This window comes from Pseudomonas sp. 2822-15 (assembly GCF_002742515.1).
GTDB lineage: Bacteria > Pseudomonadota > Gammaproteobacteria > Pseudomonadales > Pseudomonadaceae > Aquipseudomonas > Aquipseudomonas salomonii.
In genome coordinates, this window is the sequence record NZ_LJRY01000136.1 from 57672 (window position 1) to 115342 (window position 57671).

Sequence of the window (57671 nt, forward strand, 5' to 3'; positions counted from 1 at the left end):
CACCGGCGGGCGGTCTTCGAAGCCGGTGATATAGCGCAAACCGCCCATGGACTCGCCCACCGCACCAAAGCCCGGCTGGTCTTTCATCGGCCCGGTCTGGCCGAAACCGGAGAGGCGCACCATCACCAGCTTGGGGTTCAGCGCGTGCAGGGTTTCCCAGCTCAAGCCGAGTTTTTCCAGCACACCGGGGCGAAAGTTTTCGATCAGGATGTCGGCGTCCGCCAGCAGCTGTTTAAGAATCGCCAGGCCATCCGGGTGTTTGAGATTCAGGGTCAGCGACTTTTTATTGCGCGCCTGCACAAACCACCACAGCGACGTGCCTTCGTACAGCTTGCGCCACTTGCGCAGCGGGTCGCCGCCATCGGGGGATTCGACCTTGATCACCTCTGCACCGAATTCGGCGCAGATACGTGAGGCAAACGGGCCGGCGATCAGGGTGCCCAGTTCGATGACTTTCAGGCCGGCGAGCGGTTTGGCATTAAACGACATGAGGATCCTTAACAAGCAGGGGCGGTGGTGTCATGCCTTTTAACATAGGCGAGCGGCCCAGGGATAAGCATGATGCAGCGCAGTATTCGTTCAATGGCTGCCCCATCGGTTAGACTGGCGACCTTTCCCTGTCTTTAGAAGCCCGTTCATGGCCCAGCCGTCCACGACCTACAAATTCGAACTCAACCTCACCGACCTCGACCGTTCGGTGTACGAGAGCGTCAAACAGACCATCGCCCGCCACCCTTCGGAAACCGAAGAGCGCATGACCGTGCGCCTGCTGGCCTACGCCCTTTGGTACAACGAGCAGTTGGCGTTCGGGCGTGGCCTGTCAGATGTAGACGAGCCGGCCCTGTGGGAAAAAAGCCTGGATGATCGGGTTCTGCACTGGATTGAAGTCGGCCAGCCCGACGCCGACCGCCTGACCTGGTGCTCGCGCCGCACCGAGCGCACCAGCCTGCTGGCCTATGGCAGCCTGCGTGTATGGGAAGGCAAGGTGGTGCCGGTGGCCAATAACCTCAAGAACGTCCACATCGCCGCCGTGCCGCAGGAAGTACTCGAGACCCTGGCCAAGGACATGCCGCGCGTGATCAAGTGGGACGTGATGATCAGCGAAGGCACCATTTTTGTGACTGATGATCGTGGCCAGCATGAAGTGCAGCTGCAGTGGCTGGCTGGCGAACGCGGCTGAAAACTAAAAACGGTGAAAGCTGGCTTGTGTGGGAGCTGGCTTGCCTGCGATGCAGACACCTCGGTCCATCAGACATACCGCGGTGATGCTATCGCAGGCAAGCCAGCTCCCACCGTTGGTCCGTGTTGATTGCTCAATTGTTATTTAACTGTCGTATTAGAAGAGAAGCTTCCGTCACCCCATGCGTATCGATCCTCGCCCGTTGCCCGCCGTCCTGCCGTTTCTCGGTGAATTGCCACCGCTGTTGACCCGTCTCTACGCCGCACGCGGTGTGCAGTCTGAGGCTGAGCTGGACAAGAGCCTGGCGCGGTTGATTCCCTACCAGCAACTCAAGGGCATCGACGCGGCGGTAGACCTGCTGGTGACGGCCCTGGAGCAGCGCCAGCGCATCCTTATCGTCGGTGACTTCGACGCCGATGGTGCCACGGCCAGTACCGTGGGCACCTTGGGCCTGCGTTTGCTGGGTGCGGCCCATGTCGATTACCTGGTGCCCAACCGCTTCGAATACGGCTACGGCCTGACCCCGGAAATCGTCGCGGTGGCGCTGCAACGCGAGCCGCAGCTGCTGATCACTGTGGATAACGGCATCTCCAGCGTTGAAGGCGTGGCGGCAGCGAAGGCCGCCGGGTTGCAGGTTTTGGTCACCGACCACCACTTGCCCGGCGATGAATTGCCGGCGGCGGATGCCATCGTCAACCCGAACCAGCCTGGCTGCGAGTTCCCCAGCAAGGCGCTGGCAGGCGTGGGGGTGATCTTCTACGTGCTGATGGCCCTGCGCGCGCGGTTGCGCAGCCTGGGCTGGTACGACAACAAACCGCAGCCGAACATCGGCGAGCTGCTCGACCTGGTCGCCCTGGGCAGCGTCGCTGACGTGGTGCCGCTGGATGCCAACAACCGCATCCTGGTGCACCAAGGCCTGGAGCGTATTCGTGCCGGGCGTGCGCGGCCGGGGATCAAGGCGATCCTCGAAGTGGCCAAGCGTGACCACGCGCGTATCACCTCCACCGACCTCGGTTTTATCCTCGGGCCACGCCTCAATGCGGCGGGGCGCCTGGATGATATGAGCCTGGGCATCGAATGCCTGCTCACCAGTGACGTGGCGGCCGCACGGGAAATGGCCGCACAACTGGACGGCATGAACCAGGACCGCAAATCCATCGAGCAAGGCATGCAGCGCGAGGCCCTGGCCCAGCTCAAGGACTTGCCGGTGGAGTCGATGCCTTACGGCTTGTGCCTGTTCGACCCGGAATGGCACCAAGGTGTGATCGGTATTCTGGCGTCGCGCATGAAAGAGCGGTATTTCCGCCCGACCATCGCCTTCGCCGACGCCGGTGATGGCCTGCTCAAGGGCTCAGGGCGCTCTGTACAGGGTTTTCACATCCGTGATGCCCTGGCGGTGGTCGCCAGCCAGCATCCCAACCTGATCGCCAAATACGGCGGCCACGCCATGGCCGCCGGCCTGACCTTGCCCGAGGAAAACTTCCCACTGTTTGCCGAAGCCTTTGATGCCGAAGTGCGCCGGCAACTGTGTGAAGAAGACCTCACCGGTCGCCTGTTGACCGACGGTACGTTGGCGGTGGAAGAGTTTCACCTGGAACTGGCGCGTGCCCTGCGACATGCCGGGCCATGGGGCCAGCACTTTCCCGAGCCGTTGTTTCACGGTGTGTTTCAGTTGGTGGAACAGCGTGTGGTTGGCGAGCGGCACCTTAAAGTGGTGCTCAAGAGCGAATGCGGGTCAGTGAAGCTCGATGGCATTGCGTTTGGTGTGGACCGTGAAGTCTGGCCGAACCCGACGGTGCGTTGGGTGGAGTTGGCCTACAAGCTGGATGTGAACGAGTTTCGTGGCAATGAAACTGTGCAGCTGATGATTGCGCATATCGAACCGCGCTAGCGCTTATTAACATCGCAAAACAACTGTGGGAGCTGGCTTGCCTGCGATGCGCACGCCTAGGTCTATCAGACAGACCGAGGTGATGCTATCGCAGGCAAGCCAGCTCCCACACAAGCCCGCTCACACATTTTTAATCCGCGTACAGGTCGGATTACTCGGCCTTGTCCTTCGCCTGGTGCTTCACAATGATATCCACCAAACGCTGAGCCAGCGCCGGGTAGTTCTCATCAAAGTGATGCCCGCCCGGCAGCTTTACCGCCTCGCCCACAGCCGTGGTGTCGGTGCAGCCACTCTCGTTGACTTCTTCAGCACCGTAGATGCACACCACTTTGTCCGCCGGCAGCTTGGCCATTTCCGGGCCGGTGGCGGCTTCTTTGCCGGCGTTGCCCAGCCAGCCTTCCACTTCGATTTCAAAGCTGCCGGTGCGTGCAAAGGCGAGCAGGATGATGGCGTCGACACGCTGCTGTTCGCTTTCCGGCATGCGGTTGTAGATCGCCGGCAATACGTCTGCGCCGAACGAATAGCCGGTCAGTACGAAGCGTTTGGTGCCCCACTTCTGGCGGTAGTGCTGCATCAGCTCGGTGAGGTCTTTGGCGCTTTGTTCCGGGGTCTTGTGCTGCCAGTAGTAGCGCAGGGTGTCGATGCCGACCACCGGGTAGCCGATCTTGGCCATTTCACCGGCTACATCGCGGTCCAGGTCACGCCAGCCGCCATCACCGGAGAGGAACAGGGTAACGGTGTCCTTGGCTTGGCCGGCCGGTACTTCGACCACCGGAATCGCCAGGCCGCCGTTGTCCGAACCGACCAATTGCTTGCGCAGTTCGTTGTTCAGCACTTGCGGGTAGTGAATGTCGTAGTCGCTGATGCTGGTCGTCGCGCGCGGTGTATCGCGTACGAAACTGGCGCTTTCATCGTCAGGGTTATCGTTCCACGCCACCAGCCAGTTGCCGTGGGCGGAGGTTTTCGGCAGTGGGTCCTTGCAGCCTTCCTGCACCAGGGCGAAGCCGACGGAGATGGCGTTGGCCTTGTCGTCGTTCTGTGACGCCAGCCAGCGCCAGGCGAGCGCGGCGCCAGGGCCGATACCGCTCACCAGCGTCGCCGGGCCTTTAAGCTGGGCCAGGGCGCTTTGCAGGGCTTGTTCCTGCAGCTTGCAGTCATCTTTTGGCAGGATCACTTGCACGATCTGCGCCGAGCCGCCCTGGCTCAGGGCAATCAGCTGGCTGTCGCTCAAGGTTTCGTCGGCCATTACGGCCACGGCCACGCGGGCCTTGGCCGAGCCGTTAGGCGTCACACGGGTCATCACCGAACCGTCGGCCTGGGGCAGTTGTTCCAGGGTCGGTTGCGGGGCAGGGCGGTTCCAGTACCAAAAGCCACCCGCCGCGATCAGCGCGAGCAGCACTACTAAGGCCAATACATACCGCCAGGAGCGTCGAATCATCAGCGTTTCACCAATCCAGTCAAGCCGCCCGCAATCAGGGCGGCGGTATCGGCCAGTGCCACCAGCGGATCAAGTCCTGCGGGCACGGCCATATAACGAGGTTCCCAGTCAGGCTGGAACTTGTCTTTGAAGCGGCGCAAACCTTGGAAGTTATACAGCTGCTCGCCACGGCGGAACACCATCGAGCCCAAGCGTTGGGTCAGTGGCGCACCACGGCGCGGTTGCAGGCCCGACAACGGCACCATGCCGAGGCTGAAGCGGGCGTAGTCGTGGTTCTTATAATGTTGAATCAGGCCAACCATCATGAATTCCATGGTCAGCTTCGGCGCGTCCGGGTGCGCACGCATCAGGTCGAGACTGGCCAGGTCATGGTTGTAGGTCTCGAGCAGGTTGGCGAAGGCTACCGGGCGACCTTCGAAGCGAATGATCGCGATGCGAAAGTGCTTGAGGTAGTCGTCGCTGAAACGTCCCAGGGAGAAGCCTTTTTCCCGCACGTTTTTGCCGGTCAGCCAGGCATCGGAGATGACTTTGAGCTCATCCATCGGCGCCTGGCCCGGGTCGCAGATCTCCAGGGACAAGCCGTCCCGGGTGCCACGGTTCCAGGTGTAGCGCAGGTCCTTCATCTCTTTGCCCTTGGCTTCCAGGTCAAAGCGTTTGAGGTCGACGCGGGCTTCTTCGCCCAGCTTGATCGCGGTGAGGCCGATGTCCATGTAGTACGGCTGGTTTTCGGCGCGTACCTGGTAGAACACGGGGCGTGCGTGATGGATGTCGCACAGGTCACGGAACTGCCAGATCATCTCCGCGCGGGGCTGAGTCGGGCCGATCGGGTCGTACAAGGCCACCAGGCTACGCCCGCGACGGGCGTACATCAGGAAGGCTTCATCGTTGGGGTGAAACAGCAACGCCTTGTCGCCGGTCAGCGCCAGGCCGCCGTCAGGTTGCGAGGAGGCCATCAGGATCTTGGTGGCGCGCTCCAGCTCATCCGGGGTCGGCAGGTGGATCACCGGGCGGGCGGTGCGCAACAGCCAGGTCAACGACACGATGACCAGCAACACCGCCGCACCCAGCAACGAACGCAGGCCCCGTGGGGCGTTGGCGTCCAGGGTGAACTGCCACCACAGTTGATGGCTGTACGGCACATCTTGATAGGCAAACAGCAGCAGCCAGATCGAGGCGCCCAGCACGCAGACGCTGGCCACCAGGTACAGCGGCGAGAATGGCAGTTCAGTCAGGCGGCTGGCTCGGTAAAACGAGCGACGGAAGATCGCCAGCAGCACGGCGGTCATGGTCATCAGGCTGGCTTCTTCCCAGTCAAAACCCTTGAGCAGCGAGAGCAGGGCGCCGGTCAGCAGCAGCACCATGGTCAGCATCCAGGCCGCCGACAAACGTCGACGCAGGCCTTGGGCGAGCAGCAGGCACAACACGCCGATCAGGCTGGCACCGAAGTGCGAGGCATCAATCAGGCGGTGGGGAATCAGGAACCCGATGTTTTCCAGGCGTGAGTCGATTTCCGGCGTGGCGCCGGAAAAAAGCAGGACCACGCCGGACAAAAAAACCAGTACGGCCAGCACCGGCGCCGCCAGGCCCGATGCAACCCGCAGGCTTTGCTGGGTCTGGAACAGGCGCTGGGCTTCGTTGACCAGCAGGAAGATACAGGCGATCAGCAGCGGCAGCACCACGTAGATCATCCGGTACAGCAGCAGGGCCGCGGCCAATGGCGCGGCGCCGAGTTTGTCGGCAAACGCGGCCAGCAGAATTGCCTCGAACACACCCACGCCGCCCGGCACATGGCTGAGTACACCGGCCGCCAGGGCCAGCAGGTACACCAGCAGGAACGGGCCGAATGGCGGCGCTTCGGGCAGCAACATATAAAGGACGGTGGCGGCAGCGGCCACATCCAGCGCGGTAATGATCAGTTGCAAGAAGGTCAGGCGGCGGCCGGGCAGGCGCAGCGTGCGACGCCCCGCCTTGACCAGCAGGTTGTCCGGGTAAGGCTGCTCCGGCAGGCGGCGGCGATAAATGCCGATGCACAGCGCAACTGACAGCAGCAGCACCACGCCGGCAATGCCGCCGAGCAGGCCTTGGGACACGTGCAGGTAGGTCGAGGCCGCCGGCAAGTTACTCAAGGTGGCCAGTGCAGCCAGCGGCGGCAGGGCGGTGCCCAGGGCCAGGCTGGCAAATACGGTCATGTGCGCCACTTCCGAGGCGCCGATGCCGTGGCGTGCATATAAACGGTAGCGCACCGAGCCGCCGGAAAGCATCGACAGGCCAATGGCATTGCCGATGGCAAAGGCGGTGAAGCCGCCCATGGCCAGGGTTTTGGCCGGCAGCTTTACGCCGGCATAACGCGCGCCGGAGAATTCATAGCCCAATAGAATGACGAAACCGGCGACCGCCGCGGCAAATGCGCCGAGCAAGGCAGGCTTGGGCACTTCCAGGATCGAGTCGTGGAGCGCGTAAAGATCGAGTTCCAGCAGCAGGTGTCGGCAGGCGATCAGGGCGATAGCGAACAACAGCAGAGTGACGGCCAGCCCAATGGGTTGACGGTATTTGCTCAACAGATCCAGCCAACGCAAACGGGTGGGAGTAATCGGTTGTTCCGCTGTGACGGTGTCTTGTGGTTCAGACGAGTTGGCGCGCATCAATCACCTCGTGGATTGTGCGCGACAGGATGGAGGTATCCAGCCAAGTTACCAATCCCTATGGACAAAATAATTACAAATATTAACGCTTATCGCCGGGGGCGGCGACAGCGGCCATTGGTCGTAGAGGGTCGTGCTTGAGTACTGAGCATAGCTTGCAATGACATGGACTCTGCAAACCGTATACGGTTTCATGAAAGATGCCATGCCATTGTTTCAGAAGAACTTTTTCACCGGATACAAAAAAGGCCACTCTTTCGAGTAGCCTTTTTTGATGTTTGGTTGCGGGAGCCGGATTTGAACCGACGACCTTCGGGTTATGAGCCCGACGAGCTACCAGACTGCTCCATCCCGCGTCTGTGGGCGGCATTCTACAGCCCAGCGGCGAGGTGTCAACCGTTAATAGTCTGATGGGTCAAATAAGTGGAAATTAGTCACTCCACAGCCACCTTGTGCGGTAAGTGCAGGGTGGGCAACGTTTTTTCTGTCTTACAATTTTCATACAGGGCTAAAACAGGCGCGCACAAAAAAGGCCACTCTTTCGAGTAGCCTTTTTTGATGTTTGGTTGCGGGAGCCGGATTTGAACCGACGACCTTCGGGTTATGAGCCCGACGAGCTACCAGACTGCTCCATCCCGCGTCTGTGTGTCGGCATTCTACAGAGGAACGCAGGTGTGTCAACCTGTGAATTGAAGAAAAGCGCTTGTGGTTCAATCGGTTAGCTCTCCAGGGTGGGCTTCAAACGGCCTAGGGGCCAGTCTGGCCAAGGGTTTCAGCTCTATTGGCGGCTGGTTTTCGATTGAGAAAATAAATTCACCTGGGAAGTTTCCTACCGCTCAAACGGCAGATTCAAACTACTGGTGCTATATACAGGGGTGAGTGCGATACTGGCCGCCCGTTGGATTACACCCTCTGTTTATATGACGCAGCGCAAAATCATCCACGTCGACTGTGATTGCTTCTACGCCGCCATCGAGATGCGCGACGACCCGAGCCTGGCGCAAAAGCCCTTGGCGGTCGGCGGTTCGGCAGACAGGCGCGGGGTGATTGCCACCTGCAACTATGAGGCGCGGGCCTATGGCGTGCGCTCGGCCATGTCATCGCGTCACGCCTTGAAGCTGTGCCCGGACCTGACCATCGTCAAGCCGCGCATGGATGCCTATAAAGAAGCCTCGAAAGAAATCCAGACGATCTTTCGCGACTACACCGACCTGATCGAGCCGTTGTCGCTGGACGAAGCCTACCTGGATGTGTCCGACAGCCCGCATTTTGGCGGCAGTGCCACGCGTATCGCCCAGGACATCCGCCGGCGCGTCTCCAACCAGTTGCACATCACCGTGTCGGCCGGCGTGGCACCGAACAAGTTTCTGGCCAAGATCGCCAGCGACTGGAAAAAGCCCAACGGCCTGTTTGTGATCACCCCGGATCAGGTCGAAGACTTTGTGTCGCAGTTGCCGGTGAAAAAGCTGCACGGGGTCGGCAAGGTCACTGCCGACAAGCTGGCGCGCCTGGGCATCGAAGACTGCCTGCAGCTGCGCGAGTGGAACAAGCTGGCGCTGGTGCGTGAATTCGGCAGTTTTGGCGAGCGGCTCTGGGGCCTGTCCCGGGGGATTGATGACCGCGTGGTGCAGAACGATAGCCGTCGGCAATCGATCAGTGTGGAAAATACCTACGACGTGGACCTGCCGGATCTTTCAAGCTGTCTGGCGAAACTGCCTGAGCTGATGGAAACGCTGGCGGGGCGCATGGCGCGTATCGACAGTAGCTACCGCGCGGGCAAGCCGTTCGTTAAGGTGAAGTTTCATGACTTTACCCAGACGACGCTGGAGCAGGCCGGGGCAGGGCGGGATCTGGGGAGTTATCAACAGCTGTTGACGCAAGCGTTTAACCGGGGCGGGAAGCCGGTGCGGTTGTTGGGGATTGGGGTGCGGTTGCTGGACCTGAGCAGCGGTAACGAGCAGCTCCAATTTCCCTGGTAAAAACCGGATCAAAAAAATGTGGGAGCTGGCTTGCCTGCGATAGCGCTGTGTCAGTCATTGATGCTTTGACTGATACACCGCTATCGCAGGCAAGCCAGCTCCCACAGTTGTCTTTCAGTGTTGCTTGAATCTCAGCGTGCCCCAGGATCTGCGACAAGCCTTCCTGCATCCTTGGTCAGTGCCTGCAGAAACTCCTGCTGCAACTCCGGATCATTGCGCGTCAATTCGATCAGGCTTTGTTCCAGCTCGCTGGCTTCTTCTTCCAGGCCCAGCTCCGACAGGCGTTTGACCCGGTGCACCCATTGGCTCACTTCGTCATCTTCCAGGTCGTCGTAGATCAGGCCGTGGGCTTCGAGCAACTTGCCGCGCAGGGTGTTGCTGATCGCCAGGGTCGAGTCGGAATGCACATCGTCCTGGCCGTCTTCCACGCTGATCTTCAAGGTGCTGACGCGGTTCAGGTCCTGCTCGGCAAACGGGCTGTCCAACAGGTTCAGGCGCAGTACGCCGTCGCGGTCGGTGGTCAGCTCATGGGTCTGCTTGCCGGCGGTGACCTGTACCGGGCGTTCGCTCCAGGGCAGGCTTGAATACTCGGTGCGCTTGTCGCGCTGCACTTCATCAATACCGGCCAGGTTCTGTTGTGCACGGCCGTGGGATTGCACGTTCATGAACGGGTTGATGCCGTCCACGCCGTAGCTCAGCCAGTCGTGCGTCATGCTGGTGGGCAGGTTGCCGAGGGCGAAGATATTCACCACGTTGGCGCCCGCGCCCGCTACCAGTGCAACGGCACCTAACGGCATCTCATAGAGTTTGCGCCAGGCCTGGTAGGGGGTGTAGCGATCGTAACGGCGGGTGACTTCGAACTCGGTGACCTCAAAGGTCTTTTGCTCGTGAATGCGAACCCGGCGTTGCGGCAGTTCCAGCAATTTGGGTTCGCCGACATCGATTTGCAGGCTGTGATCGAGCAACTTGCGCTCGACCCGCTCCTCGTGCTCACTGCGTTGCGACATTTGATTGGCGCAGCCGCTGACCAGCAGGGCGCCGCACAAGGCGGCGCCTCCCAGGGCTCTGGTGTTTCGCTTGAACATGACTTCTCTTGATCTGGTTTTCAGCGACGAATACGCGCCTGAAGGAAAGACAGCACGTCAGCCACCGGCAACGGTTGGGCGCAGGCTTCGGTCCGGCTCTTGTATTCCAGATTGCCATCGGCCAGGCCGCGGTCACTGACCACGATACGGTGCGGGATGCCAATCAGTTCCATGTCGGCGAACTTGATGCCTGGGCTGGTTTTCTTGTCCCGGTCATCGAGCAGCACTTCAAAACCGGCAGCCGTCAGTTCGGCATACAGTGTGTCGGTGGCTTCGCGTACTTGCTCGTTGTCGTAGCGCAGCGGTACCAGGGCGATCTGGAACGGTGCCAGGGCGTCGCTCCAGATGATGCCTTTTTCGTCGTTGTTCTGCTCGATGGCAGCGGCAACCACGCGCGATACACCAATGCCGTAGCAGCCCATGTCCAGGGTGATCGGCTTGCCGTTCTCGCCCAGCACTTCGCACTTCATCGCCTTGCTGTACTTGTTGCCCAGCTGGAAGATGTGCCCGACTTCGATGCCGCGCTTGATTTCCAGGGTACCTTTGCCGTCCGGGCTTGGGTCACCGGCCACCACGTTACGCAGGTCGGCCACGGTCGGAACCGGCAGGTCACGCTCCCAGTTCACGCCGAAGTAGTGCTTGTCGTCGATGTTGGCGCCGATACCGAAGTCGCTCATCAGCTCGACCGAACGGTCGATGATGATCGGCAGCGGCAGGTTCAGCGGGCCCAGCGAACCGGCACCGGCGCCAATGGCGTCGCGCAGTTCGGCATCGGTGGCCATGACCAGCGGGCTGGCCACGCCAGGTTGCTGGGCCGCCTTGATTTCGTTGAGTTCGTGGTCGCCACGGATCACCAGGGCGATCAGCTTGCCTTCTTCTTCGGCGCGCACGATCAGGGTCTTGATGGTCTTTTCAATCGGCAGATTGAATTTTTCCACCAGGGCCGCGATGGTCTTGGTGTCTGGCGTATCGACCAGGCGCAGCTCTTCAGTCGGGGCAGGGCGCGAGCTTTCGCGCGGCACGGCTTCGGCTTTCTCGATGTTCGCCGCGTAGTCGGAGCCGTTGCTGAACACGATATCGTCTTCGCCTGACTCGGCCAGCACGTGGAATTCGTGGGAGCCGGCGCCGCCGATGGAACCGTTGTCCGCTTCAACCGGGCGGAATTTCAGGCCCAGGCGCGTGAACACGTTGCAGTAGGCGGTGTGCATGCGGTCGTAGGTGGCCTGCAAGGACGCCTGGTCTGCGTGGAACGAATACGCGTCCTTCATGATGAATTCGCGGCCGCGCATCAAGCCGAAGCGTGGGCGGATTTCATCACGGAACTTGGTCTGGATCTGATACAGGTTCAACGGCAGCTGCTTGTAGCTGCTGAGCTCGTTGCGCATCAGGTCGGTGATCACTTCTTCATGGGTCGGGCCGGCGCAGAAGTCGCGGCCATGACGGTCCTTGAAGCGCAGCAACTCAGGGCCGTACTCTTCCCAGCGCCCGGATTCCTGCCACAGCTCAGCCGGTTGGGTGCTCGGCATCAACACTTCCAGAGAGCCGGCGGCGTTCATTTCTTCGCGAACGATGGCTTCGACCTTGCGCATCACCTTCAAGCCCATGGGCAGCCAGGTGTACAGGCCGGAGGCCAGTTTGCGGATCATACCGGCGCGCAGCATCAGCTGATGGCTGATCACAACCGCGTCGGAAGGCGTTTCTTTCTGTGTGGCGAGCAAATATTGACTGGTACGCATGGTAGGCCGTTGTCGGTTGCTTGGACTTGAAATGACTTGGGATTGTACGGGCGGTTGTCGCTGGAGTACAGGCGTGAGGTCGTGGCGGTGTTTCTGTTGAAGTAGAGCCTGTGTGGGAGCTGGCTTGCCTGCGGTAGCGGTGTTGGATTCACCATCGCTATCGCAGGCAAGCCAGCTCCCACATTGACTGAGTCAGGTCAGTCTTCTGCGGGAGGATTCAATCGCGCCCGTCGGCTTTCCTGAAACCAGTGCAGCGCAATCAGGAACAGCGTCGGCACACCCAGCAGGCAGGTGATGATGAAGAAGTTGTGATAGCCGAACTTCTCCACCATCACGCCCGAGTAGCCACCAATCAGACGCGGCAGCAACAGCATGATCGAGCTGAGCAGCGCGTATTGGGTGGCGGAGAACTTGAGGTTGGTCAGGCTCGACAGGTAGGCGACAAACGCCGAAGTAGCCAGGCCCGAACTGAAGTTATCCAGGGAGATGGTGAAGATCAGCATCTGCAGGTCGGGGCCCATGTCGGCGAGCATCACGAACAGCAGGTTGGTGGCCGCCGAGGCAATGCCGCCGATAAACAGGATCGGCAGGATGCCGAAGCGCACGATCAACAGGCCGCCCATACCGGCGCCGAGCAGGGTCATGATCAGGCCGAAGATCTTGCTGACCCCGGCGATCTGGTCCTTGGTAAAGCCCTGGTCGATGTAGAACACGTTGGCCATCACGCCCATCACCGTGTCGGACATGCGATAGGTCGCAATCAGCCCGAGCAGCAGCAGCGCCTGCCAGCGATAACGCAGGATAAAGTCGTTGACCGGCGTCAGCACCGGCGCCAAACCCCGGCGGCCCATGGCCGAGAGGCACAGGGTGGTGAGGATGATGTACAGGATGGCGCGCAGGAACGCGCGGTCTTCCATCAGCAGCTCCCACAGGCTCACGCCGTGGAACAGCACGCTGGCGAAATCGGTGTTGTACAGCTGGGTGAACATCGCCGGGACCGACACCAGCAGCACGATCAGCACAAAGACCGAAACAAGCTGATGTGCAAAGCTGTAGCGCCCGGCCTGCAGTTGGGTGCGCAGTGGTACGTCGGGTTCACGCATGAAGAAGGTGGTCAGCAGCGCCGGGACCATCAGCACGCCGAACAGCACGTAAGTGCCGGTCCAGGCCGAGTGTTTATAGTTGAAACCGGTGGAACCGAAACCTTCGGCAAAGAACAGCGCGCCAGCGGTGGCCAGCAGGGCGGCGATGCGATAGCCGGACATGTAGCTGGCAGCCAACGCAGCCTGGCGGCTGTCGTCGGCGATTTCCAGGCGATAGGCGTCTACCGCGATGTCCTGGGTGGCCGAGGCGAAGGCCACGATAACGGCAATGGCGATCAGCCAGGACAAGTGCTTTTGCGGGTCGCAGAAGCCCATGCCGATCAACCCGAGGATCACCAGCGTCTGGGCAAGTACCAGCCAGGAGCGACGTCGTCCCAGTTTGCCGAGCAGCGGCAGGCGCCATTGATCGAGCAGCGGCGACCAGACCCATTTAAATGCGTAGGCCAGGCCGATCAGGCTCGCATAGCCGATGGTCTCGCGGGCCACACCGGCCTCGCGCAACCACACGGAAAGCGTCGAAAACACCAACATGTAAGGCAAGCCGGCGGCGAAGCCGAGCAACAACAGGACTAACGTCGAAGGGCTGGCATAGGCGGCGAGCGCGGCGCGCCAGGTTTTACGGGGCATGGGCTGGAGTCTGCCTCAGATTTGCGGAAACAAAGCGCGCACTCTAACCGCTGTGCTCTACCGGGCGCCAGCCATGACGCTGAATATCAACGCGATTATTCAGGATACTGACGCCTTCACTGCGCAAACGCGCACGTTGTTCGTCGCCTGAAGCACTGCCCACCGGCAGACTTATCCGACCACCGGCACCCAATACCCGATGCCAGGGCAGGCGGGTGCCCTCGGGAAGCTGGCTCAATGTACGCCCGACCCAGCGGGCGGCCCGGCCCAGTCCGGCCAGGTGCGCCAATTCGCCGTAACTCACCACGCAACCTTCGGGCACTTGCGCCAGGGTCAGGTACAAGGCCGTGCGGCGCATGTCTGCGGGGCTTTGGAGGGCGTCTTCGGGTGTGTGGGGTGTGGGCATCGCCGCGTCTTTATAAAGAGGTGTTTTTGTAAGAAACGTCTGTAATCATTCCGTTGAGAATTGAACTCAATATAAATCCTTGAGTCAGTCCAAGCTATCTAACACGATAACGCCCCTTTTTCGCCATTTTCGAGCCTCGAATTCGCTTATGTTGTCCAGAACCCTGCTCTGCCTTGCTGTTCTCAGCGCCTCCACGCCCCTGCTCGCCGACACCATATGGTTGAAGAACGGTGACCGCCTGACCGGCAAGATCAAAGTCTTCGACGGTGGCAAATTGCTGATTCAGACCAACTACGCAGGGGCCATCCCGGTGGACTGGAAACAGGTCAAGACCCTGGAAAGCGACCAGGAACTGCTGGTCAAGCAGGACGCTTACACCGGTGAAAAGGCCAAATCCCTGAAAGCGGCGGAGGATGGCAAGGTCACCCTGACCAATGGCGAAGCGCCGAAAACCGTGGACTTGGCCAGCATCCAGCAGATCATCAAGCCAAAGCCTGTGATCGAAGACCTGGTGTGGAAGGGCAATGTCGACCTGGCACTGGACTACAAACGCGCCGACAAAGACACCAACGACTACGACATCGACTTCAAGACCACCGCCCGTCACGGCCAGTGGCGGCATACCGCCCAGGGCGAATACAACCGCGAGTTCCAGGATGACGTGACCACCACCGACAACTGGTCGCTCGAATATGACCTGGACCGCTTCATCACCGAGCATTGGTACTGGCAGGGCCGCTTGACCTACAAGCGTGACAAGGTTGAAGACCTGTCCCGCCAGCGCACCGTCGGTACCGGCCCTGGCTACCAGTTCTGGGACGATGAGCTGGGCGCGTTCTCCCTCGGCTCGCTGGTCAACCGCACCGATTACCAGTATTCGGACGATCGCAAGAGCAACTTCTATTCCCTGGCCATGAAGTGGAGCTACAACCGCTACCTGGTGGGCAAGACCGTGGAGTTCTTCACCAACGGTGAAGTGGGCAAACCGCTGGCCGGGCCGTCCGATTACTCCCTGGATGCGGAAATGGGCCTGCGCTACAAAGTCACCGAGTGGGCGTCGCTCAACCTCAAGGCCGAGCGTGACCTCATTAATGGCGAATCGCAAAGCAGCCTGGACAAGACCCGTTACACCGCAGGCTTCGGCGTCGCCTGGTAAAACAGCCCGGTAAAACCAGCAACGGGCACTCTGGCAACCCGCGCCGATATTGATTACCTTGTGTTGAGATTCATTCCCATAGACGCCATAGGCTGTGGGCGGCTGAACACCCGAGGAGTCATACCGTGAGCACGCAGGTTGCCAAGAACGCCCGAGAGCTGTTGCTCAAGGAATACCGTGGAGCGCTCTCCACATTGTCCAAAGCCATGCCGGGTTTTCCCTTCGGCTCAGTGGTGCCTTACTGCCTCGACGCGCAGGGCCAGCCGATCATCCTGATCAGCCGCATCGCCCAGCACACCCACAACCTGCAAAAAGACCCCAAGTGCTCGCTGCTGGTGGGTGAGCGCGAGGCGGATGACGTGCAAGCGGTAGGGCGCCTGACCTACCTGGCGGAAGCCGAAAAACTTGAGGATGAGGCGGCGATTGAAGCCGCCGCCGAGCGCTATTACCGCTACTTCCCGGATTCGGCCAACTACCACAAGGCCCACGATTTCGACTTCTGGGTGCTCAAGCCGGTGCGTCACCGTTACATCGGCGGCTTTGGTGCGATTCACTGGGTTGACCAGCTCACCCTGGCCAACCCGTTTGCGGGCCAAGCCGAGCGCAGCATGATCGAGCACATGAACAGCGACCACACCAAGGCCATCGCCCACTATGTGGAGCTGACCGGCCTGCCAACCACTGAACCAGCGCAATTGGCCGGTATCGACAGCGAGGGCATGCACCTGCGTATCGGCCAGTCCTTGTATTGGCTGCCGTTTGCCGAGTCTTGCAACACGCCGACACAAGTGCGCGAAGCCTTGGTTTCATTGGCTCACGCCGACGTCTGGCCGAAAAAAGAAGCCGTCAGCGCTTGAATTCACGAAACGGCGACGTCATCTAAGGTGGACTGGCAAGGCATTCTTGCGTTGAGGAACCATTTGATGCGCCCTTTTTTATTGCTCTTTCTGCTGTTCCCGGTGTTGGAGCTGTTCGTATTCGTTCAAGTCAGCAGTGCCATCGGGTTTTTCCCGGCGTTGCTGTTGATCATTCTCGGCTCGATGCTCGGCGTGCTGGTGCTGCGCGTCGCCGGCCTGGCCACGGCGCTGCGTGCCCGTGAAAGCCTGAACCGCGGCGAACTGCCTGCACAGACCATGCTTGAAGGCCTGATGATGGCCTTGGCCGGTGGTCTGTTGATCCTGCCGGGCTTTATCAGCGATGTGGTCGGCCTGGTCATGCTGCTGCCGTTCACCCGCAAGCTGTTGGCCGGCAAGATGCGCCAGCGTGCCGAAGAAGCGGCGATCCGCCAGCGTGCGTTTGCCGATGACCTGCAACCCCGTGGCGGCCCGGCTCCGCGCCAGCCGTTGGGGCGTGAAGGGGATGTGATCGAAGGCGAGTTCGAACACCGCGACAGCAAATAACCGCATGACCTGCACGGCGCCTTTGGGTGCCGTGTTGCTTTTGCCGCCCGGCATTCATAAAAAATTTCCGTCGCGGCCTCTTGTAATAAGCTTATGCGCCCTTATGTAACGGTCACCGCAAGGTTTCTGGTGGCGACACCAGACAGACTTCCGCGTCTTGCTTGGCGAGGCGCGACCGGCACCGCCGGAATACAACTTGCCGGTATCGATACCGGCCGATGAAAAACACAATTAGGAGAGATCGACAATGAGCAAGCTTCGTCCTCTGCACGACCGCGTCGTAATCCGTCGCAGCGAAGAAGAAAAGAAAACCGCTGGCGGTATTGTTCTGCCAGGTTCGGCTGCTGAAAAAGCCAACCACGGTGTGATTCTCGCTGCAGGCCCGGGCAAGACGCTGGAAAACGGTCAAGTACGTGAGCTGGCCGTAAAAGTGGGTGACAAGGTTGTTTTCGGCCCTTACTCCGGCAGCAACACTGTGAAAGTCGACGGCGAAGACCTGCTGGTCATGGCTGAGAACGAAATTCTCGCCGTTCTGGAAGACTGATTCCCCGCTCATTTTCCCGTTACTACAAAGTATTTAAGGAATATCGATCATGGCTGCTAAAGAAGTTAAATTCGGCGATTCCGCCCGCAAAAAAATGCTCACCGGCATCAACATCCTGGCTGACGCGGTAAAAGCGACCCTGGGCCCTAAAGGCCGTAACGTGGTTATCGAGAAGAGCTTCGGCGCTCCGACCATCACCAAGGACGGCGTTTCCGTAGCCAAAGAAATCGAACTGGAAGACCGTTTCGAAAACATGGGCGCGCAGCTGGTCAAAGACGTTGCCTCCCGTGCCAACGATGACGCAGGCGACGGCACCACCACCGCTACCGTACTGGCTCAAGCCATCGTCAACGAAGGCTACAAGGCCGTCGCTGCCGGCATGAACCCGATGGACCTCAAGCGCGGCATCGACAAGGCGACCATCGCCATCGTTGCTGAGCTGAAAAAGCTCTCCAAGCCATGCGCCGACACCAAGGCTATCGCTCAGGTAGGCACCATCTCCGCCAACTCCGACAACTCCATCGGCGACATCATTGCCGAAGCCATGGAAAAAGTCGGTAAAGAAGGCGTGATCACCGTTGAAGAAGGCACTGGCCTGGAAAACGAACTGTCGGTTGTAGAAGGCATGCAGTTCGACCGTGGCTACCTGTCCCCGTACTTCGTCAACAAGCCTGAGACCATGGTTGCCGAGCTGGACAGCCCGCTGATCCTGCTGGTCGACAAAAAGATCTCGAACATCCGCGAAATGCTGCCAGTGCTGGAAGCCGTTGCCAAAGCCGGCCGCCCACTGCTGATCGTTTCCGAAGACGTTGAAGGCGAAGCCCTGGCGACTCTGGTTGTGAACAACATGCGTGGCATCGTTAAAGTCGCCGCCGTCAAGGCCCCAGGCTTCGGCGACCGTCGCAAGGCCATGCTGCAGGACATCGCTGTTCTGACCGGCGGTACCGTTATCTCCGAAGAGATCGGCCTGAGCCTGGAAAGCGCCACCCTGGAAAACCTGGGTAGCGCCAAGCGCGTGACCATCTCCAAAGAAAACACCATCATCGTTGACGGTGCTGGCGTTGAGCAGGACATCCAGGCTCGCATCACTCAGATCCGTGCCCAGGTTGCCGAAACCTCGTCCGACTACGACCGTGAAAAACTGCAAGAGCGTCTGGCCAAGCTTTCTGGCGGCGTTGCAGTGATCAAGGTTGGCGCCGGTTCCGAAGTTGAAATGAAAGAGAAGAAAGCCCGCGTTGAAGACGCCCTGCACGCAACCCGTGCAGCCGTTGAAGAAGGCGTGGTACCTGGCGGTGGCGTTGCGCTGATCCGTGCTCTGGAAGCCCTGGCTGACCTGACCGGCGACAACGCTGACCAAAACGTCGGTATCGCTGTTCTGCGTCGTGCCGTTGAAGCACCGCTGCGTCAGATCGCTGCCAACTCCGGCGACGAGCCAAGCGTTGTGGTCAACGAAGTCAAGAACGGCAAAGGTAACTACGGTTACAACGCTGCGACTGGCGAATACGGCGACATGATCGAAATGGGCATCCTGGACCCTACCAAGGTGACTCGTTCCGCGCTGCAAGCAGCAGCCTCCATCGGTAGCCTGATCCTGACTACCGAAGCTGCAATCGCCGACAAGCCAAAGGCTGAAGGCGCAGGCGGTGGCGGTATGCCTGACATGGGCGGCATGGGTGGCATGGGCGGCATGATGTAAGCCAGCCTTACCCGGCTATTAAAAAGCCCCGCCTGCAGTGATGCAGGCGGGGCTTTTTTTTGCAGTATCCAAAAATGTAGGAGATCGAATGTGGGAGCTGGCTTGCCTGCGATGGCATCACCTCGGTGCACCAGACATACCGAGTCGCCTGCATCGCGGGCAAGCCCGGCTCCCACATGGCTGCCTGTGTTGATCTCAACCCAATGTACGGCGCCGCAACAGCTTCCTGAAGGTCATGCCCCGCGCCAGGGTTACTTGGGCAGCCGGCACAAGTGCCACGGGTTGCGGTGCAGCAGCTTGGTTGAGTGAGCCAGGGCCAGGCAGGTGCGCGAGTTTCTCAACGCCGGCGGCTCGGGGCCACCTCCGGGGTGGTGGGGTAAGGAGCGCATCCTGCGCCGTTGGCCGACGTGCCGTATTGGCGGTGTGATCGCCAGCGTGTTTGTCTTCCATCCGTGGTGATGGCTTGTCCGTAACCGCCAGGCGCGAGGCTGACGCATTACCGGGCACGAATGCGCCGGCAACGATGCACAGCGACAGCATCAAGGTAGGCAAATGTTTCTTACGGGGATGCATGAAAGGGCTCTCCAACCGGGGATTCAGTTGGCGAGGTTACGGGCGATGGGATGGCTTGGCTGTCACAGGCTGTAACAGCGCTCTAAAGAGGCCGCAACGGCAGTACCAGACTCATGCGTGCGCCGCCCAGCGGGCTGCGGGTTACCGACAGCTCACCGTGATGCCACTGGGTTGCGCGCTTGGCCAGCGCAAGGCCGAGGCCGAAGCCACTGGGCTCGTCGCCGCCCATGGCCAGCCGCACGAAAGGCTCGAAAACTTTTTCACGGTTCTCCGCCAATATGCCGGGGCCGTCATCGTCGACATGCAGCACCAAGTGCTGCTCACCCTGATAAGTGGCGCTCACGCACACTCGATCACGGGCATAGGTGATGGCGTTGCTCAAGAGGTTGCGCACGATCAGGTGCAGCAGGGCGCGGTCGCCGATCAGTTCAAGCTGTGCAGGCTCGGTTTCCAGGCTCAATTGGCGATGGTGCCCATCCAGCAACGCGAACTCCTGGTGCAGCCAGTCACGCAGGTTGATGGGCTCATGCTGCAAATCAGTGGGCGCGCCGGCCATCCGCGCAAAGGCGAGGCTGGCGCGAACCAGGGCTTCGAGTTCTTCGACATCGGTTTGCAAGCGCTCTTGCAGGCGCGCGCGGGTCGGCGGGTCTTCACTTTTGCTCAGCAACGTAAGGGCGAAACGCATACGCGCCAGCGGCGTGCGCAGTTCGTGGGAAACAGCCTGAGAAACTTCGCGGTGGCGTTCGCTCATGGCGCTGATGTCCCGCGCATGCTGTTGCAAGGTCAGCAGCAAGGGCGTCCATTCTTTGCCCAGAGCCGGCAGCATGACGTTTGGGGTGCGTGCCAGGGTGCCCAGGCAGTTGTTGAGCGCGGCCAGATCCTTGTTATGCCGCCGGTACGCGCGCAAACCGAAGGCCAGCAGCAGCAACACCGGCAAGCCTGCGACGCAGGCGGTGATCCAGAAAATCGGGAATTTCAGCAGGTCCTTGACCTCGGCGCTTCCCCACATAGGGCCGAATCGGATCACGGTATCGTCGTCCAGCGGGAAGTAACTGATGTCTTCGTCGCTGTTCAGCGCCGGCTGCTGGTGTTCGAGCATGACCATGGCTTCGGGCGGCAATTCGACGTCGTCATACGGAATCAGCTCTACCGGGTACTGGAAGTGCGCGCGCAGGATGTCCATGCGCGCTTCACGCTTCTCGGCAGGCACGCCTTTAAGCTGTTCGGCCACCAGGTAGCCCGGACCGGCCATCAAGCGCAAAAAGCTGTCTTCGCCGACAAACACCGAGGCGTTGGTGCACAGCCACAGCAGATAAAGGGTCAGGCTCGTCCAGCCCGCGCCCGCCACGGCCACCATCCAGGGGCGCAGTTTAAACATGCTGGGCCGCCTGGGGGATTTCGACAAACAGGTAGCCTTGGGCCGTGATGGTCTGGATGGTCACCGGGCAGGCCAGGCTCATCAGCTTTTTGCGCAGGCGCGACACACGCATATCAATCGAGCGGTTAAGCCCGTCGTATTCCAGGCCGCGCAAGCTTTGCAGGAGTTTTTCGCGGGTCAGCAACACGCCACTGTGGCGGGCGAAAATCGCCAGCAATTCGAACTCGGCCACCGAGAACTGCAACGGCGTGCCGTCGAGCCAGGCGAAATGACTGTTGAGGTCCAATCGAAACGCGCCCCACTGATAAAACGCGTTGGGCGCCTGGCGGTGACGGCGCAGTAATGAACGCACCCTGGCCAGCAACAGCAGCGGGTCGACCGGCTTGACCACGTAATCGTCGGCGCCCACGTGGAAACCGGTCAATTGCTCGGCGTTTTCATCCCGCGCGGTCATCATCAGGATCAGCCCGGGGTAGCTGTCGCGAATCTGACGGCACAGGGTAAACCCGTCGATGCCCGGCAACATGACATCGAGGATCAACAGCGCCGGTTTTTCCTCAAGAATGCGCTGTGCGGCGCGATCACCACGGTGCTCCACGGCGACGGTAAAACCCTCCGCGCGCAGGAACTCGGCCGTCAGCGCGGCCAATGGGCGGTCATCTTCGATCAGCAACAGGGAGTCGGACATGCAAGGGCGCCATCGCCGGAGGATGGCGCAAGTGTCACGCCCTTGCCCTGTGGCAGGCAAGGGCCAGAGCGCAGCTGTCAGCGTACGCTGATCGCAGGGGGTACTTCCTTTGGCGCCTTCCAGCTCAGCAATTGTTGTGTGTAGTCATAGCTGGCCGCTTGGTAGTAGGTGATGGCGCGTTGTATCAACGGATCATCACTGCCCACGCGTAACTCCTGGCTTTCACCCAGGGCTTGATCGTGGCGACGCAGGCCCTGGCGTGGGCTTAAAATGGCCAGGTCCTTGCCGTCAAACAGCCCCAGATACTGGTAGTTGCCGACCACCACGCGCGGTGGCAACGGGTTGTCCTGCAACAGGTTGCGGCCGAAGAAGGTCGACTCGTAACTCAGGTTGATCAGGCCCAGCAAGGTCGGCGCAAGGTCGATCTGGCTGGCCAGTTGTGCGGTTTCCCGGGCTTCGATCAGCTTGGGGGCATAGATGAACAGCGGGATCTGGTAGTTGGTGATCGGCAGGTCTTCCTTGCCTGCGCTGCCGGCGGTGTGGTCGGCGACGAACACGAAAATCGTGTTATCGAACCAGGGTTTCTGGCGTGCAGCTTCGAGGAACTCGCCAATAGCATGGTCGGTGTATTTGACGGCGCCGTCACGGCCTTTACCGGACTTGATATCAATGCGCCCGTCCGGGTAGGTATAGGGGCGGTGGTTGGACGTGGTCATCAGTTGCAGCAGGAAGGGCTGCTGCTTGGCGTAGTCGGCGTCGGCGAGTTTCAGGGTTTGCCGGTAGAGGTCTTCATCAGCCATGCCCCAGGCGTTCTTAAACGAAATTTCCGCTTCAGGCACACTGCTCTGGTCGACGACCCGATAACCGTTGCCGCTGAAAAACGCGTTCATATTGTCGAAGTAACCGCGCCCGCCGTAGACGAACACGCTGTCGTAACCGACGGCACCGAGTTGCTGGCCAAGGCTTGCGAAACCGCTTTCGCGGCCGATGCGCTTGACGATCGAGCGGCCGGGCGTGGGTGGAATCGCTAACGTGATCGCTTCCAGCCCACGGTCAGTGCGGGTGCCGGTGGCATAGAAGTTATTGAAGTACAGGCTTTGTTTACGCAGCGCATCAAGGTTGGGCGTCAGGTTGTTCTCATCGCCATTGCTGCCCATGTATTTGGCGCTGAAGCTTTCGATGGTCACCAGCACGATGTTGGGTTTACGCAATGTGCCTGGGTTGTCGATAGTGCGGCGGATATCCAGCGGGTCTGTGCCGATAAAGCGCGCATTGGGTTCACTGAGTTCTGCGCGCAGTTGTTTGGCGACAACCTCGGTTGGCAGGCTTTTGTAGAACTGCGTGTAATCGAGTTCGTTATTGCGAAAGGCGGCAAAAAATTGGTAGGGGCCGTTGCTCGCCAATTCGTTCATATAGGCATTGCCGCCTTGGGCACGCGGGCTGTTCTGGCTGATCAATTGCACACTCAGACCGGCGGCTACCAACAGGCACAGGGCGTTCAGCAAGCGGCCGCGCATTGGCGGGAGCGGGGCGTTCATCGCCGTATTGAACGGCTTGCGCAGGGCCAGGCTCACCACTATCGCCAGCATCGCTAACAAGCTGAGCAGTTTGCCGATCGGGTAGGACTCCAGCAGGTTGTTCAACACCTCCTTGGAATACACCAGGTAGTCGACGGCAATAAAGTTGAAGCGCACACCGAATTCATCCCAGAACAGCCATTCAGCGACCGCCGTGAACAGCATGGCAAATACGCTTGCGGTGAGCACCGCTTGCAGGAACCAGCGATGGCCGCGACGGCGCCACAGCGCGGGCGGGCACAGCAGCAGGTACAGGCCCAGCGGCAAGGCGGCATACACCAGGAAGCTCAGGTCATAGAGCAAACCCACGCCAAACACCGGCAACAAATTGCCGCCGACTTCATCCAGATGAGTGATCAGCAGCACGCTGCGGGTCAACAGGAAAATCACCAGCCAAGTTGTGGTGACGAGCAGCAGAAAACGCATAGGCGCGTTTTTGAGAAACCCCATGTCCATATTCCTTATATCGATGGGCGAGATGTTCAACCTGGCACTGTAGTTAGTTTGTGAAGCTATAGTGAAAAACTTGTTGGAATATGCAATTGGTTGAAAACCTTTATCGGCGTGGCTCCAAGGTCTATCCCTGAGCCACACTTGGCCTTAAGCTGCGCGAGCCAACAAGGCCGTTACCGCGTACGGAGACACTGCCCATGCGAATTTTATTGGTTGAAGACAACCGCGATATTCTGGCCAACCTGGCCGATTACCTGGGGCTAAAGGGCTACACCGTGGACTGTGCGCAGGACGGTTTGTCGGGCCTGCACCTGGCCGCCACCGAGCATTACGACCTGATCGTGCTCGACATCATGCTGCCCGGTATCGATGGCTACACGCTGTGCAAACGCCTGCGCGAAGACGCCCGCCGCGACACGCCGGTGATCATGCTCACCGCCCGCGACCAATTGGATGACCGGCTGCAGGGCTTCAAGTCCGGCGCCGATGACTACCTGCTCAAACCCTTTGCCTTGTCCGAGCTGGCCGCGCGCATCGAAGCCGTGTTGCGCCGTGCCCAGGGCGGCGGGCGCCGTGCCCTGCAAGTGGGTGATTTGAGCTACGACCTGGATACCCTGGAAGTCACCCGCGAAGGGCGCTTGCTCAAGCTCAACCCGGTGGGCTTGAAGCTGCTCGCGGTGCTGATGCAAAAAAGCCCGCACGTACTGCGCCGCGAAATCCTCGAAGAGGCCCTGTGGGGCGACGACTGCCCGGACAGCGACAGCCTGCGCAGCCACGTTCACCAATTGCGCCAGGTAATCGATAAACCCTTCGCCAAGCCGTTGCTGCAAACGGTGCACGGTGTGGGTTATCGCCTGGCCGAGGGCCGTGATGGAGTTTAAGCAAAGCCTTGCCCAGCGGATCATCATCGCCTTTGCGCTGATGAGTGCGCTGGTGGCGGGGGCCTTCGCTATGGGCATCGTTGCGACTGTGCACCTGGTGGAAGAAAAACTGATTTCGGCCGGCCTGGGCGGCGACCTGCAGCGCCTGTTGTTGATGGACAGCGTTGAGGACTGGAGCCACCGGCCCGAGCCCGACCAGCTGTTTTACTTCAGCGGCGGGCCTGGAGATTTCGAGCTGCCCAAAGACCTGCGGCACCTGGAACCGGGGTTTCACGAAGTATTCCGCGAAGCGCTGTCGTACCACGCCATGGTTGAAGTGGTGGATGGCCGACGGTATGTGTTGCTGCAAGACCAAAGCGATTTCGAAGAACGTGAGCGCGTGCTGTTTGCCGTGGTGTTGGTGGGCTTTGTGCTCAGCCTGGCGCTGGCGGTGTTCCTCGGTTGGGTGCTGGCCCGCAAGGTGATGGCGCCGGTGGTGCGTCTGGCCCGCCAGGTGCGCCATCGTGACCAATTGCTGGGCTTGGCGCCGCCGCTGGCGCCGGACTACGCCGCCGATGAAGTCGGCGAGCTGGCCGTGGCGTTCGACGCCACCCTGGGCCGCCTGCGTGCGGCCTTGTCCCGTGAGCAATTGTTTACCAGCGACGTCAGCCACGAACTGCGCACGCCCTTGATGGTATTGGCCAGCTCCTGCGAACTGCTGCTGGAAAACCCGGCCATTGACCAGCGTGGTCGCAACCAGGTGCTGCGAATCGCCCGTGCGTGTGAAGAGATGCGCGAGCTGGTGCAGACCTTCCTGATGCTGGCGCGTGCCCAGCACGATGATTCCGGCATGTCGGCCCAAGTCAACCTGACCCAGGTGGCCGAAGATCTGCTCGGCATCTGGCGCGGGCCCATCGAGCAAAAAGGCCTTGAGTTGATCTTCAGCCCGGGAAACCCGTTGGACACTCGCTACAACACCACCTTCTTGCATGCGGTGATGGGCAACTTGCTGCGCAATGCGTTGCACTACACCGAGCAGGGCTTTATCCGCCTGACACTCGAACCCAGCGGCTTTGTGGTGGAGGACACCGGGGTCGGCATTCCCGAAGACAAGCGTGAAGCGATGTTCGAGCCCTTTGTGCGCGGCAGCGAGAAGCGTGGCGAAGGCCTTGGCCTGGGTTTGTCGCTGGTGCAGCGCATTTGCGAGAGCCAGGGCTGGAGCGTCAGCCTGAGCACCATGGAGCCCAATGGCTGCCGTTTTCATGTGGAGTTGAGCCAGGTCAAACCCTGAAAGTAGACCTGGCCGCTATCCTGCCAGAGAACCCGCTAAATCGGCGAAGATGGCCCCATGCTATTGCTTGTGTCTGTAAAGTCTTGAAATGTATGGGATTGGACAGGACAAGTTTTTCACAACGGGTTGACCTGTTGATCACAGTTTGCTGCTTAAGGTTGTAGGCATCAGCTACTGGAGATCCGTTGATGTCTACCCCGATCAAGCTCGATTTTTCCGAAAAGTACGACGATCAGCACGCGCAGAATTATTTGCTCAAGCATCAGGACAATCTGGCTCGCCGGCTGTCCCACAAACGCGACGAGCAATTGGCGCGCGGTGCGCTGGCCATGGCCGGCGAGCCGGGCCTGGTGCTGGACCTGCCTTGCGGTGCCGGGAGGTTCTGGCCATTGTTGGCGGAGAAGCCCAACCGTGTGATTATCGGCGCTGACAATTCGGAGTCGATGTTGAAGGTCGCCACCGTCGCCCAGCCGGCGGAGGTGGTGAAGCGGGTACGGCCTTTGCACACGTCTGCCTTTGATATCGATTTGCCCGATAACGCGGTCGACAGTATTTTTTGCATGCGTTTGATGCACCACATTGGTGATCCGGCGCACAGGCTGGCAATACTGAAAGAATTTCAGCGGGTTACCCGCGACAGCGTGATTATTTCGCTGTGGGTGGATGGCAATTTCAAGGCTTGGAAACGCAAGCGCGCCGAAGCCAGGCGTCGCAAGAAAGGTGAGCAGGAAGGTTACCAAAACCGGTTTGTGTTACCGGCTGCTACTGTCGAGGCAGAATTTGAGCAAGCCGGTTTCCGAGTTCAGGAATCCCTGGACTTCATGCCGCTCTACGCCATGTGGCGAGTCTATGTATTGCGTAAGAGGTAACAGGATGGCAGTTGAGTGCGTATCAGGCAGTCACGTAGCTCCCGAAGAACGATTTGATTTTTTCTGGCGCCAGCAGGGCGAATGGGTCGAGGAACCCAACCGCCGACGCGGTGGTGAAAGCGGTGTGCAGCGAGTCGTGAGCCCAAATGGCCGCTTGCTCTACAGCAAACGCCAGACCGGGCATATTTACCGCAGTTGGCTTCACCCGTTCGGGCGCCCGACCGTGTTGCGCGAACGTGACGCCCTCAAAGGCCTGCGTTCGCTGGATGTACGCGTTCCGGAACTGGTGTTCTGCGGCGCGCGCCGTGACCCCGAGCATCAATGGAAAGCCTTGTTGGTGACGGCGTCCCTCGACGGTTTCGACGAGATCGAAAACTGGTACGCCGCCGGTGGCCGTGAGCAGTACGGCGAGTTGGTTCACGAGCGCATGCTCAAGGAATTGGCGGGCACCCTGGCGCGCATGCACAAGGGCCGCTGGCAACATGGTTGCTTGTACATCAAGCACATTTTTGTACGCGTGACCGGCGAAGGCGACTCGGCCAAGGTGGAAGTGGCGCTGCTGGACTTCGAGAAGTGCCGTCAGCGCTTGACCGCTTATCGGGCCGCCTCCCATGACATGCTGCAATTGCGCCGCCATTCGTCGTGGAACAGCACCGACTGGGAAAAACTCAGCTACTTTTACGAGACGGCGTTTGGCAGCGCTATCAAGGGTTTAAGTAGATGAAGCTAGAAATAGCACGAGGTGTGTTCCTGGTCGGCGCGTTGGGCATTGCAGCCCTGGCGCTGGCTGCGTGGGAACAACCTCGCACACAAGTGCTCAGTGCGGCGCAGGGTAGCGGGCAATGCCTGCTGCCACGTGTTGCCAAGGCCAGTGTGGCGGCCAAACCGGATCATGAGTTGCTGTTGTTCATGTTCGGCATGTCCCAAGGGATGAGGCCGCAGAGTTGAAAAGATTTTACCCCCCGACAAAGGGCCTTGCGACGCGAGGCCCTTTTTTTATCTCAAATGATCAGGTGCAGATGGTTATCCCAAAGCCCGGCCGGCAATTGCAGCGGCTTGGCGACCAACTGCGGCTGGCGGCAATCGTAGAAGCGGCAACGGCCCTGGCCTGAGGTGACGACAAAGCCATCCGCCACCGCGCCTACGCCCGCGCAGTCGGGCAACGGCCCGTCCAGACGCAGCGCACCGCTGTCCATGTCCCAGATAAAAAACCGGTTACCCCGCGGCGCCGTCAGTGCGACCAGACGCAGTTCGCTGTGCACGGCGACGCTGGCGGTGTAATGCCCCATGGCTTGCAGTTGCTCATCGGCTACCGGGAACGCCACGAATGGCTGCCCCGGGCGCTTGATCGCGAGCAACTCGGAGCGCTCCTGGGACGGCCCCATGAACTGCTGCCCGGTGAGGATCGTGCCATCGCTGGCAATCCCCATATGGCGCACGCTGTTCATCTGTTGGCCCAGGGTTTCCTTGCTGATCAGGCTGCCGTCGCGGTGCATCAGCACCAGGCTCGGTTCCATGGCGTTGAGGTTCATCTCCACACGGCTTTCGGCTTCGGTGCGAATGCCGCCGTTGGCCACCACCAGGGTTTCGCCGTCGGGCATCCATGACACCTGGTGCGGGCCGATGCCATGGGTGGAGATTTCGCCGCTGTGCACCAGGCGCTCGCCCTCGAACTTGTACACACCGAGCAGGCCACGGCCGGGGTCGGAGGTGTCGTTCTCGGTGGCGTACAGCCAGTCGCCGCTCTTATGGATGACTGCGTGGCCATAGAAGTGGCGATTGGCATTGGACGTGATGGTTTGCAGCAGCGTGCCAGTACGCAGGTCGATCAGGTAACTCTCGGTGCCCGGGCGACGGGCGACGAACAGCGCAATCGGCAGTGTCGGGTGATTGATGATGTCATGGCAGCGCTGGCCGACCTGGGTGGCAAACACTTGCGTGCCGTCCAGGCGAAAACCCACGGCGTAGTGCTTGCCGTCCGCGTCATCGCGGGCCGACAGCAGCAGCGGTGCCTGCTTCTTTTGTTTGAACAGCGTCCAGCCACCCAACGTCAGTGCGCTGAGCAGCACACTGCCAACCGCCAAAGCCTGTCGCCTGAGCATCATCAGTCACCGTCGTTAGCGTTAAAGCCCAGTTGGATGCCCAGCGCCTTGGCCAGATCACCTTCGTGCAGGCGGTGGACTACGTTGAGGCTGTCGTAAATGTCGTTAAGTTGCTGGCGCCCGGCATCATCGGCCAACAATTCGTTGAGCGTGCGCTGGTTGCTGGCGAACAGCTTGAGCGAGGCGGCGTAAGCGGCGTCGATCTTGTCGGCCAGTGGCTTCTGCTCGGACCCCAACAGGCCGCGCAGGCCTTTGTTGTCGACACCCACCCACACAGTCTGGGCCGCCGCGAGGCTGGCTTGCAGGCTTTGCAGGGACGACTGGCTGCGCCAGGCATCGGCCTGGAACGGTTGCGGGATGCCCTTGGTCTGGCGGCCCATCGGTGTGCCGAGTTTTTTCTTCAAGGTATCCAGTGCGGTGACCTGCACACGCAGCAGATCAGCGATGGCTTCGTGGGAATCGGCGTAGCGCTGGTTCGGGAACTTGGTCATCTGCGCGAGCATGCCGTCGGTGCTGTTCCAGCTGGCCAGGATCTCTTCGGCCAGGGTTTTCTGACGCTCACCAATGGCCACCAGCAGTGGGCAGTAACGGGCTTTCTGGGCTTCGTCGGCGACGTCGGTCTTGGCGTCGTAGAGGATGTATTCGTAAGCCGACAGGCCTTGCACCACTACGCTGGACTTGGCTAGGGCGGCACCGTCGATCTGCGGCTGGGCGCTGACCAGTTGTTCGACCTGGCGACCCACCAGGTTTTTCTTGTCCGGCCAGAACTGCACTTGCCACGAACGGTTGCCCTCGGCCAGCGGGCCGATCAGGAGCGGTTGCAACTCAGCCCAGGCTTTTTGCGCGTGCAGGAAGTCGGCGCGGGCCGTCTCCAGGCTTTCCTTGCCCTGGCAGTAGGCGAGGGCGCTGACGGCCAGCTGGCGGTCAGCTTCAACCCAGCGGCTGTAGGTGGGCAGGATCACTTGCTTGGCGATGGCCGCCGAGGTCACCGCTTGCGGGTCCTGGGGCGAGCAGGCGCCGAGGGCGAGGGCGGCAAGGCTGGTGAACAGCAACTTGGGACGGAACATGTCGAGCTCCCTTCTGTCAGTGTGGCAATGCTTATAAGGAATTCAGGAACGCCAGCAACGCAGCACGCTGCTCGGCATTAAAGGACAACACATGCTGCTGCGCCGCTTGTGCTTCACCGCCATGCCAGAGCACGGCTTCGAGCAGGTTACGGGCGCGGCCATCATGCAAAAACTGGGTGTGACCACTTACGGCCTGCGTCAGGCCAATGCCCCACAACGGCGGCGTGCGCCAGTCGCGGCCGCCGGCCTTGAACTCGCTGCGGTGGTCGGCCAGGCCTTCGCCCATGTCGTGCAACAGCAGGTCGCTGTATGGGCGAATCACCTGGTTGGCCAATTCAGGTTCGGCGGCCGTGGCCGCCGTGGTGAACGTCGGTTTATGGCAACCCTGGCAACCGGCCTGGTAGAACAGGTTTTTACCGGCGAGCACCTGCGGCGTGTTGACGCCACGGCGTGCCGGCACGGCAAGGTTGCGGGTGTAGAACAGCACCAGGCGCAGGATGTTATCGCTGACTTCCGGCTCGCCCTCGGGGCCATTGCCATTGGGCGCCTGTTTGCAGGCGACTTGGGCGTCGGTGCAGTCATCAAAGGGTCTCAGGGACGTGGTGAGGCCCATATCACCAGAAAACGCGTGAACATTTTGTTGATTGAGGTTGGGTTGCCCGGCTTTCCAGCCAAAACGCCCGAGTACGGTTTGGTGCTGCGCGTCATCCCAGACCCAATTGGCGCGACCGACGAGGGCTTCCTTGTCGGCGGTTTTCGCGTCGGTGTTGCGCAGAATGTCGGCATCGCTGATGGCTTCGAGCAGGCCCAGGCCGATCATCGGTGGTGCAATCCGCGCCGAGAAAAGTGTTTCGGGGTGCATCGGGCCGTAGCCCAACTGGGTGATTTGCAGGTTTGGCTTGCGCAACTCGACCACGCTGCCGTCCTTGAAGGTCACGTTGACGGGCGTGTAGTCGACCCGCACTTTGCCTTCAGGCGCTACGCCCGGCACGGCCATGTCCTGCAATTGCCCACCGTAAACCGGCTCAGGCACCACACCGATCTGCTCGATGAGCCTGGCATCCACAGGCGCAGCCGGAATCGACAGGCGCACCAGCATCGACACCGCATTCGGCGCGTCGGGCAGCGGCGGATGGCCACGGCCGTCCTTGATATGGCAGTTTTGGCAAGCATTGGTGTTGAACAGCGGGCCCAGGCCATCACGCGCGGTGGTGGTGGACGGCGCAATCACCCAGGGGCTGCGAAAGAAGCTGTTGCCGACGCTGAAATCCAGGCGACGGGTGGGTGCCAGGTTGGCCGAAGGCAGGGAAAACGCGTTCTGATCGCGCTTGTTCACCGTCGTCGCGCCGCCTGCCCGTGATTCCCCCGGTTCTGCCTTGGTGAATCTGGGCGCGTCATCGCAGGCAGTCAGGCTCAAGGCCAGCAATGCTGCACACAGACGAAGAGGCGAACGGACCATCGGGTTTCCTGCGGCTAAGGCGAAAAATAAGGCCGCAAAGTCTAACAGGGCAGGGCGGATTGAATAAGAGCAATTATCGTTTGGTGGAATCCGATTCATTCCCGCTAGAATGACCGCACATTTTTTCTGGAGGTGGCCAATGCAGGCTCTCGACGCTTTGCTCAACCGTGTTTCCGTGCCGCGTCTGCTGGAACCGGCGCCGACCCAGGCGCAGCGCGACGTGCTGTTCGCCGCCGCCATGCGCGCGCCCGACCACGGCCAACTGCGCCCATGGCGCTTCCTCACCGTAGAAGGCGCCGCCCGTGAGCAGATGGGCACGTTGCTGGCCGAAGCTGCACGCCTGCAGGACGCCGACGCACCGCAAGCCGCTATCGACAAGGCTCAGAACGGGCCGCTGCGTGCGCCGTTGGTGGTGGTGGTGATAGCGCGGTTGCAAGAGCACTTTAAAGTACCTAAATCCGAGCAACTGCTGGCGGCTGCCTGTGCGGCCCACGGTATTTTGCTGGCGGCGTATGCGCAGGGGATTGGGGCGGTGTGGCGCACCGGTGAGTTGTCCTACTCGGCCCATGTGGCTAAAGGCTTGGGGCTGACGGCGGATGAGGAAGTGATTGGCTTCCTCTACCTCGGCACGCCGCAGAACCCGCCGCGCACGGCGGCTAAGGAAGATGTTGCGGCGTTCGTTCAGGCCTGGACTGGCGTCTAATTGTGGGAGGCTGGCTTGCCCGCGATAACGGCTTGTCAGTCATGGATGTACTGACTGACCCACCGCCATCGCGGGCAAGCCAGCTCCCACAGGGATCTTCATTGTGTTGAAGATCGGTTTTATACCTTGAACTGATCCATCAACTTCATCTGCTGGGTCGCCAGCGCATTCAGTTGGCTGCTGATCGCCGCCGACTCGGTGGCCTGGCCGGTGAGGGTTTCGGTCACGGTGCGGATCGCCGAGACGTTGCGGTTGACCTCTTCGGCCACGGCGCTCTGTTGTTCGGCGGCGCTGGCGATCTGCAGGTTCATGTCGCTGATCACCGTGACCGCGTCACTGATCTTGCCCAGTGCCTGCACGGCTTGATGGATCTGCCCGGCATTGCTCTGGGCCTGCTGCTGGCTGGAATGCATGGTCGCCACCACACCACGGGTGCCGCTCTGGATGCGCTCGATCACCAGGCGAATTTCCTCCACCGAGTCCTGAGTCCGTTTGGCCAGGTTGCGCACCTCGTCGGCCACCACCGCAAACCCGCGCCCGCTTTCTCCGGCGCGTGCCGCTTCGATGGCGGCGTTCAGGGCCAGCAGGTTGGTTTGCTCGGCAATGCTGCGGATCACTTCGAGCACCGAGCCGATCTGTTCGCTGTTGACCGCCAGCGCTTCCACTTCGGTCACGGCCTTGCTGACCTCTTCGGCCAACGTGGTGATGTCGCGGGTGCTCTGTTCAATGATCGACATGCCGTCACGCGCCGACTGGTCTGCGCCACGGGCGGCGCTGGCAGCGTTGGAGGCGCTGTTGGCCACATCATGGGCGGTGGCGCTCATTTCATTGGAGGCAGTGGCCACCTGGTCTATTTCGCGGAATTGCACCTGCATGCCTTCGCTGGTCTGGCGGGCAATGGCTGAGGACTGGTCCGCGGTGCCTCGTGCTTCGGTGATGCTCTGCTTGATCTGCGCAATGGTCGGTTGCAGTTTGTCGAGGAAGCGGTTGAACCAGTTTGCCAACTCGCCCAGTTCGTCCTTCTTGGCGTAGGTCAGGCGCTGGGTGAGGTCGCCTTCGCCGCTGGCGATGTTTTTAAGCATCGCCGCAACGGTGTTGATCGGCCGGGTCACGCCGGTGGCGGTCAGCCAGATCAGCAGCAGGCCGAGCAAGGCAGCAGCGGCGCCGACCAGCAAGGCTTTGAGCGTGCCCGAGGCCTGGGCTTTGTCGAGCACGTCTTGCAGTTTCAAGGTGTCGGCCAGCATCACGTTCTTGGGCAGTTTGATCACAACGCCCCAGGCCTTGGCGTCGGCAATCGGCTTGACCGGGTACACGGCGCGGATCGTGTCATCTTGCTCACGGATCGTGCGGGTATCGTTGGCCATCAGTTGCACGATTTCCTTGCCTTCACTGCCGAGGGTGTCGATCAAATTCTTGCCGACTTTGTCCGGCTGGCCGCTGTACGCCGCAATCAAACCGGTGCTGGACAGAATCTCCAGGTGCGCCGCGCCGTCGAACAGTTCTTTTTGCGCCGCGTCCGTCATCGCCTGCAGCGTATTGAGCGCCAGATCGATACCGACCACGCCGATGACTTTGCCGTCGACGATCAGCGGCAGCGAAATAGTGGTCATCAGCACCTGCTTGCCGGCCACTTCATCGGAATACGGGTCGAGCAGGCACACCGTGCGCGTGTCCCGTGGGCAGGTGTACCAAATGTTGTAGGGCGTGCCGCTGAGGTTGAGGGTGGTTTTGGTCAGGTCAGCCTCGACCATCACGGTGTTCAGTCCTTCGCCGCCAGCGCGGCTCCAGTAGCTGGAGAAACGGCCTTTTTCATTGGAAACGCGGGTTTTGTCGTTGACGAAGTCGCTGTCTTTGCCATCCAGGCCATTGGGTTCGAATGACAGCCAGATGCCCAGTACCTTGCTGTTGCGCTCAAAGGCGGTTTTGACACTCTGGTTGAGCTCTTCTCGCAAGGCGCCGGGTTCCAGCGCTCGTTTGTTGGCGAGGGCGCGCAGGTCTTTGACGTGATCGGCCAGCGCGGTGACCACCACGAGGTTTTCGCCAAAGGTTTTCTGTAACTGCACCGCCTGTTCGGCGGCCTTGGCTTGCAGCAGGTGTTGAACGTTTTGGGTGAGCATTCGCGAGCTTGAATCGCTGATCAAATGGTCATTCTGATCGGTCTCGTACAGGTTGATACTGATGATCAGCGCTATCACCCCCAGCAGACAAAGGCCCGACAGCAGCACGATTTTCAAGCGGATGGAGAGGGTGTCGAACATAGGTTCACTCGCGATTGGACTCGTTGAAATGCAAGCAGGGCGAGCCAAGTCCATTCGGCGCTATGTCCGGAACATCGGCGTAAATGGATGTTTCATGAGGGAAAGGCGATGAGCGGTCGGAAAAAGACTACACGCCGCGTTATACGGGGGCTGCAAGCCGTTCGGGGCGTGACCAGATCCACAGGTTGCCCAGGCTCATCCCGGCAATCGCCAGGTAGATCGGCCAGCCGTGATCGAGCATCACCAGCATCAGCACGGCGCACAGCAGCATGCTCACGGTGGCGCTGACTTTGGCCCGGCGCGCGATGATCTTGCCATTGCGCCAGTTGAACAGAATCGGTCCGAACAGCCGGTGGTTTTCCAGCCAGGCGCTGAGGCGCGGCGAACTTTTAGTCGCAGCCCAGGCGGCCAGCAGGATGAATTCAGTGGTGGGCAAACCCGGTATGACAATCGCCACCAACCCAATGCCCAGGCTGACGTAGGCCAGCAGGCCGAAGAGCAGCTGGGCGATTTTTGAGGTGGATTGGGTTTTGCCGGTCATGCTGAAGTTTATCTGTTGAGGGGGTACACATTATTCGAACTGAAATCCGTTCAAATGTGGGAGCTGGCTGTGTGGGAGCTGGCTTGCCTGCGATGCGGTCACCTCGGTCTACCTGTCAGACCGAGTCGATGCTATCGCAGGCAAGCCAGCTCCCACAACAAGCCAGCTCCCACACAAGCCAGCGCCCATCGTGGCGTGTTACGCCAGTTCAGGGGCGCTAGCGTACGCCTGTTCCAGCAGCACGGTGAAGCGCACAAACGCGTCGATGGCACCTTTTTCTGCCGCGGCTTCTTCTTCGGCGCTGAACTCCAGGCCGTCGAGGGTGCGGGTGAAGCGCTTCCAGCCTTCAGCGCGGCCACCGGCCGGCTCGCCCAGGTGGCGGGCACCGAAGGTTTCGCTCAGGCCCAGGCCCACGGCGCGCTTGATCAGGAATGCAGCGCCCAGCTTGGAGCCTTCGGACACGAACAGCCAGCCCATGGCTTCGGCTTTGCTCGGGTTTTTTACGGCGCCGGCAACCGGTGCCGGTACTTCGGTTTCCAGGTCGGCCAGGTCGAGTTTGGCGGCGTCGGCGCGGCAGCGCTCAGCCAGGTCCGGGACGATCTTGATCAACTCGGGGTCGTTGTACAGCGCCACCAGTTCCGACTGGAACAGGTACTGCGCCACCACAAAACGGGCGAAGTTGGCGGGGGTTTCAAACGGCGCGTGGGCTTTGACCAGTGCGTCGAGCTTGGTGTGTGGCGCGTGGGTGATCTGGTTCAGGCGCTGGGAGCGCAGGCTTGGGCGTTCTGCGGTATGAGAAGCGGTCATCGAAAAAATCCTTGAGAAGGGGAGCGCCTGGGGGCTCTAAAGAGAGCTGTTATCAACTAGACGAACAAGAAGACGCGGCACAGTAAAAAAACCTCACCTCGCCGCTGATATAGGGCGGCGAGGTGAGAGCGGCGGTCAGATGTCCCAGATCAGGTTGATCGCGAAGTTGCGACCCGGCTGGGTCAGGCGGTCGAGGTTGGCGGGCGCGGTCACGCCGGCTTCGCCGACGCCGTCGTAGCTGCGCACGTCATCCCAGTTCCAGTACTTCTTGTCGGTGAGGTTGTAGATACCGCCGTTGATGGTCACGTCGTTGGTGACTTTGTAGAAGCCGGTCAGGTCGACAATGCCAAAACCCGGGGTCTTGAACGGCGCGCTGGTGCTGCCATCCGGCGCGTGGAAGGTGGTGCTGTCGACACGGTTCTGTTTCTTCACCAGCGTCCAGCTGACGAGCGCGCCGTATTGCTCCTGCTCGTAGCCCAGGCCGAACACGCCTTTAAGCGGGTTGACGCTGTTGAGCGGCTCGCCGTTGTCATCGTTACGGCCGTAGGTGTAGCCCACCGAACCCTGGGTGTAGAGGCCTTGTGGTGCGCCGAATGCGTCCAGGTTCAGGCGGCCTTTGGCTTCAACGCCCTTGATGGTGGCGTGCTTGATGTTGTTGGCTTCGAAGGTTTGGATGTCGCCGCCGGCGACCGAGGCGTCTTCGTCGATAAAGTCGCGGTACTTGTTGTAGAACACCGCGATGTCGAAGGAGCCCTCGTCGAACTGGCCGCGAATTCCGGTTTCGATGCCCTTGCTGGTTTCCGGCTTGAGGTTCGGATTCGGCTCGACGGTGTAGCCCAGGTTGAGGTTTTCAAAGCGGCCATAAAGCGCCTTGGCCGACGGGGTGCGGAAGCCCTCGGCGTATTGGCCGAACCAGGTGTACTGATCGGTCAGCGCATAGGTCAGGCCGAATTTTGGCGTGACGCGGTGCCAGGTTTTTTCTTTGTCGCTGACCGGGTAGGCGCCGGTCGGGTTGACGGTGTTGAGGAATTCCTGGGTCAGCTTGGGCTTGAGCCGGGTGTAGTCGTAACGCACGGCGGGCAGGAAGGTCCATTTGTCCCAGCTGATCTGGTCCTGGGCGAACAGCGAGTAGGTGTTAATGGTCGGGTCCGGGAAGTCGCTGGACTTTTTCACGCTGTCGCCGGCAGACGGGCTGGGTGCGCCGATGGCCGTGCAGCCTGAGCCGACGGCGAGGCAGTAGGCCGAGCCCTCGCGCGAACCGCTGACTTTCTGCTGCTTGAGGGTGGTGCCGTAGGTGACCTGGTGATCGGTTTCACCGAGGCTGAACGCCTTGTCCAACTGAGCGTCGAAAACCCACTGTTTTTCTTCGTACAGGGTGTCTCGGGTGCGCATGACGCGACGGCCCGGCTGGTAGATTTCCGCGGTGCTCTGGTCGGTCTTGGCGATCTGGTAATTGAGGCTGGTCTTGATACGGTCAGCCATCGGCGAGTCGAGGCCGAAGGTGTTTTCCAGGCCGAAGCGCTCGCGGGTGATGGTGTCGTTACCCGAGCGGGCGCGGTACAGGTTCATTCCGCGACCGCCGATAAACGGTCCGCCCACTGCGTTTTTCAAGTTGACGTCGCGATCATCCTTGAATTTCTCGTAGGTCAGGCCAAGACGGTTGTCCTCGCCATAATTCCAGCCCATTTTCGCCAGGATATTGGTGGTGCGCGCATCTTCCGGGTTGGCGCCGGTGCGGGCCAGGCCGGTGGCGTTGTTGCCGTCGTAGGACTCCATTTCATGGCCATTGCGCTGGCTCAGGTGCAGCAAGCCGTCGAAGTCCTGCACGCGGCCGGCGACGGTGCCGGAGGTCAGCCAGCTGTCGTCGGCGGAGCTGTAGCCGGTTTTGAGGCGGGCGCCGACGTCCTGGCCGGGCTTGATGATGTCGTCCGGGTCCAGGGTGAAGTAGCTCACTGCGCCGCCGATGGCGCTGCTGCCGTACAGGGCTGACGCCGGGCCGCGCAGGATCTCCACGTGCTTGACGATTTCCGGGTCGACGTAGTTGCGACGGGTCTTGGCGTACGGGCCGTTGAAGAAGTTGTCCGGCACTTCCACACCGTCTACCTGGGTGAGGATGCGGTCGCCGTCGATGCCACGGATGTTGTAGCCGGCGTTGCTGGCGCGGGTGCCTGCGCCGCCGACCGACACGTTGGGCTCGTAACGCACCAGCTCACGGATGGTATTCACGTTCTGGCGGTCCAGCTCCTCACGCGCATGCACGGTGACAGTGCTTGGCACGCTGTTGACGTCCTGCTCACTGCGGGTGGCGCTGATGGTCACCTGTTGCAGGTTGAGCGTGCTGCCGGCCGGGCGCTTTTCCAGCACGATGTTGTTATTGCCCAGTTTGCGGTAGCTCAGGTTGGTGCCCAGCAACAGCCGGTCCAGGGCCTTTTCCGGCGAGAGTGCGCCGCGTACGCCGGGGGACGACACACCCTGGCCGAGCTCTGCCGGCAAGCCGACTTGCCAGCCGGTCACGCTGGTAAAGGCATTCAACGCCGATACCAAGGGCTGCTGTTCGATGCTGAAACTGTAATTGCCGTGGCTGCGCGCGGCAGGTTCGGCGGCAGTAGCGGCCATCGCCGGCGCGCTGGCCATCAGGATGGCGGCGGTTAGCAGCGACAGGACGGGCGAAGAGGACCGGCGGTTGAAACGAGAGGACATCGAGAGCGCTCCGGAGATACGAATCTTATAGTTGCGAGCTGATCAAATAGGAATCAGTTGCATTGGCTATAACGAGACGAACCACCGACGGCTATCGAGTAAAAATAATTCTCATTTAGTTCAAGATGACCAGCGCCGGGTATTCCGAGAGCTTGGCCGAGGTGATGTGCGCCAGGGAGCGCACCACATCCAGCGGTTGATCGAGGCGGTAATTGCCGGTGACGGCCACGCTTGCGAGCTTGTCGTTGGTGTTGACGATCCAGCCGGGGTAATAGCGGCGCAACTCGGCGAGCACTTCGCTCATCGGGCAGTTTTCGAATACCAGGCGGCCCTGGACCCACGCCAAGTCTTTACCGGCATCCAGTTTGGCCGGTTGGCCGAAGCCTTTGGGGCCGATGCGGATACTCTCACCGGCGCTCAGGCGCACGCGGGCATCGTCAAAGGTATTGCTCAAGTCCACGTCGCCGCGCTGCACCTGCACCTGGGCTTCGCCATTGAGGTAGCGCACGGCGAAGTCGGTGTCGCGCACGCTGGCGCGCACGGGGCCGGCGTCAATCTCCAGCGGCAGGCCACGGCTGGGCGCCACCTCAAAAAAAGCTTCGCCCTGGAACAGTCGGGCGACGCGCTGGTGGTCCTTGATGCTGCTGGAAAACGCCGAGTTGGTGTTCAGTAACACTTTGGAGCCGTCATCCAATTGCAGGCGCTGGCGTTCACCGACGACGGTGAGGTGGTCGGCCTGCAAGCGCACGGGCAGGCTGCTGAAGCTGAACAGACCGATCAGCAGCACAGCGGCGGTGGCCAGGGGTTTCCAATGCGGCTTGATACGCCGCCACGCGCTGGGTTTGCGCGGCACTGCCAGGGCCACGGCGGCGCTGTGAACCGGCGCGCCGCCCCAGGCGGCCTGGGCCTTGCTGAAGGCGAGCAGGTGCGCCGGGTCGCTGGCCAGCCAGGCATCGAACTCGGCTTGCTGCCCCGGTTGCGGGCATTGCAAGGCGATCAGCCAGTCGAGAGCTTGGTCCATGGCCGCGTCTTGCAACACCTCATGAGCCAGCTCATGGGGGCGCAGTTTATTCGGGTCCGTCACGGTGTTCCTCGGGTCTTCGCCACGTTCTATTCATTTTTCCTACAGCCTGGTTCGACACTTCTGTCGGGTGAAGCTTAAGGCTGATCCAGCCGTTCGGCCACTCCTACACAGATGGCCATGATCAATTTCAGTTCCTTTTGCACCGTGCTCAAGGACACTTGCAACTGATCGGCAATCTCCTGGTAGCTGCAACCGTGCAGGCGGCTGAGGATGAAAATCTGCTGCTGGCGCGCGCTCAACTGGCCCAGGCTGACGCTCAGGTGTTCGAGCAATTGCTCGGCCTGGGTGGCGTCTTCGGGCGTGCTGATCGGCGCGGCGACACTCTGCAGCACGTCCAGCGGCACATCTTCTTGCAGTGTGCGGGCCTGGATGCGGCGCGAGCGTAGATGGTCCAGCGCCAGGTTGCGCGCGGTTTGATAGACGAAGGGTTCGAGGTGATCGATCGGCCGCTCGCTGAGCGCCCGCGTAACGCGCAGGTAAGTTTCCTGCAACAGGTCCTCGGCGGTGCTGTGGTTATTCACCATCCGCTGCAAGGTGCGAAGCAGAATCACCCGCTGGGTGAGAAAGACTTGGTTGAAGCGAGATTGGCTCACAGTGATACCAGACCGGTTTGCAGTTAATGATAATGCTTATCATCAACTCAAATGGCAAGTGGCACTTTGAGATGCTGCGTCGCCACTTAGCCGCGGGACGCGGAGCGTCCGAGGCGGCATTCCCACGCGGAGCGTGGGAACGATCAACAACCTGGTCGGTTTACTCGGCGTTGCAGAGCGCCAGGCAGTTATCCAGCATACGGTTGGAGAAGCCCCACTCGTTGTCATACCACGCCAGTACCTTCAGCAACTTGCCGCTGACCTTGGTGTGATTGGCATCGAAAATCGACGACAGCGGGTTATGGTTAAAGTCGCTCGAAACCAGCGGCAGGGTGTTATAGCCGAGGATTTTCGAGTGCTGGCTGGCTTCTTTCAGCAGTGCATTGACTTGCTCGGCCGTGGCTTCTTTCTTCAGCGTCACGGTGAGGTCCACCAACGACACGTTGATCACCGGCACCCGCACGGCCATGCCGGTCAGCTTGCCCGCCAGTTCCGGCAGTACCAGGCCGACCGCTTCGGCGGCGCCGGTCTTGCTCGGGATCATGTTCTGGGTGGCCGAACGCGCGCGGTACGGGTCGGTGTGGTACACGTCGGTGAGGTTCTGGTCGTTGGTGTAGGCGTGAATGGTGGTCATCAGGCCGCTTTCGATGCCCAGCTCGCGATGCAGCACCTGAGCCACAGGCGCCAGGCAGTTGGTGGTGCACGACGCGTTGGAGATGATCTGGTGCGACTGACGCAAAATGTCATGGTTTACCCCGTAAACCACGGTGGCATCCGCGCCTTTGGCCGGGGCCGAGATGATCACCTTGCGCGCGCCGGCGGTAATATGGGCGGCAGCCTTGTCACGGTCGGTGAACAGACCGGTGCATTCGAACACCACGTCGATCTTGTGTGCAGCCCACGGCAGGTCGGCCGGGTTGCGAATGGCACTGACGGCAATCCGGTCACCATTGACGGTCAGGCTTTCCTGATCGTGGGCGACCTCTGCTTCGAAAGTGCCGTGTACGGTGTCGTATTTGAGCAGGTGGGCATTGATCGAGCTGTCGCCCAGATCATTGATGGCGACGATCTGCAAATCCTGGCGGTAGCCTTGGGTATACAGTGCGCGCAGGACATTACGGCCGATACGGCCAAAACCATTGATTGCGATACGAAGAGTCATTGGAAAGTGCCTGTCGTCGATTTGTTGTAAGAATTACAAGATTATTCGCATAAAAATAGAAAACAAGCCTTTTTAGTGGCAATATTTTGTTCAATCTACAACGAGTGACCTGAATCAACTGGTCCGATGATTCAAACGACACCCTGCCATCCCATGCGCTGCGGGCGTTTGATCAGCATAGACACTCAGGTCGCCACATCCGTTAGCCTGGAGTTCTACACATGCATCCCCGCGTTATTGAGGTCACCGAACGGCTTATCGCCCGCAGTCGTGCAACCCGCGAGGCTTACCTTGCGCTCATTCGCGGCGCGGCCAGCGACGGCCCGATGCGCGGCAAGCTGCAATGCGCCAACTTTGCCCACGGCGTGGCCGGTTGCGGCACTGAAGATAAAAATAGCCTGCGCATGATGAATGCCGCCAACGTGGCAATTGTTTCGTCATATAACGACATGCTCTCGGCGCACCAGCCGTACGAACATTTCCCTGAACAGATCAAGAAAGCCCTGCGCGAAGTCGGCTCGGTCGGCCAGTTCGCCGGTGGCACGCCCGCCATGTGCGACGGCGTGACCCAAGGCGAGCCTGGCATGGAGCTGAGCTTGCTGAGCCGCGAAGTGATTGCCATGTCGACGGCGGTAGCGCTGTCCCACAACATGTTCGATGCCGCGCTGATGCTGGGCATCTGCGACAAGATCGTGCCGGGCCTGATGATGGGCGCGCTGCGCTACGGCCATCTGCCGATGATCTTCGTACCGGGCGGCCCTATGCCGTCGGGCATCTCCAACAAACAGAAAGCCGACGTGCGCCAGCGTTACGCCGAAGGCAAGGCCACCCGCGAAGAGCTGCTGGAATCGGAGATGAAGTCCTACCACAGCCCCGGCACCTGCACCTTCTACGGCACCGCCAACACCAACCAGTTGCTGATGGAAGTGATGGGCCTGCACCTGCCGGGCGCTTCGTTCGTCAACCCGTACACGCCGCTGCGCGATGCGCTGACCCGCGAAGCCGCGCACCAGGTCACTCGCCTGACGAAGGCCAGCGGCGACTTCACGCCGATTGGCGAGATCGTCGACGAAAAATCCATCGTCAACTCCATCGTCGCCCTCAATGCGACCGGTGGTTCCACCAACCACACCCTGCACATGCCGGCCATCGCCATGTCGGCGGGCATCATCCTCACCTGGCAGGACATGGCCGACCTGTCCGAGGTGGTGCCGACCCTGTCCCACGTGTATCCGAATGGCAAGGCCGACATCAATCACTTCCAGGCAGCGGGCGGCATGTCGTTCCTGATCCGTGAACTGCTTGAAGCCGGCTTGCTCCATGAAGACGTCAACACCGTAGCCGGCAAAGGCCTGAGCCGTTACACCCAGGAACCGTTCCTGGTCGACGGCGAACTGATCTGGCGCGACGGCCCGATCGAAAGCCTCGACGAAACCATCCTGCGCCCCGTAGCCCGTGCGTTCTCGCCCGAAGGCGGCTTGCGCGTGATGGAAGGCAACCTTGGCCGTGGCGTGATGAAGGTTTCGGCGGTGGCGCCGGAGCATCAGATCGTTGAAGCACCGGCGGTGGTGTTCCAGGATCAGCAGGATTTGGCCGATGCGTTCAAGGCCGGCCAACTGGAAAAAGACTTCGTTGCGGTGATGCGCTTCCAGGGGCCGCGCTCCAACGGTATGCCGGAATTGCACAAGATGACGCCGTTCCTCGGCGTGTTGCAGGACCGTGGCTTCAAAGTCGCGTTGGTAACAGACGGGCGTATGTCCGGCGCCTCGGGTAAGATCCCCGCCGCGATTCACGTCAACCCCGAAGCCCAGAGCGGCGGGCCGCTGGCGCGGGTCAAGGATGGCGATATCATTCGCGTCGATGGCGTAAAAGGCACCTTGGAGCTTAAGGTGGACGCCGAAGAATTTGCAGCGCGCACGCCTGCCACGGGCCTGTTGGGCAACAACGTGGGGGCTGGTCGCGAGCTGTTTGCATTTATGCGCTTGGCCGCAAGCTCCGCAGAGCAGGGCGCCAGCGCCTTTACCTCTGCCTTGGAGACGCTTAAGTGAAGCTTGCGCTGGTCGGTGACATTGGTGGTACCAACGCCCGTTTTGCGTTGTGGCGGGATCAGGAGCTGCATTCGATCCGTGTGCATGCCACCGCAGACCACCACAGCCCTGAGGAAGCCATCAAGGTTTACCTCAAGGAAGAAGGCCTGGAAATCGGGGACATCGGCGCGGTGTGCCTGTCGGTCGCCGGGCCGGTGAGTGGCGATGAATTTAAATTCACCAACAACCACTGGCGGCTGAGCAAAACTGCGTTTTGCAAAACCCTGCAGGTTGATGAGCTGCTGCTGGTCAATGACTTCACGGCCATGGCCCTGGGCATGACGCGGCTCAAACCCGATGAGTTTCGCGTGGTGTGCCAGGGCACGCCGGAACCCTTGCGCCCAGCCGTGGTGATCGGCCCAGGCACAGGCCTGGGTGTGGGCACCTTGCTGGACTTGGGCGAAGGCCGTTACGCGGCATTGCCGGGTGAGGGCGGCCATGTCGACCTGCCGCTGAGCAGCCCGCGTGAAACCCAGTTGTGGCAGCACATTCACAGCGAGATTGGGCATGTGAGCGCCGAGACCGCGCTGAGCGGTGGCGGCCTGCCTCGTGTGTACCGCGCCATTTGTGCGGTCGACGGGCACACGCCGGTGCTGGACACGCCCGAAGCCATCACGGCAGCGGGCCTGGCCGGCGACCCGGTGGCCATGGAAGTGTTGAACCAGTTCAGCATCTGGCTGGGCCGTGTGGCCGGTAACAACGTGCTCACCACCGGTGGGCGTGGTGGTGTGTACATCGTGGGCGGGGTGATTCCGAGGTTTGCCGACTTCTTTATCAACAGCGGTTTTGCCAAGAGTTTCAGCGATAAGGGCTGCATGAGCGATTACTTCAAAGGCATTCCTGTGTGGTTGGTGACGGCGCCGTATTCCGGGTTGACCGGGGCCGGTGTGGCACTTGAGCAGGCTTTTGCGTAGTGACTGATGGCCTCATCGCAGGCAAGCCAGCTCCCACAGTTGACCGGGTTCCAACCTTGGAATGCAGTCAACTGTGGGAGCTGGCTTGCCTGCGATAGGGCCTCAAACGCAACAAATGACGTAAGCTTGGCCATAACAACAAGGAGGACCCCGTGAGCGTAATCAGTAAATCGATTCTCCTCGTCGACGACGATCAGGAAATCCGCGAATTGCTGCAGACCTACCTCAGTCGCGCCGGCTTCCAGGTGCGTGGCGTGCCGGATGGCGCGGGGTTTCGCCAGGCGATGAACGAGGCGCCGTGCGACCTGGTCATCCTCGATGTCATGTTGCCGGACGAAGACGGTTTCAGCCTTTGCCGCTGGATTCGCCAGCACCCGCGCCAGGCGCAGGTGCCGATCATCATGCTGACCGCCAGTTCCGACGAAGCCGACCGCGTGATCGGCCTGGAGCTGGGCGCCGACGATTACATCGGCAAACCTTTCAGCCCCCGCGAGCTGCAAGCGCGGATCAAGGCCCTGTTGCGCCGCGCCCAGTTTGGCCAGGAACGCACGGGCGGCGGCGATGTGCTGGTGTTCGATGAATGGCGCCTGGACATGATCAGCCACCGCTTGTTTCACGTGGACGGCGAAGAGGTGATTCTCTCCGGCGCCGACTTTGCCTTGCTCAAACTGTTTCTCGATCACCCGCAACAGATTCTCGACCGCGACACCATCGGCAATGCCACCCGTGGCCGCGACCTGATGCCGTTGGACCGTATCGTCGACATGGCCGTCAGCCGCCTGCGCCAACGCCTGCGCGATACCGAAAAACCTCCAAGGCTGATCCGCACGGTGCGTGGCAGCGGTTATCAACTGGCAGCCAGCGTGGTTGCCGGCAATGCCCACTGAGCCACTGACCGAGCGCCGCCGGCGCTTTCCGGTGCCGCGTTCGCTGCTGGGGCGTATGTTACTGCTGACCTTGCTCGTGGTGCTGTTCGCCCAGGCGCTGTCCAGCGTGATCTGGGTTTCGCAATTGCGCGCCACCCAGCTCGAAGGCCTGGTGACCAGCGCGCGCAGCCTGGCGCATTCGATGACGGCCAGTGTGAGTTACTTTCGCTCGCTGCCGGTGGCCTATCGCCCGTTGGTGCTCGACCAACTGCGCAGCATGGGCGGCACGCGCTTTGTGGTGACCCTCAACGACCGCCCTTTGGACATGCAGATTCTGCCGCAGACCCCGCGCAAGCAGGCGGTGCTGCAAGCCGTGGATGAAGTGCTGCGCCAAACCCTGGGCAGCGACGTGCTTATCTCGGTGGAATTCGTCAGCGCCGAGGACCTGCGTATTTTCAACGCGGGCCTCAAGCTTGATGAGCTGCCGCGTTCCTGGGCGCATTACGCCCTGACCCTGGAGCCGGTGAACCCGCCGGTGCTGGTCACACAAATCCAGCTGGCACCCGGCGAATGGTTGTACATCGCCTCGCTGCTGCCCGAGCCCTACACCAGTTTGGAAGAGCAAGGCCTGCCGTCGCAGCAAGTGTGGTTTATCGTGCTGACCAGCGGTTTCCTGCTGCTGTTTATCGGCCTGTTGGTGCACTGGCAAAGCCGGCCGCTCAAGCGCCTGGCCCGGGCAGCGCGGGACATGTCCCTGGGCGCCGACGTGGAGCCGGTGGCCGAAGGCGGTGGCAGCGAAGTGGTGGAAGTGGGCCGTGCGTTTAATGCCATGCGCGAACGCATCAGCCGCTACCTCACCGAGCGCAGCCAACTGTTCAGCGCGATTTCCCACGATTTGCGCACGCCGATCACGCGCCTGCGCCTGCGCGTGGAGTTGCTGGAAGACGAAAACCTGCAAGCCAAATTCGGCCGCGACCTGGATGAGTTGGAGTTGCTGGTCAAGGGCGCGTTGCAGTGCGTCAAAGACACTGACATTCACGAAAACATCGAGCCGGTCGACCTCAATCACGTGCTCGATTGCCTGGTGGAGCCGTACCTGGCGCCGAACGGTAATGGTCGCATCACCCAGCACGGCCGGGCGCTGACCCCTTATCCGGGCAAACCGCTGGCGCTCAAGCGCTGCATCGGCAACCTGATCGACAATGCCCTGAAGTACGGGCAGAACGCGCATTTGCATATCGAGGACGATGGCGTGGAGTTCATCCTGCATGTGGATGACGAAGGCCCCGGCGTGCCGGAGCAGCGTTTGGAGCAAGTGTTTGAGCCGCACTTCCGACTGGCTGGCCAGCAGCAGGGTTATGGCTTGGGCCTGGGCATCGCGCGCAACATTGCCCACAGCCATGGCGGGGAAGTGAGTTTGCAGAATTTGCGCGAAGGCGGTTTGCGGGTGACCTTACAACTGCCGCGAACCCTGGACTGACCAACACTATCTATCAACTGTGGGAGCTGGCTTGCCTGCGATGCAGGCACCCTGTTTTTTCAGTCAGACCGCGGTGATGCTATCGCAGGCAAGCCAGCTCCCACATTGATCCCGGTTGAGTCAGATACTCTGGCGCAGCCGGGCCAAATCCCGCAGCGGCGGCGCCCCGAACAACCGGCTGTATTCCCGGCTGAACTGCGACGGGCTTTCATACCCCACCCGATACCCCGCCGCCGACGCCTCCAGCCCTTCGGCAATCATCAATCGCCGTGCTTCCTGCAGCCGCAGTTGCTTCTGGTATTGCAGCGGACTCATCGCCGTAATCGCCTTGAAACGATGGTGCAAGGTCGAAACACTGAGGTTCACTTCCTTGGCCAGGTCATCAATGCGCAGCGGTTGTTCGAAGTTGCCGTTCAACCACTTGATCGCCTGGCTCACGCGATGGCTCTGACTGTTGGCCACGGCGATTTCATACAGCCGATAACCCTGCGGGCCACGTAACAACCGATAGAGAATCTCGCGATTGATCAGTGGCGCGAGCATGGCGATGTCTTTTGGCGTGTCCAGCAGCCGCGTCAGGCGCAGCACGGCGTCGAGCAACTGGTTGTCGATGCGGTCAACGTACATGCCACGGGATGTCGGCCGCGACGGCACGCCCATCGGGCCCGCCTCGGCGATCAGCGCGGTGAGCTGGGCCGGGTCGATATTGATGCGCACCGACAGGTTCGGGTCTTGCGGTGTGGCGTCGATGATGCGCCCGGCGACCGGCATCGCCACCGAAAACACCAGATAATTGAGCGGGTCGTAGGCAAAGATTTCGTCGGCCAGGCGCACTTCCTTGCTGCCACTGGCCAGGATGCACAAGGCGGGTTCCACCAGCACCGGCATGAAGTCGCGGGGCGTGTTGTGGCGGTTCAGATACAGCGAGGTGATTGCCGTGCCGTAGGAGCCATCTTCCCAGGTGTGACGGTGAACAATGCTGGCCAGCTCGGCGCGTTGTTTTTCCATCTCGGCATCGAGGGGCATTGGCTTGGTTTCGGGCGACGACATGGGGTGTCCTCTACTGACTGCTTTGATGGGATCAGCTTAGCGGCGGCATTTCAAAAGGTGTTACGTCGATTCTGCTCAATCCTTGCCTGATCCTGCGATATGTCGTGAATCGGGCAAGTGGGGAGCCTGTCATCTGCCTGAAACACTGAGTATGGGCGTGGAATAAATCCCGGGGGCCAGACGTCTTATCTACGCTTCTCGCAGGATTGTGCAATAAGCCTGCAGGAATCGACTAACTGCGCCCGCCTTCGCGCCGCTATCTTTGATCCTGTGGCAACACGCCCTCACAGTGCTTGCCGAGCATCACTTCTCAACGGGAGAGTCGAACATGTCCACCCCCATTCCCGCGAGCCATATGGCCTTTATCCGTGCCCGTACCGGGTGCAGCACCGAACTCGGTGCACGCTTGAGCAGTTTGATCGAACCGGGCCGTCAGGCTCAGGGTTGCCTGCAATTCTCGTTGCAGCATTCCCAGAGCGACCCCGATGTATGGCTGGTCTCAGGCTTCTGGAGCTGCGAGCAGGCGATGAGCGCCTACTTCAGTTCCCCTGCCTTGATGATCTTTACCGAGCTGTTGAACGACATGGTCGTGCGCAGCATGGACTTCCAGACCTTCACCGACGCATCCGCCGCCCATGCCTACGGTGAGTACCTGCAACTGGCCGGTTAGCGGTTAGAATGGCCGACTTTCCATTGGCCGGGACCTGCAACATGGCACGTAAACAATTTGCCCATCACGAAGCCGTTTCTGCATTAGTGCGTGAAGAAGAGGGTGGCTACAGCGCCGCCGTCGCCGTCAAGGCACTCGATGGCCTGGGCGCCCCGCAGTTTCACAAGATCCTGGCTGGCCAGACCTTCAAGACCGCCTCCGACGCCGACGATGCAGCGACGCTGCAACTTGAATGTCTGGTTGATGTGGACGAAGACGGTCAGCTGACTTGGGCAACAGCCGCAAGCTGAAGCCGAACACTTTATATCGCTCAACAAAGATCAAATGTGGGAGCCGGGCAAGCCAGGCTCCCACAGGGTTCTGTTGTGTTTGTTGGGCAGTATCGGGTCAGCGCGGGCGATACATCTTGAACAACGCCTCCGGCCCCAGCTGGAAATAATCCGCCGGGCCACCGCCACGCAAAATCGGCTCAGCGGCTGCCGTGTCGTAAACCCCATCCTTGAGCAGCCACTTGGCAATGTGCACGGCAACCACTTCACCGAGCACCAGCCAACTCGGCACCAACGCCTTGTCGGCGCGCTGCAGTTGAATGATCTGCGTCACCTTGCATTCAAACGACACAGGGCTTTCGCCCACCCGTGGTACCGCGACGATTTTCGAGGCCACCGGCGTCAGGCCGGATAACTCGAATTCATTCACGTCCGGCGATACGGCCGCGCAACTCTGGTTCATCTGCTCGGCCAGCGGGCGGGTTGCCAGGTTCCACACGAACTCCCCGGTCTGTTCGATGTTGTTCAGGCTGTCTTTGCGCCCGACACTGGAAAACCCAATGATCGGCGGAATGTAGTTGAACGCGTTAAAGAAACTGTAGGGCGCCAGGTTCAGGCGGCCCTCGCCGTCGTGCGACGAAATCCAGCCGATCGGCCGTGGCCCGACGATGGCGTTGAACGGGTCATGGGGCAGGCCGTGGCCGTTGGCGGGTTCGTAGAAATGGATATCGTCGGACATGGCCCAGGGTTCCTGCAGCGGAGTTAGAGAAGCGTCATTTTGCACGCAATTATGCAAACAACGAAAACCAAATGTGGGAGCGGGCTTGCCCGCGATGGCGGTGTGTCAGTCACTGAATCCAAGACTGATAGACCGTTATCGCAGGCAAGCCAGCTCCCACATTTTTTACCGCGTTAAACCCTTAGTCGGTGGTGATGCGCGAGTGTTTACGGGTGTCTTTCATGGTCACGTAAACCACCAGCGACACCGCGATACACGCGGTCACATACCAGTAGTAACCCGTCTCCATGCCGATGTTCTTGAACCACAGCGCAATCACTTCAGCCGTACCGCCGAAGATCGACACGGTCAGCGCATACGGCAGGCCCACGCCCAGCGCGCGGATCTCGGTCGGGAACAGTTCAGCTTTCACCACCGCGTTGATCGAGGTATAGCCACTGACGATGATCAGCGCCGCCATGATCAGGAAGAACGCGCCCCACCAGCTTTGGATGGTGTGCAGGGTGGTGAGGATCGGCACGGTGAACAGCGTGCCGAGGATGCCGAAGGCGATCAGGATCGGTCGGCGGCCCACCTTATCCGACAGCCCGCCCACCAGCGGTTGCAGGCACATGAACAGGAACAGGGTGGCGGCCGAAATGGTGGTGGAGTCGGAGATGCTCATGCCCACCGTGTTCACCAGGTATTTCTGCATGTAGGTGGTGTAGGTGTAGAAGGCCAGGGTGCCGCCCATGGTCAGGCCGACCACCGTCATCACTTCCTTGGGGTGACGCATCAAGGTGCGCATCGCGCTTTCCTTGGCTTTTTCCTTTTTGGTGAACGACTCGGTCTCTTCCATGCCGCGACGCAGGAACAACGCGACCACTGCGCACAGCGCGCCGATGGCGAACGGGATGCGCCAGCCCCAGGCATACAGCTGCTCGGTGGTCAGGGTTTGTTGCAACACGATCAATACCGCCAGTGCGATGAGCTGGCCGGAGATCAGGGTCACGTACTGGAAGCTGGAGAAGAAACCGCGACGCTCCTTGGTCGCCATCTCACTCAGGTAAGTGGCCGAGGTGCCGTACTCGCCACCCACCGACAGGCCCTGCAGCAAGCGTGCAAACACCAGCAGGATCGGCGCGCCGATGCCGATGGTGTCGTAGCCCGGCGTCAGCGCGATCAGCAGCGAGCCGAAGCACATCAGCAATACCGAGGCCATCAAGGCGGCCTTGCGGCCTTTGTAGTCAGCGTAAAGCCCCATCAGCCAGCCACCGATCGGGCGCATGATAAAGCCCACGGCAAAGATGGCGGCGGTGTTCATCAACTGAGCGGTGGAGGAGCCGGCGGGGAAGAAGGTCTTGGCGAAGTACAGCGAGAAGGCAGCGTAGACGTACCAGTCATACCACTCGACCATGTTGCCGACGGATCCACTGAAGATCGATTTGATGCGGCTGGATGTGGTGCGCTCTTTAGTCGGCACAGCCGCCGACCCCAGAGGCAGGGCGTTGGAGTTATCCATTGAAGGATCCTTCATCTAGTTGTTTTTATGGAGCGGCGCGAACGCAGCCTGGTTTGGGCTATAGCAGGAGCTGTGCCAAACAGATGAAGGCCCGGAATAGAAGGGTTACAGGATTTTTTTGAGCGGAAAGTTGCTGATGGTTTTGCGGTGGTGAGCGGAAATCCGCTTATGGTTGCTGGCGTCATCGCAGGCAAGCCAGCTCCCACAGGAGTACGCATTTCAACTGTGGGAGCTGGCTTGCCTGCGATGGCGTCTTCGAAAACAGCTACAGAAACATCTCCCGCACCAACCCATGCCGCTGCATCTTTTCATTCAAGGTACGACGCGGCAGTTGCAGCTCGGCCAACACCGCCTTGATATCGCCTTTATGCCGCGTCAACGCAGCCTTGAGACAATGCGCCTCGAACGCCTCCTGCTGCGCCGCCAGGGATTGCCCGGCCTCGACGCCTTCCGGCTCCGGTTCACTCAGGCCCAGCACCTGGCGTTCGGCGACGTTGGCCAGCTCGCGCACATTGCCCGGCCAGTCATGGCTGAGCAGGCGCCCCAGTTGCGCACCGCTCAACGGTTCGGCGCTGCGGCCCAGGCGCTCGGCGGCGCTTTGGGCAAAGTGGTCGAACAGCAGCGGAATATCTTCACGCCGCTCGCGCAATGGCGGCAGGCGCAGTTGCGCGACGTTCAAGCGGTACGCCAGGTCTTCGCGAAAACGCCCGGCGCGGGCCTCTTCGAGCAGATCGGGCTTGGTGGCGGCAATGATGCGCAAGTCCACATGGATACTTTGGTTGGAGCCCAGTCGCTCCAGTTTCTGTTCCTGCAACACCCGCAACAATTTGACCTGCTGGGCCAGCGGCATGCTTTCGATTTCATCCAGGAACAGCGTGCCGCCGTGGGCATATTCCAGCTTGCCGATGCGTTTGCCCTGGGCGCCGGTGAACGCGCCGCTTTCGTGGCCGAACAGCTCGGCTTCAAACAGCTGCTCGGGGATGGCCGCGCAGTTGAGCGCGACAAAGGGCTTTTTGGCCCGTGGGCCAAAGTCATGCAAACAGCGCGCGACCAGTTCCTTGCCGCTGCCGGTTTCGCCACGGATCAGCACATTGACCGGCAGGCTGGCCAGGTCCAGCACTTGGCGGCGCAGGGTCTGTAAACCACGGGACACGCCGAGCAGGCTCGACTCCAGCTGCGCCCGATGGTCGGCCTGTTGATGCAGGCGACGGTTCTCCAGGATCAGCCCGCGTTTGTCCAAGGCGCGGCGCAGGCTGTTGAGCAGTGCGTCCGGGCTGAAGGGCTTTTCCAGAAAGTCGTAGGCACCGTCACGCATGGCTTCCACTGCCATCGGCACGTCGCCATGCCCGGTGAGCAAGATCACCGGCAAGTCGGCGTCACGCCGCTGCACTTCGGCCAGCAGCGCCAGGCCGCTGAGGCCGGGCATGCGCACGTCGCTCAAAATGACGCCAGGAAAGTCCTTGGGCAGATGTGCCAGGCATTCTTCGGCGCGACTGAACAACTGCACTTCAAACCCCGACAGGCTCAACCACTGTTCGACGGCGGAGCGAATACTCGCCTCGTCATCCACCACAATCACTGCGTTCAACATAGGTCGGGTGTCTCCAGCGCGATAGGCAGGGTCAGGGTAAATACCGCGCCGTCGCCACGGTTGCCGGCGAGCAGGCGCCCGCCCAGTTCATGCACGATGGCATAGGACACGGCCAACCCCAAGCCAAGCCCGTCGCCCACGGGTTTGGTGGTGAAAAATGGATCGAACACGCTGTTCAGATGCGCTTGGGCTATCCCGCCGCCGCTGTCGCTGACGGTCAGTTGCCACAGCTGCTGGTCGGCGTGGAGGCGGATTTCCAGGCGTTTGCGCGGTTTGTCGGCCATGGCGTCCAGCGCATTGCGTAGCAGGTTGATCAGCACTTGCTCCAGGCGGATCGCGTCACCACGCACCCAGGCAGGGCGGCTAAGGTCCAGCACCACACCAATGCTTTCATCGCGCAGACGGGCGTCGAGCAGGTGCAAGGATTGGTCGACCACCGTGGCCAAATCCAGCCGCTCACGCAGGCCGCTAGGGCTCTTGCGCGCGAAGGTCTTGAGGTGGCCGGTGAGCGCCGCCATGCGTGTGAGCATGTCGTCCAGCGGCGTCAGTGCCTTATAGGCATCGTCCACGCGGCCGTGATCGAGCAGCAGGCGCAAGGTCGCCAACTGCATGCGTTGGGCGGTCAGCGGCTGGTTGATTTCATGGGCGAGGGCGGCGGACATTTGCCCCAGGGCCGCCAGCTTGGCCGACTGCACCAGGCCGTCCTGCGCGGTGCGCAGCGCCTGGGTGCGCTCTTCGACAAGCTGTTCAAGCTCTTCGCGGCTGCGTTGGCGCAAGCGGGCCAGGCGCCAGCGTTGGTTCAGGAACAGCAGCAGAAACACCAGCGCCAGCCATGAACCGGCGGCGGCAAGGCCGGCGTTGCGTTGGTCTTCAAAGGCGAACTGCGGTTTGCGCAGCAGGTGCAAGGTCCAGCCTTCGGCTTTCAGCGGCAGGGATTCCCAGATGTAATGGGCGTTGCCGTCGGGGCCGTTGACCCGCATCAAGTGGCTGTTTTCGTCAAAGCGCTGCAGCGTCTGAGTGTCCAGCGGCTGCAGCTGTTTCTTGTCGTATTGGCGAGTTGCCTTGAGTTCGGCAAGGTCATTGGCCGACAAGGGGCGCAAGTTACGGTAACGCCAGCCCGGCTGGTTGGCGATAAACACGATGCCCCGCGCATCGCTCACCAGCAGCAGGTCGTTGCCTTGGGCCCATTCGCGCTCAAGTTCGGGGAACTCCAGCTTCACCACCATGGCGCCGAGGAACTGCTCGTGTTCATCGACCACGGCGCTGGAGAGGAAATAACCCGGAATGCCGGTGGTCACCCCCACCGCATAAAAACGCCCGGTGCCCTGGCTTTTGGTTTGGCTGAAATACGGACGAAACGCGTAGTTGTGCCCGACATAGCTGCTTGGTAGGTTCCAGTTACTGGCGGCCACGGCCAGGCCGTTACGGTCCATCAGTTCCAGGGTGGAAGACTGTGCGGCACCGTTGATGCGCTCCAGCTTGCGGTTGAGCAAGTCCTGGGTAGCGGTGTCCAGCGGGGCTTTGAGGGCGCTGATCATTTCCGAATCCAGCGCCAGTACGGCGGGCAGGGCGCGGTAACGTTCGATCAGGGTGTGCAGCGAATTGGCATACAGCGCCAATTGCTGATTGGCGCGAGCGGCGTCATCCACCAAGGCTTGGCGTTCGGCATGGCGGGTGGCCAAGGCGGCGGCCAGCACGGCGCCGGCGATGATCAACAGCGAGTAGAAAGTCAGTCGCAGGGGGCGAGGGATCACGATCATACGGTGATGAACAGGCGCGGTAAGGGCGAGCACCATAGCATGAGCCGCCGCAAACTTGTGGCAAGTGGAATGTCTGTGGGAGCTGGCTTGCCTGCGATGGCTTCACCTCGGTGCAACTGAAAACCGCGGTGAAGCCATCGCAGGCAAGCCAGCTCCCACATGATCGAGTTCGCCATAAAAAAGGCGACTGGGCCATTAGCCACAGTCGCCTTCATCCTTGCGGGGAAGTGCTTACTGAACTTCTACCGCCAGGCTTTCACTGATCTTTTTCTGCCAGATGGCAGGACCGGTGATGTGTACGGACTCGCCCTTGCTGTCCACCGCAACGGTGACCGGCATGTCTTTGACGTCGAACTCGTAGATCGCTTCCATGCCCAACTCGGCGAAGGCAACAACGCGCGACTTCTTGATGGCTTGCGCCACCAGGTAAGCAGCGCCGCCCACGGCCATCAGGTACACGGCTTTGTGATCCTTGATCGCTTCGATCGCAGTCGGGCCGCGCTCGGATTTGCCGATCATGCCGAGCAGACCGGTTTGCTCGAGGATCTGACGGGTGAACTTGTCCATCCGCGTGGCCGTGGTCGGGCCAGCCGGGCCAACCACTTCTTCGCGCACCGGATCAACCGGGCCGACGTAGTAGATGAAGCGACCCTTGAGGTCCACCGGCAGGGTTTCGCCCTTGTTGAGCATCTCGACCATGCGCTTGTGCGCCGCGTCGCGGCCAGTCAGCATCTTGCCGTTGAGCAACACGGTTTCGCCCGGCTTCCAGCTCTGCACTTCTTCCGGCGTCAGGGTGTCGAGGTTGACGCGGCGAGCCGACGGGCCGGCTTCCCAGACGATTTCCGGGTAGGCGTCGAGCGGTGGCGCTTCCAGCGACGCCGGGCCCGAACCGTCGAGCACAAAGTGCGCGTGACGGGTGGCGGCGCAGTTGGGGATCATGCACACCGGCAGCGAGGCTGCGTGGGTCGGGTAGTCCATGATTTTCACGTCGAGCACGGTGGTCAAACCACCCAGGCCCTGGGCGCCGATGCCCAGTTGGTTGACCTTCTCGAACAGCTCCAGACGCATCTCTTCGATACGGTTCTGCGGGCCGCGCTTTTTCAGCTCGTGGATGTCGATGGACTCCATCAACACTTCCTTGGCCATCACCGCAGCTTTCTCGGCGGTGCCGCCGATGCCGATGCCGAGCATGCCCGGTGGGCACCAGCCGGCGCCCATGGTCGGAACGGTCTTGAGCACCCAGTCGACGATCGAGTCGGACGGGTTGAGCATGGCCATTTTCGACTTGTTCTCGGAGCCGCCGCCTTTGGCCGCCACGTCCACTTCTACGGTGTTGCCCGGGACGATGGAGTAGTGGATGACCGCAGGAGTATTGTCCTTGGTGTTTTTACGCGCACCGGCCGGGTCGGCCAGGATGGAAGCGCGCAGGACGTTTTCCGGCAGGTTGTAGGCGCGACGCACGCCTTCGTTGATCATGTCGTCCAGGCCCATGGTGGCGCCGTCCCAACGTACATCCATGCCCACGCGCACGAACACGGTCACGATGCCGGTGTCCTGGCAGATCGGGCGATGGCCGGTGGCACACATGCGCGAGTTGATCAGGATCTGGGCGATGGAGTCACGGGCTGCCGGCGACTCTTCGCGCAGGTAGGCTTCGTGCATGGCCTGGATGAAGTCAACGGGGTGGTAGTAGGAAATGAATTGCAGGGCGTCGGCAACGCTCTGAATCAGGTCGTCTTGCTTGATCACGGTCATGAGTCGCGCTCCTCTATAAGGGAACATTCAATAAAGGTGGCTTCAGTGTTGCATCGGTCGGCTGAAACCACCTTTCCAAGGCACGCCACAGTGGTGCAAGGCGCGACGCTAAAAAGGCGCGGCAGTATAACCCGACGCGGTGGCCGATACACCCGACTATGGTCAAACTGTCGCAGGCATGATTCCCTGTGCGGGTCCCTTCTGATTGAGCCTTTATATGCCTGAACTGCACGTCGGCGAACGCCACTGGTCGGTAGCCACCGGCAGCAACCTGCTGGATGCCTTGAATCAGGCGGGGGTGGCTGTGCCCTACAGTTGCCGGGCGGGCAGTTGCCATGCGTGCCTGGTGCGTTGCCAGGGTGAGGTTTTGGATAAGCAGCCCGATGCCCTGAGCCCGGCGCAACGTCAGGACGGTTGGCGTCTGGCCTGCCAATGTGAGGTTGTCGCAGATTTACAGGTTGAAGCATTTGACCCGCTGCGCGATGGCTTGCCCGCGCATGTGGTGGGCGTCGACTGGTTGAACCCCGAGGTACTGCGCCTGCGCCTGCAACCCGAACGTGGCCTGCGTTATCGGGCCGGGCAGCATCTGGTGCTGTGGGCGGGGCAGGTGGCGCGCCCGTATTCGTTGGCCAGCTTGCCCCAGGAAGACCCGTTTTTGGAGTTTCATCTCGATTGCCGTCTGCCCGGTGAATTCAGCGATATTGCCCGGCAACTTCAGGTGGGCGACGGCCTGCGGCTCGGTGAGTTGCGAGGCGGGGCGCTGCAATATGATCCTGACTGGCAATCGCGGCCGCTGTGGCTGCTGGCATCCGGCACGGGGCTTGGGCCGTTATGGGGCGTGCTGCGCGAGGCGCTGCGCCAGGATCATCAAGGCGCCATCCGCGTGATTCACCTGGCCCATGATGCCGATGGGCATTATCTGGCCGAGCCCCTGGCGGCATTGGCTGCGCAGCACGCGAACCTGACTGTGGAGCTGTGGACGGCGGCGGAGTCGGCCCAGGCATTGGCGCAACTGCGGCTTGTTTCGCGGCAAACTCTGGCCTTACTCTGCGGGCACCCTGCCAATGTCGAGGCGTTTTCCAAACGCCTGTTCCTGGCGGGATTGCCGCGCAATCAACTGCTGGCCGATGTGTTCCTGCCGCGTGGTTGAGCGATGACTTTTCCAGCCGCGAGATTCGCCATGACCGACGCCATCCTGCTGCAACGCGAAGGCGGGCTGCTGACCCTGCAGCTCAATCGCCCCGACAAGAAAAATGCCCTGACCCGCGCCATGTACACCCAACTGGCCGAGGCGCTGGAACACGCTGATGCGGATTCAGGTATCCGGGCGGTGCTGATACAGGGCAGCAATGAATGTTTTACCGCCGGCAACGACATCGCCGACTTTCTCGAACAGCCGCCCAGTGATCTGGACAGCCCGCCGTTTCACTTCATGCAAAGCCTGCTCAACTGCCGCAAGCCGGTGATCGCGGCGGTAGCGGGTGCGGCGGTCGGTATCGGTACCACCCTGTTGCTGCATTGCGACCTTGTGTATATCAGTCGCGATGCGCGTTTGCGCATGCCGTTCGTCAACCTGGGGCTGTGCCCGGAATTTGGCTCCAGCCTGATCCTGCCTCGGCTGCTGGGGCATGCGAAAGCGGCTGAACTGTTGCTGTTGGGTGAAGGTTTTACCGGCGAGCAAGCGGCCGCGTGGGGGATTGCGACTGAGGCGATGGGTAGTGGCGAAGCGGCGCTGGCCAAGGCGCGGGAAGTTGCGCAGCGCTTTGAAACCCTGGCGCCGGGCGCGGTGCAGGTCAGCAAGCAGCTGATGAAAAGTGTCGACCGTGAACAGCTGCGGCAGGTGATTGAGGACGAGGGAGCGTTGTTTGTGCAGCGCTTGAAGTCGCCGGAGGCGATTGCGGCGTTGTCGGGGTTTATCACCCGGCGCTGATGACGCCATCG

General features: G+C 60.9%; 49 protein-coding genes, 2 tRNA genes and 1 pseudogene (1 of these 52 only partly in view). 23 read left to right on the forward strand and 29 right to left on the reverse strand.

Annotated elements, in window-relative coordinates:
* Positions 1-489, reverse strand: partial view of a CaiB/BaiF CoA-transferase family protein gene (locus tag AOA59_RS00975; RefSeq protein WP_099485508.1) — the 5' portion only. Its footprint begins 711 nt before the window's first position; only the first 489 of its 1200 coding nucleotides appear in the window; its start codon is at positions 487-489; the stop codon falls past the left edge of the window.
* A 148-nt stretch (positions 490-637) separates the two neighbouring features.
* Here AOA59_RS00975 and AOA59_RS00980 point away from each other — a divergent pair, with 148 nt between their 5' ends.
* Positions 638-1180, forward strand: coding sequence for a YaeQ family protein (locus AOA59_RS00980; protein WP_099485510.1), 543 nt, complete (start codon positions 638-640; stop codon positions 1178-1180).
* A gap of 181 nt (positions 1181-1361) precedes the next feature.
* On the forward strand, positions 1362-3071 hold the full coding sequence (gene recJ / locus AOA59_RS00985; protein WP_065930394.1) for a single-stranded-DNA-specific exonuclease RecJ: 1710 nt from the start codon (positions 1362-1364) through the stop codon (positions 3069-3071).
* A gap of 151 nt (positions 3072-3222) precedes the next feature.
* Here the strand turns inward: recJ and AOA59_RS00990 are convergent, their stop codons facing one another.
* The 4 genes from AOA59_RS00990 to AOA59_RS01005 all read right to left on the reverse strand — a co-directional run bounded on the left by AOA59_RS00990 (position 3223) and on the right by AOA59_RS01005 (position 7791).
* Complete coding sequence (locus AOA59_RS00990; RefSeq protein ID WP_065930395.1) at positions 3223-4509, reverse strand: virulence factor family protein; 1287 nt, start codon at positions 4507-4509, stop codon at positions 3223-3225.
* Positions 4509-7151: a bifunctional lysylphosphatidylglycerol flippase/synthetase MprF gene (gene mprF, locus AOA59_RS00995; RefSeq protein ID WP_099485512.1), complete on the reverse strand. Its 2643-nt coding sequence runs from the start codon at positions 7149-7151 to the stop codon at positions 4509-4511. The genes AOA59_RS00990 and mprF overlap by 1 nt, the downstream gene beginning before the upstream one ends.
* Before the next feature lie 279 nt (positions 7152-7430).
* Positions 7431-7507 (reverse strand) — tRNA-Met (locus AOA59_RS01000).
* 207 nt (positions 7508-7714) lie between these two features.
* A tRNA-Met gene (locus AOA59_RS01005) sits at positions 7715-7791 on the reverse strand.
* A gap of 280 nt (positions 7792-8071) precedes the next feature.
* Here AOA59_RS01005 and dinB point away from each other — a divergent pair.
* Positions 8072-9130, forward strand: a complete 1059-nt coding sequence (gene dinB, locus AOA59_RS01010; protein ID WP_099485514.1) for a DNA polymerase IV — start codon at positions 8072-8074, stop codon at positions 9128-9130.
* Positions 9131-9261: 131 nt separating this feature from the next.
* On the opposite strand, the gene AOA59_RS01015 is transcribed toward dinB, so the two are convergent.
* From AOA59_RS01015 to AOA59_RS01030, 4 genes are all read right to left on the reverse strand, one after another.
* On the reverse strand, positions 9262-10215 hold the full coding sequence (locus tag AOA59_RS01015; RefSeq protein WP_099485516.1) for a hypothetical protein: 954 nt from the start codon (positions 10213-10215) through the stop codon (positions 9262-9264).
* A gap of 20 nt (positions 10216-10235) precedes the next feature.
* The gene (locus tag AOA59_RS01020) at positions 10236-11951 is read right to left on the reverse strand and encodes a proline--tRNA ligase (RefSeq protein ID WP_099485517.1); all 1716 of its coding nucleotides are present in this window, start codon (positions 11949-11951) and stop codon (positions 10236-10238) included.
* 197 nt (positions 11952-12148) lie between these two features.
* Positions 12149-13681 carry an AmpG family muropeptide MFS transporter gene (locus tag AOA59_RS01025; protein WP_099485519.1) on the reverse strand — a complete coding sequence of 511 codons (1533 nt, stop codon included), beginning with the start codon at positions 13679-13681 and terminating at the stop codon, positions 12149-12151.
* 43 nt (positions 13682-13724) lie between these two features.
* Positions 13725-14087, reverse strand: coding sequence for an MGMT family protein (locus AOA59_RS01030; RefSeq protein ID WP_099485521.1), 363 nt, complete (start codon positions 14085-14087; stop codon positions 13725-13727).
* Between the two features lie 148 nt (positions 14088-14235).
* Between AOA59_RS01030 and AOA59_RS01035 the strand changes: the two genes are divergently transcribed.
* From AOA59_RS01035 to AOA59_RS33065, 6 genes are all read left to right on the forward strand, one after another.
* On the forward strand, positions 14236-15243 hold the full coding sequence (locus tag AOA59_RS01035) for a DUF481 domain-containing protein (protein ID WP_058422706.1): 1008 nt from the start codon (positions 14236-14238) through the stop codon (positions 15241-15243).
* A 125-nt stretch (positions 15244-15368) separates the two neighbouring features.
* Entirely contained in the window at positions 15369-16100 is a 732-nt protein-coding gene (locus tag AOA59_RS01040; RefSeq protein ID WP_099485523.1) for a HugZ family protein, read from the forward strand.
* Positions 16101-16166: 66 nt separating this feature from the next.
* The gene (locus AOA59_RS01045; RefSeq protein ID WP_016975517.1) at positions 16167-16643 is read left to right on the forward strand and encodes an FxsA family protein; all 477 of its coding nucleotides are present in this window, start codon (positions 16167-16169) and stop codon (positions 16641-16643) included.
* A 247-nt stretch (positions 16644-16890) separates the two neighbouring features.
* The gene (gene groES, locus AOA59_RS01050) at positions 16891-17187 is read left to right on the forward strand and encodes a co-chaperone GroES (protein WP_017139748.1); all 297 of its coding nucleotides are present in this window, start codon (positions 16891-16893) and stop codon (positions 17185-17187) included.
* A 49-nt stretch (positions 17188-17236) separates the two neighbouring features.
* Entirely contained in the window at positions 17237-18883 is a 1647-nt protein-coding gene (gene groL, locus AOA59_RS01055; protein ID WP_056858678.1) for a chaperonin GroEL, read from the forward strand.
* Positions 18884-19207: 324 nt separating this feature from the next.
* Entirely contained in the window at positions 19208-19342 is a 135-nt protein-coding gene (locus tag AOA59_RS33065; RefSeq protein WP_256593014.1) for a hypothetical protein, read from the forward strand.
* 196 nt (positions 19343-19538) lie between these two features.
* Here AOA59_RS33065 and AOA59_RS01060 read toward each other — a convergent pair whose 3' ends face one another.
* The 3 genes from AOA59_RS01060 to AOA59_RS01070 form a co-directional block, all read right to left on the reverse strand.
* Positions 19539-20834, reverse strand: coding sequence for a sensor histidine kinase KdpD (locus tag AOA59_RS01060; RefSeq protein ID WP_099485525.1), 1296 nt, complete (start codon positions 20832-20834; stop codon positions 19539-19541).
* A complete protein-coding gene (locus AOA59_RS01065; protein WP_099485526.1) occupies positions 20827-21522 on the reverse strand; it encodes a response regulator transcription factor in 696 nt (231 codons plus the stop codon). Before AOA59_RS01065 ends, AOA59_RS01060 begins: the two co-directional genes overlap by 8 nt.
* Before the next feature lie 77 nt (positions 21523-21599).
* Complete coding sequence (locus tag AOA59_RS01070) at positions 21600-23549, reverse strand: LTA synthase family protein (protein WP_099485528.1); 1950 nt, start codon at positions 23547-23549, stop codon at positions 21600-21602.
* A 200-nt stretch (positions 23550-23749) separates the two neighbouring features.
* Between AOA59_RS01070 and colR the strand changes: the two genes are divergently transcribed.
* The 5 genes from colR (at position 23750) to AOA59_RS01095 (ending at position 27520) form a co-directional block, all read left to right on the forward strand.
* Positions 23750-24433 carry a two-component system response regulator ColR gene (colR, locus tag AOA59_RS01075; RefSeq protein ID WP_003175870.1) on the forward strand — a complete coding sequence of 228 codons (684 nt, stop codon included), beginning with the start codon at positions 23750-23752 and terminating at the stop codon, positions 24431-24433.
* Positions 24423-25703 (forward strand): HAMP domain-containing sensor histidine kinase, encoded by a 1281-nt coding sequence (locus AOA59_RS01080; RefSeq protein WP_065930404.1) that lies wholly within the window; start codon positions 24423-24425, stop codon positions 25701-25703. Before colR ends, AOA59_RS01080 begins: the two co-directional genes overlap by 11 nt.
* 188 nt (positions 25704-25891) lie before the next feature.
* Positions 25892-26572: a class I SAM-dependent methyltransferase gene (locus tag AOA59_RS01085; protein ID WP_056858673.1), complete on the forward strand. Its 681-nt coding sequence runs from the start codon at positions 25892-25894 to the stop codon at positions 26570-26572.
* 4 nt (positions 26573-26576) lie between these two features.
* The gene (locus tag AOA59_RS01090) at positions 26577-27296 is read left to right on the forward strand and encodes a lipopolysaccharide kinase InaA family protein (protein WP_058422710.1); all 720 of its coding nucleotides are present in this window, start codon (positions 26577-26579) and stop codon (positions 27294-27296) included.
* Positions 27293-27520 (forward strand): hypothetical protein, encoded by a 228-nt coding sequence (locus tag AOA59_RS01095; protein ID WP_065930405.1) that lies wholly within the window; start codon positions 27293-27295, stop codon positions 27518-27520. Before AOA59_RS01090 ends, AOA59_RS01095 begins: the two co-directional genes overlap by 4 nt.
* A 53-nt stretch (positions 27521-27573) precedes the next feature.
* Here the strand turns inward: AOA59_RS01095 and AOA59_RS01100 are convergent, their stop codons facing one another.
* Genes AOA59_RS01100 through AOA59_RS01110 form a run of 3 tightly spaced genes read right to left on the reverse strand, consistent with a single transcriptional unit; the run spans position 27574 to position 31200 of the window.
* A complete protein-coding gene (locus AOA59_RS01100) occupies positions 27574-28674 on the reverse strand; it encodes a DUF1513 domain-containing protein (RefSeq protein WP_065930406.1) in 1101 nt (366 codons plus the stop codon).
* A gap of 2 nt (positions 28675-28676) precedes the next feature.
* Positions 28677-29741, reverse strand: coding sequence for an imelysin family protein (locus AOA59_RS01105; RefSeq protein WP_068931446.1), 1065 nt, complete (start codon positions 29739-29741; stop codon positions 28677-28679).
* 31 nt (positions 29742-29772) lie between these two features.
* A complete protein-coding gene (locus AOA59_RS01110; protein ID WP_099485530.1) occupies positions 29773-31200 on the reverse strand; it encodes a di-heme oxidoredictase family protein in 1428 nt (475 codons plus the stop codon).
* A 139-nt stretch (positions 31201-31339) separates the two neighbouring features.
* Between AOA59_RS01110 and AOA59_RS01115 the strand changes: the two genes are divergently transcribed.
* Positions 31340-31903: an NAD(P)H nitroreductase gene (locus AOA59_RS01115; RefSeq protein WP_065930409.1), complete on the forward strand. Its 564-nt coding sequence runs from the start codon at positions 31340-31342 to the stop codon at positions 31901-31903.
* A 119-nt stretch (positions 31904-32022) separates the two neighbouring features.
* Here the strand turns inward: AOA59_RS01115 and AOA59_RS33410 are convergent, their stop codons facing one another.
* From AOA59_RS33410 to gap, 8 genes and pseudogenes are all read right to left on the reverse strand, one after another.
* On the reverse strand, positions 32023-32778 hold the full coding sequence (locus tag AOA59_RS33410; protein WP_371919053.1) for a methyl-accepting chemotaxis protein: 756 nt from the start codon (positions 32776-32778) through the stop codon (positions 32023-32025).
* A gap of 102 nt (positions 32779-32880) precedes the next feature.
* A pseudogene (locus AOA59_RS33415) lies at positions 32881-34215 on the reverse strand (HAMP domain-containing protein); the annotation flags it as partial.
* A gap of 85 nt (positions 34216-34300) precedes the next feature.
* Positions 34301-34702, reverse strand: coding sequence for a YbaN family protein (locus AOA59_RS01125; protein WP_017139762.1), 402 nt, complete (start codon positions 34700-34702; stop codon positions 34301-34303).
* A 198-nt stretch (positions 34703-34900) separates the two neighbouring features.
* Positions 34901-35509 (reverse strand): biliverdin-producing heme oxygenase, encoded by a 609-nt coding sequence (locus AOA59_RS01130; RefSeq protein ID WP_099485533.1) that lies wholly within the window; start codon positions 35507-35509, stop codon positions 34901-34903.
* A gap of 135 nt (positions 35510-35644) precedes the next feature.
* Complete coding sequence (locus AOA59_RS01135; protein ID WP_099485535.1) at positions 35645-38209, reverse strand: TonB-dependent receptor; 2565 nt, start codon at positions 38207-38209, stop codon at positions 35645-35647.
* 115 nt (positions 38210-38324) lie between these two features.
* Positions 38325-39293: a FecR domain-containing protein gene (locus AOA59_RS01140; protein WP_065930413.1), complete on the reverse strand. Its 969-nt coding sequence runs from the start codon at positions 39291-39293 to the stop codon at positions 38325-38327.
* 74 nt (positions 39294-39367) lie between these two features.
* Positions 39368-39886 carry an RNA polymerase sigma factor gene (locus AOA59_RS01145; protein WP_056858662.1) on the reverse strand — a complete coding sequence of 173 codons (519 nt, stop codon included), beginning with the start codon at positions 39884-39886 and terminating at the stop codon, positions 39368-39370.
* A gap of 160 nt (positions 39887-40046) precedes the next feature.
* Positions 40047-41048, reverse strand: a complete 1002-nt coding sequence (gene gap / locus AOA59_RS01150; protein WP_065930415.1) for a type I glyceraldehyde-3-phosphate dehydrogenase — start codon at positions 41046-41048, stop codon at positions 40047-40049.
* A gap of 221 nt (positions 41049-41269) precedes the next feature.
* Between gap and edd the strand changes: the two genes are divergently transcribed.
* The 4 genes from edd to AOA59_RS01170 all read left to right on the forward strand — a co-directional run bounded on the left by edd (position 41270) and on the right by AOA59_RS01170 (position 46395).
* Positions 41270-43096, forward strand: a complete 1827-nt coding sequence (edd, locus tag AOA59_RS01155) for a phosphogluconate dehydratase (protein ID WP_078738903.1) — start codon at positions 41270-41272, stop codon at positions 43094-43096.
* Complete coding sequence (locus AOA59_RS01160) at positions 43093-44049, forward strand: glucokinase (RefSeq protein WP_099485537.1); 957 nt, start codon at positions 43093-43095, stop codon at positions 44047-44049. The genes edd and AOA59_RS01160 overlap by 4 nt, the downstream gene beginning before the upstream one ends.
* A 152-nt stretch (positions 44050-44201) precedes the next feature.
* Complete coding sequence (locus AOA59_RS01165; protein ID WP_017139770.1) at positions 44202-44936, forward strand: response regulator; 735 nt, start codon at positions 44202-44204, stop codon at positions 44934-44936.
* Positions 44937-44967: 31 nt separating this feature from the next.
* Entirely contained in the window at positions 44968-46395 is a 1428-nt protein-coding gene (locus AOA59_RS01170) for an ATP-binding protein (RefSeq protein ID WP_201024761.1), read from the forward strand.
* A 120-nt stretch (positions 46396-46515) separates the two neighbouring features.
* Here AOA59_RS01170 and AOA59_RS01175 read toward each other — a convergent pair whose 3' ends face one another.
* Positions 46516-47445, reverse strand: a complete 930-nt coding sequence (locus AOA59_RS01175) for an AraC family transcriptional regulator (RefSeq protein WP_065930418.1) — start codon at positions 47443-47445, stop codon at positions 46516-46518.
* A gap of 328 nt (positions 47446-47773) precedes the next feature.
* On the opposite strand from AOA59_RS01175, the gene AOA59_RS01180 reads away from it, so the two are divergent.
* Both AOA59_RS01180 and AOA59_RS01185 read left to right on the forward strand, forming a co-directional pair.
* Positions 47774-48115 (forward strand): antibiotic biosynthesis monooxygenase family protein, encoded by a 342-nt coding sequence (locus AOA59_RS01180; RefSeq protein ID WP_099485539.1) that lies wholly within the window; start codon positions 47774-47776, stop codon positions 48113-48115.
* Between the two features lie 8 nt (positions 48116-48123).
* Positions 48124-48405: a hypothetical protein gene (locus tag AOA59_RS01185; protein WP_099485541.1), complete on the forward strand. Its 282-nt coding sequence runs from the start codon at positions 48124-48126 to the stop codon at positions 48403-48405.
* A 97-nt stretch (positions 48406-48502) separates the two neighbouring features.
* Here the strand turns inward: AOA59_RS01185 and AOA59_RS01190 are convergent, their stop codons facing one another.
* The 5 genes from AOA59_RS01190 to AOA59_RS01215 all read right to left on the reverse strand — a co-directional run bounded on the left by AOA59_RS01190 (position 48503) and on the right by AOA59_RS01215 (position 55730).
* The gene (locus AOA59_RS01190; RefSeq protein WP_099485543.1) at positions 48503-49123 is read right to left on the reverse strand and encodes a flavin reductase family protein; all 621 of its coding nucleotides are present in this window, start codon (positions 49121-49123) and stop codon (positions 48503-48505) included.
* A 181-nt stretch (positions 49124-49304) separates the two neighbouring features.
* A complete protein-coding gene (locus AOA59_RS01195; RefSeq protein ID WP_065930421.1) occupies positions 49305-50624 on the reverse strand; it encodes an MFS transporter in 1320 nt (439 codons plus the stop codon).
* Between the two features lie 265 nt (positions 50625-50889).
* A complete protein-coding gene (locus AOA59_RS01205; RefSeq protein ID WP_099485547.1) occupies positions 50890-52215 on the reverse strand; it encodes a sigma-54 dependent transcriptional regulator in 1326 nt (441 codons plus the stop codon).
* On the reverse strand, positions 52209-53975 hold the full coding sequence (locus AOA59_RS01210; RefSeq protein WP_065930423.1) for an ATP-binding protein: 1767 nt from the start codon (positions 53973-53975) through the stop codon (positions 52209-52211). Before AOA59_RS01210 ends, AOA59_RS01205 begins: the two co-directional genes overlap by 7 nt.
* Before the next feature lie 231 nt (positions 53976-54206).
* The gene (locus AOA59_RS01215) at positions 54207-55730 is read right to left on the reverse strand and encodes a fumarate hydratase (RefSeq protein WP_010208051.1); all 1524 of its coding nucleotides are present in this window, start codon (positions 55728-55730) and stop codon (positions 54207-54209) included.
* Between the two features lie 217 nt (positions 55731-55947).
* On the opposite strand from AOA59_RS01215, the gene AOA59_RS01220 reads away from it, so the two are divergent.
* Entirely contained in the window at positions 55948-56880 is a 933-nt protein-coding gene (locus AOA59_RS01220; RefSeq protein ID WP_099485549.1) for an iron-sulfur-binding ferredoxin reductase, read from the forward strand.
* 30 nt (positions 56881-56910) lie between these two features.
* Complete coding sequence (locus AOA59_RS01225) at positions 56911-57660, forward strand: enoyl-CoA hydratase-related protein (RefSeq protein WP_099485551.1); 750 nt, start codon at positions 56911-56913, stop codon at positions 57658-57660.
* The last annotated feature ends 11 nt before the right edge of the window (positions 57661-57671 follow it).

Coding starts and splice junctions, on each gene's coding strand:
- AOA59_RS00980 (WP_099485510.1), top strand. CDS start 638: ATGGCCCAGCCGTCCACGACCTACAAATTCGAACTCAACCTCACCGAC.
- recJ (WP_065930394.1), top strand. CDS start 1,362: ATGCGTATCGATCCTCGCCCGTTGCCCGCCGTCCTGCCGTTTCTCGGT.
- AOA59_RS00990 (WP_065930395.1), bottom strand. CDS start 4,509: ATGATTCGACGCTCCTGGCGGTATGTATTGGCCTTAGTAGTGCTGCTC.
- mprF (WP_099485512.1), bottom strand. CDS start 7,151: ATGCGCGCCAACTCGTCTGAACCACAAGACACCGTCACAGCGGAACAA.
- dinB (WP_099485514.1), top strand. CDS start 8,072: ATGACGCAGCGCAAAATCATCCACGTCGACTGTGATTGCTTCTACGCC.
- AOA59_RS01015 (WP_099485516.1), bottom strand. CDS start 10,215: ATGTTCAAGCGAAACACCAGAGCCCTGGGAGGCGCCGCCTTGTGCGGC.
- AOA59_RS01020 (WP_099485517.1), bottom strand. CDS start 11,951: ATGCGTACCAGTCAATATTTGCTCGCCACACAGAAAGAAACGCCTTCC.
- AOA59_RS01025 (WP_099485519.1), bottom strand. CDS start 13,681: ATGCCCCGTAAAACCTGGCGCGCCGCGCTCGCCGCCTATGCCAGCCCT.
- AOA59_RS01030 (WP_099485521.1), bottom strand. CDS start 14,087: ATGCCCACACCCCACACACCCGAAGACGCCCTCCAAAGCCCCGCAGAC.
- AOA59_RS01035 (WP_058422706.1), top strand. CDS start 14,236: ATGTTGTCCAGAACCCTGCTCTGCCTTGCTGTTCTCAGCGCCTCCACG.
- AOA59_RS01045 (WP_016975517.1), top strand. CDS start 16,167: ATGCGCCCTTTTTTATTGCTCTTTCTGCTGTTCCCGGTGTTGGAGCTG.
- groES (WP_017139748.1), top strand. CDS start 16,891: ATGAGCAAGCTTCGTCCTCTGCACGACCGCGTCGTAATCCGTCGCAGC.
- groL (WP_056858678.1), top strand. CDS start 17,237: ATGGCTGCTAAAGAAGTTAAATTCGGCGATTCCGCCCGCAAAAAAATG.
- AOA59_RS01060 (WP_099485525.1), bottom strand. CDS start 20,834: ATGTTTAAACTGCGCCCCTGGATGGTGGCCGTGGCGGGCGCGGGCTGG.
- AOA59_RS01065 (WP_099485526.1), bottom strand. CDS start 21,522: ATGTCCGACTCCCTGTTGCTGATCGAAGATGACCGCCCATTGGCCGCG.
- AOA59_RS01070 (WP_099485528.1), bottom strand. CDS start 23,549: ATGGGGTTTCTCAAAAACGCGCCTATGCGTTTTCTGCTGCTCGTCACC.
- colR (WP_003175870.1), top strand. CDS start 23,750: ATGCGAATTTTATTGGTTGAAGACAACCGCGATATTCTGGCCAACCTG.
- AOA59_RS01080 (WP_065930404.1), top strand. CDS start 24,423: ATGGAGTTTAAGCAAAGCCTTGCCCAGCGGATCATCATCGCCTTTGCG.
- AOA59_RS01085 (WP_056858673.1), top strand. CDS start 25,892: ATGTCTACCCCGATCAAGCTCGATTTTTCCGAAAAGTACGACGATCAG.
- AOA59_RS01090 (WP_058422710.1), top strand. CDS start 26,577: ATGGCAGTTGAGTGCGTATCAGGCAGTCACGTAGCTCCCGAAGAACGA.
- AOA59_RS01095 (WP_065930405.1), top strand. CDS start 27,293: ATGAAGCTAGAAATAGCACGAGGTGTGTTCCTGGTCGGCGCGTTGGGC.
- AOA59_RS01100 (WP_065930406.1), bottom strand. CDS start 28,674: ATGCTCAGGCGACAGGCTTTGGCGGTTGGCAGTGTGCTGCTCAGCGCA.
- AOA59_RS01105 (WP_068931446.1), bottom strand. CDS start 29,741: ATGTTCCGTCCCAAGTTGCTGTTCACCAGCCTTGCCGCCCTCGCCCTC.
- AOA59_RS01110 (WP_099485530.1), bottom strand. CDS start 31,200: ATGGTCCGTTCGCCTCTTCGTCTGTGTGCAGCATTGCTGGCCTTGAGC.
- AOA59_RS01115 (WP_065930409.1), top strand. CDS start 31,340: ATGCAGGCTCTCGACGCTTTGCTCAACCGTGTTTCCGTGCCGCGTCTG.
- AOA59_RS33410 (WP_371919053.1), bottom strand. CDS start 32,778: ATGCAGGTGCAATTCCGCGAAATAGACCAGGTGGCCACTGCCTCCAAT.
- AOA59_RS01125 (WP_017139762.1), bottom strand. CDS start 34,702: ATGACCGGCAAAACCCAATCCACCTCAAAAATCGCCCAGCTGCTCTTC.
- AOA59_RS01130 (WP_099485533.1), bottom strand. CDS start 35,509: ATGACCGCTTCTCATACCGCAGAACGCCCAAGCCTGCGCTCCCAGCGC.
- AOA59_RS01135 (WP_099485535.1), bottom strand. CDS start 38,209: ATGTCCTCTCGTTTCAACCGCCGGTCCTCTTCGCCCGTCCTGTCGCTG.
- gap (WP_065930415.1), bottom strand. CDS start 41,048: ATGACTCTTCGTATCGCAATCAATGGTTTTGGCCGTATCGGCCGTAAT.
- edd (WP_078738903.1), top strand. CDS start 41,270: ATGCATCCCCGCGTTATTGAGGTCACCGAACGGCTTATCGCCCGCAGT.
- AOA59_RS01175 (WP_065930418.1), bottom strand. CDS start 47,445: ATGTCGTCGCCCGAAACCAAGCCAATGCCCCTCGATGCCGAGATGGAA.
- AOA59_RS01180 (WP_099485539.1), top strand. CDS start 47,774: ATGTCCACCCCCATTCCCGCGAGCCATATGGCCTTTATCCGTGCCCGT.
- AOA59_RS01185 (WP_099485541.1), top strand. CDS start 48,124: ATGGCCGACTTTCCATTGGCCGGGACCTGCAACATGGCACGTAAACAA.
- AOA59_RS01190 (WP_099485543.1), bottom strand. CDS start 49,123: ATGTCCGACGATATCCATTTCTACGAACCCGCCAACGGCCACGGCCTG.
- AOA59_RS01195 (WP_065930421.1), bottom strand. CDS start 50,624: ATGGATAACTCCAACGCCCTGCCTCTGGGGTCGGCGGCTGTGCCGACT.
- AOA59_RS01205 (WP_099485547.1), bottom strand. CDS start 52,215: ATGTTGAACGCAGTGATTGTGGTGGATGACGAGGCGAGTATTCGCTCC.
- AOA59_RS01210 (WP_065930423.1), bottom strand. CDS start 53,975: ATGATCGTGATCCCTCGCCCCCTGCGACTGACTTTCTACTCGCTGTTG.
- AOA59_RS01215 (WP_010208051.1), bottom strand. CDS start 55,730: ATGACCGTGATCAAGCAAGACGACCTGATTCAGAGCGTTGCCGACGCC.
- AOA59_RS01220 (WP_099485549.1), top strand. CDS start 55,948: ATGCCTGAACTGCACGTCGGCGAACGCCACTGGTCGGTAGCCACCGGC.
- AOA59_RS01225 (WP_099485551.1), top strand. CDS start 56,911: ATGACCGACGCCATCCTGCTGCAACGCGAAGGCGGGCTGCTGACCCTG.